The 57,671-nt window shown below is 70.2% G+C and carries 50 protein-coding genes (2 of these 50 only partly in view); 17 read left to right on the forward strand and 33 right to left on the reverse strand.

Going from position 1 to position 57,671, the window contains the following annotated elements; genetic code table 11:
- Positions 1-627 carry the 3' portion of a hypothetical protein gene (locus CQ047_RS03450; RefSeq protein WP_105672888.1) on the forward strand. The gene continues 150 nt to the left of window position 1, outside the view, so only the last 627 of its 777 coding nucleotides appear in the window; its start codon lies off the left edge, out of view; the stop codon is at positions 625-627.
- A 35-nt stretch (positions 628-662) separates the two neighbouring features.
- Here CQ047_RS03450 and cydC read toward each other — a convergent pair whose 3' ends face one another.
- From cydC to CQ047_RS03475, 5 genes are read right to left on the reverse strand one after another with little or no spacing between them, the layout of a single operon-like run.
- Positions 663-2,318 (reverse strand): thiol reductant ABC exporter subunit CydC, encoded by a 1,656-nt coding sequence (gene cydC / locus CQ047_RS03455; RefSeq protein WP_105672889.1) that lies wholly within the window; start codon positions 2,316-2,318, stop codon positions 663-665.
- Positions 2,315-4,108, reverse strand: coding sequence for an ABC transporter ATP-binding protein/permease (locus CQ047_RS03460; RefSeq protein WP_105672890.1), 1,794 nt, complete (start codon positions 4,106-4,108; stop codon positions 2,315-2,317). Before CQ047_RS03460 ends, cydC begins: the two co-directional genes overlap by 4 nt.
- Complete coding sequence (gene cydB / locus CQ047_RS03465; RefSeq protein WP_105672891.1) at positions 4,105-5,127, reverse strand: cytochrome d ubiquinol oxidase subunit II; 1,023 nt, start codon at positions 5,125-5,127, stop codon at positions 4,105-4,107. The genes CQ047_RS03460 and cydB overlap by 4 nt, the downstream gene beginning before the upstream one ends.
- Positions 5,128-5,143: 16 nt before the next feature.
- Positions 5,144-6,559, reverse strand: a complete 1,416-nt coding sequence (locus tag CQ047_RS03470) for a cytochrome ubiquinol oxidase subunit I (RefSeq protein WP_105672892.1) — start codon at positions 6,557-6,559, stop codon at positions 5,144-5,146.
- Positions 6,546-7,196, reverse strand: coding sequence for a metalloregulator ArsR/SmtB family transcription factor (locus tag CQ047_RS03475; protein WP_105672893.1), 651 nt, complete (start codon positions 7,194-7,196; stop codon positions 6,546-6,548). Before CQ047_RS03475 ends, CQ047_RS03470 begins: the two co-directional genes overlap by 14 nt.
- A gap of 397 nt (positions 7,197-7,593) precedes the next feature.
- Here CQ047_RS03475 and radA point away from each other — a divergent pair, with 397 nt between their 5' ends.
- On the forward strand, positions 7,594-8,961 hold the full coding sequence (gene radA, locus CQ047_RS03480; RefSeq protein WP_105672894.1) for a DNA repair protein RadA: 1,368 nt from the start codon (positions 7,594-7,596) through the stop codon (positions 8,959-8,961).
- A gap of 200 nt (positions 8,962-9,161) precedes the next feature.
- Here radA and CQ047_RS03485 read toward each other — a convergent pair whose 3' ends face one another.
- The 12 genes from CQ047_RS03485 to CQ047_RS03540 all read right to left on the reverse strand — a co-directional run bounded on the left by CQ047_RS03485 (position 9,162) and on the right by CQ047_RS03540 (position 21,324).
- Positions 9,162-9,572: a dehydrogenase gene (locus CQ047_RS03485; RefSeq protein ID WP_105672895.1), complete on the reverse strand. Its 411-nt coding sequence runs from the start codon at positions 9,570-9,572 to the stop codon at positions 9,162-9,164.
- A gap of 555 nt (positions 9,573-10,127) precedes the next feature.
- Positions 10,128-10,766, reverse strand: a complete 639-nt coding sequence (locus tag CQ047_RS03490; protein WP_105672896.1) for a hypothetical protein — start codon at positions 10,764-10,766, stop codon at positions 10,128-10,130.
- Between the two features lie 9 nt (positions 10,767-10,775).
- Positions 10,776-11,279, reverse strand: coding sequence for an amino-acid N-acetyltransferase (locus CQ047_RS03495; protein WP_105672897.1), 504 nt, complete (start codon positions 11,277-11,279; stop codon positions 10,776-10,778).
- 118 nt (positions 11,280-11,397) lie between these two features.
- Positions 11,398-11,787: a Rieske 2Fe-2S domain-containing protein gene (locus CQ047_RS03500; protein ID WP_105672898.1), complete on the reverse strand. Its 390-nt coding sequence runs from the start codon at positions 11,785-11,787 to the stop codon at positions 11,398-11,400.
- Entirely contained in the window at positions 11,784-12,101 is a 318-nt protein-coding gene (locus tag CQ047_RS03505) for a hypothetical protein (protein WP_105672899.1), read from the reverse strand. Before CQ047_RS03505 ends, CQ047_RS03500 begins: the two co-directional genes overlap by 4 nt.
- Before the next feature lies 1 nt (position 12,102).
- Positions 12,103-13,368 (reverse strand): amidohydrolase family protein, encoded by a 1,266-nt coding sequence (locus CQ047_RS03510; RefSeq protein WP_105672900.1) that lies wholly within the window; start codon positions 13,366-13,368, stop codon positions 12,103-12,105.
- Positions 13,369-13,397: 29 nt separating this feature from the next.
- On the reverse strand, positions 13,398-14,552 hold the full coding sequence (locus CQ047_RS03515; protein ID WP_105672901.1) for an ABC transporter ATP-binding protein: 1,155 nt from the start codon (positions 14,550-14,552) through the stop codon (positions 13,398-13,400).
- A gap of 40 nt (positions 14,553-14,592) precedes the next feature.
- A complete protein-coding gene (locus CQ047_RS03520; RefSeq protein WP_105672902.1) occupies positions 14,593-15,711 on the reverse strand; it encodes an ABC transporter substrate-binding protein in 1,119 nt (372 codons plus the stop codon).
- Between the two features lie 20 nt (positions 15,712-15,731).
- Positions 15,732-17,501, reverse strand: coding sequence for an iron ABC transporter permease (locus CQ047_RS03525; protein ID WP_105672903.1), 1,770 nt, complete (start codon positions 17,499-17,501; stop codon positions 15,732-15,734).
- Between the two features lie 185 nt (positions 17,502-17,686).
- Positions 17,687-18,736: a histidinol-phosphate transaminase gene (locus CQ047_RS03530; RefSeq protein WP_105672904.1), complete on the reverse strand. Its 1,050-nt coding sequence runs from the start codon at positions 18,734-18,736 to the stop codon at positions 17,687-17,689.
- 115 nt (positions 18,737-18,851) lie between these two features.
- Entirely contained in the window at positions 18,852-19,532 is a 681-nt protein-coding gene (locus CQ047_RS03535) for a FadR/GntR family transcriptional regulator (RefSeq protein ID WP_105672905.1), read from the reverse strand.
- Between the two features lie 178 nt (positions 19,533-19,710).
- A complete protein-coding gene (locus tag CQ047_RS03540) occupies positions 19,711-21,324 on the reverse strand; it encodes a thiamine pyrophosphate-binding protein (RefSeq protein WP_105672906.1) in 1,614 nt (537 codons plus the stop codon).
- A 142-nt stretch (positions 21,325-21,466) separates the two neighbouring features.
- Between CQ047_RS03540 and CQ047_RS03545 the strand changes: the two genes are divergently transcribed.
- A complete protein-coding gene (locus CQ047_RS03545) occupies positions 21,467-22,633 on the forward strand; it encodes a CdaR family transcriptional regulator (protein ID WP_105672907.1) in 1,167 nt (388 codons plus the stop codon).
- Positions 22,634-22,681: 48 nt separating this feature from the next.
- Complete coding sequence (locus CQ047_RS03550; protein ID WP_105672908.1) at positions 22,682-24,058, forward strand: aldehyde dehydrogenase family protein; 1,377 nt, start codon at positions 22,682-22,684, stop codon at positions 24,056-24,058.
- Between the two features lie 487 nt (positions 24,059-24,545).
- Here CQ047_RS03550 and CQ047_RS03555 read toward each other — a convergent pair whose 3' ends face one another.
- From CQ047_RS03555 to CQ047_RS03595, 9 genes are all read right to left on the reverse strand, one after another.
- Complete coding sequence (locus tag CQ047_RS03555) at positions 24,546-26,282, reverse strand: FAD-dependent oxidoreductase (protein ID WP_105672909.1); 1,737 nt, start codon at positions 26,280-26,282, stop codon at positions 24,546-24,548.
- A gap of 35 nt (positions 26,283-26,317) precedes the next feature.
- Complete coding sequence (locus CQ047_RS03560) at positions 26,318-26,956, reverse strand: 4-carboxy-4-hydroxy-2-oxoadipate aldolase/oxaloacetate decarboxylase (protein ID WP_105672910.1); 639 nt, start codon at positions 26,954-26,956, stop codon at positions 26,318-26,320.
- The gene (locus CQ047_RS03565) at positions 26,953-27,606 is read right to left on the reverse strand and encodes an RraA family protein (protein WP_105672911.1); all 654 of its coding nucleotides are present in this window, start codon (positions 27,604-27,606) and stop codon (positions 26,953-26,955) included. The genes CQ047_RS03560 and CQ047_RS03565 overlap by 4 nt, the downstream gene beginning before the upstream one ends.
- 5 nt (positions 27,607-27,611) lie before the next feature.
- Positions 27,612-28,277, reverse strand: a complete 666-nt coding sequence (locus tag CQ047_RS03570; RefSeq protein ID WP_105672912.1) for an RraA family protein — start codon at positions 28,275-28,277, stop codon at positions 27,612-27,614.
- 1 nt (position 28,278) lies between these two features.
- Positions 28,279-29,295: a hypothetical protein gene (locus CQ047_RS03575; RefSeq protein ID WP_105672913.1), complete on the reverse strand. Its 1,017-nt coding sequence runs from the start codon at positions 29,293-29,295 to the stop codon at positions 28,279-28,281.
- Between the two features lie 28 nt (positions 29,296-29,323).
- Entirely contained in the window at positions 29,324-30,325 is a 1,002-nt protein-coding gene (locus CQ047_RS03580) for an amidohydrolase family protein (RefSeq protein ID WP_105672914.1), read from the reverse strand.
- 136 nt (positions 30,326-30,461) lie between these two features.
- Positions 30,462-32,327 (reverse strand): FAD-dependent monooxygenase, encoded by a 1,866-nt coding sequence (locus CQ047_RS03585; protein WP_105672915.1) that lies wholly within the window; start codon positions 32,325-32,327, stop codon positions 30,462-30,464.
- A 246-nt stretch (positions 32,328-32,573) separates the two neighbouring features.
- On the reverse strand, positions 32,574-34,022 hold the full coding sequence (locus CQ047_RS03590; protein ID WP_105672916.1) for an aldehyde dehydrogenase family protein: 1,449 nt from the start codon (positions 34,020-34,022) through the stop codon (positions 32,574-32,576).
- 293 nt (positions 34,023-34,315) lie between these two features.
- Positions 34,316-36,844 carry an ATP-dependent Clp protease ATP-binding subunit gene (locus tag CQ047_RS03595; protein WP_105672917.1) on the reverse strand — a complete coding sequence of 843 codons (2,529 nt, stop codon included), beginning with the start codon at positions 36,842-36,844 and terminating at the stop codon, positions 34,316-34,318.
- A 258-nt stretch (positions 36,845-37,102) separates the two neighbouring features.
- Between CQ047_RS03595 and CQ047_RS03600 the strand changes: the two genes are divergently transcribed.
- Together CQ047_RS03600 and CQ047_RS03605 are read left to right on the forward strand one after the other, a co-directional pair.
- Positions 37,103-37,828: a hypothetical protein gene (locus CQ047_RS03600; RefSeq protein WP_105672918.1), complete on the forward strand. Its 726-nt coding sequence runs from the start codon at positions 37,103-37,105 to the stop codon at positions 37,826-37,828.
- Entirely contained in the window at positions 37,825-38,055 is a 231-nt protein-coding gene (locus CQ047_RS03605; RefSeq protein WP_105672919.1) for a helix-turn-helix transcriptional regulator, read from the forward strand. Before CQ047_RS03600 ends, CQ047_RS03605 begins: the two co-directional genes overlap by 4 nt.
- Position 38,056: 1 nt before the next feature.
- On the opposite strand, the gene CQ047_RS03610 is transcribed toward CQ047_RS03605, so the two are convergent.
- Positions 38,057-38,419 carry a YbjQ family protein gene (locus CQ047_RS03610; protein WP_105672944.1) on the reverse strand — a complete coding sequence of 121 codons (363 nt, stop codon included), beginning with the start codon at positions 38,417-38,419 and terminating at the stop codon, positions 38,057-38,059.
- Positions 38,420-38,515: 96 nt separating this feature from the next.
- Here CQ047_RS03610 and CQ047_RS03615 point away from each other — a divergent pair, with 96 nt between their 5' ends.
- Together CQ047_RS03615 and CQ047_RS03620 are read left to right on the forward strand one after the other, a co-directional pair.
- On the forward strand, positions 38,516-38,848 hold the full coding sequence (locus CQ047_RS03615) for a hypothetical protein (protein WP_105672920.1): 333 nt from the start codon (positions 38,516-38,518) through the stop codon (positions 38,846-38,848).
- 128 nt (positions 38,849-38,976) lie between these two features.
- On the forward strand, positions 38,977-40,398 hold the full coding sequence (locus CQ047_RS03620) for a dicarboxylate/amino acid:cation symporter (RefSeq protein ID WP_105672921.1): 1,422 nt from the start codon (positions 38,977-38,979) through the stop codon (positions 40,396-40,398).
- 188 nt (positions 40,399-40,586) lie between these two features.
- Here CQ047_RS03620 and CQ047_RS03625 read toward each other — a convergent pair whose 3' ends face one another.
- Entirely contained in the window at positions 40,587-42,320 is a 1,734-nt protein-coding gene (locus tag CQ047_RS03625) for a sodium:proton antiporter (RefSeq protein ID WP_105672922.1), read from the reverse strand.
- A 51-nt stretch (positions 42,321-42,371) separates the two neighbouring features.
- Between CQ047_RS03625 and CQ047_RS03630 the strand changes: the two genes are divergently transcribed.
- Both CQ047_RS03630 and CQ047_RS03635 read left to right on the forward strand, forming a co-directional pair.
- The gene (locus CQ047_RS03630; protein ID WP_105672923.1) at positions 42,372-43,412 is read left to right on the forward strand and encodes an LLM class flavin-dependent oxidoreductase; all 1,041 of its coding nucleotides are present in this window, start codon (positions 42,372-42,374) and stop codon (positions 43,410-43,412) included.
- 69 nt (positions 43,413-43,481) lie between these two features.
- Entirely contained in the window at positions 43,482-43,691 is a 210-nt protein-coding gene (locus CQ047_RS03635; RefSeq protein ID WP_105672945.1) for a methyltransferase, read from the forward strand.
- A 93-nt stretch (positions 43,692-43,784) separates the two neighbouring features.
- On the opposite strand, the gene CQ047_RS03640 is transcribed toward CQ047_RS03635, so the two are convergent.
- Together CQ047_RS03640 and pheA are read right to left on the reverse strand one after the other, a co-directional pair.
- Entirely contained in the window at positions 43,785-44,717 is a 933-nt protein-coding gene (locus tag CQ047_RS03640; RefSeq protein WP_146114263.1) for an endonuclease domain-containing protein, read from the reverse strand.
- 256 nt (positions 44,718-44,973) lie between these two features.
- Complete coding sequence (pheA, locus tag CQ047_RS03645) at positions 44,974-45,924, reverse strand: prephenate dehydratase (RefSeq protein ID WP_105672925.1); 951 nt, start codon at positions 45,922-45,924, stop codon at positions 44,974-44,976.
- A gap of 101 nt (positions 45,925-46,025) precedes the next feature.
- Here pheA and pgm point away from each other — a divergent pair, with 101 nt between their 5' ends.
- Positions 46,026-47,669 (forward strand): phosphoglucomutase (alpha-D-glucose-1,6-bisphosphate-dependent), encoded by a 1,644-nt coding sequence (pgm, locus tag CQ047_RS03650; protein ID WP_105672946.1) that lies wholly within the window; start codon positions 46,026-46,028, stop codon positions 47,667-47,669.
- 102 nt (positions 47,670-47,771) lie between these two features.
- Here pgm and CQ047_RS03655 read toward each other — a convergent pair whose 3' ends face one another.
- The 3 genes from CQ047_RS03655 to CQ047_RS03665 all read right to left on the reverse strand — a co-directional run bounded on the left by CQ047_RS03655 (position 47,772) and on the right by CQ047_RS03665 (position 50,996).
- Entirely contained in the window at positions 47,772-48,875 is a 1,104-nt protein-coding gene (locus CQ047_RS03655) for a glycerate kinase (RefSeq protein ID WP_105672926.1), read from the reverse strand.
- On the reverse strand, positions 48,872-49,927 hold the full coding sequence (locus CQ047_RS03660) for a LacI family DNA-binding transcriptional regulator (RefSeq protein ID WP_105672927.1): 1,056 nt from the start codon (positions 49,925-49,927) through the stop codon (positions 48,872-48,874). The genes CQ047_RS03655 and CQ047_RS03660 overlap by 4 nt, the downstream gene beginning before the upstream one ends.
- Positions 49,928-49,994: 67 nt before the next feature.
- Positions 49,995-50,996: a hydroxyacid dehydrogenase gene (locus CQ047_RS03665; RefSeq protein ID WP_105672928.1), complete on the reverse strand. Its 1,002-nt coding sequence runs from the start codon at positions 50,994-50,996 to the stop codon at positions 49,995-49,997.
- A 130-nt stretch (positions 50,997-51,126) separates the two neighbouring features.
- On the opposite strand from CQ047_RS03665, the gene CQ047_RS03670 reads away from it, so the two are divergent.
- From CQ047_RS03670 to CQ047_RS03695, 6 genes are all read left to right on the forward strand, one after another.
- Positions 51,127-52,449, forward strand: a complete 1,323-nt coding sequence (locus CQ047_RS03670; protein ID WP_181155822.1) for a sugar ABC transporter substrate-binding protein — start codon at positions 51,127-51,129, stop codon at positions 52,447-52,449.
- Positions 52,446-53,420 carry a carbohydrate ABC transporter permease gene (locus CQ047_RS03675; RefSeq protein ID WP_258132463.1) on the forward strand — a complete coding sequence of 325 codons (975 nt, stop codon included), beginning with the start codon at positions 52,446-52,448 and terminating at the stop codon, positions 53,418-53,420. Before CQ047_RS03670 ends, CQ047_RS03675 begins: the two co-directional genes overlap by 4 nt.
- Positions 53,417-54,283, forward strand: a complete 867-nt coding sequence (locus tag CQ047_RS03680; protein WP_105672930.1) for a carbohydrate ABC transporter permease — start codon at positions 53,417-53,419, stop codon at positions 54,281-54,283. Before CQ047_RS03675 ends, CQ047_RS03680 begins: the two co-directional genes overlap by 4 nt.
- Before the next feature lie 3 nt (positions 54,284-54,286).
- Positions 54,287-55,021, forward strand: coding sequence for a tyrosine-protein phosphatase (locus CQ047_RS03685; protein WP_105672931.1), 735 nt, complete (start codon positions 54,287-54,289; stop codon positions 55,019-55,021).
- On the forward strand, positions 55,018-56,301 hold the full coding sequence (locus CQ047_RS03690; RefSeq protein WP_105672932.1) for an alpha-L-fucosidase: 1,284 nt from the start codon (positions 55,018-55,020) through the stop codon (positions 56,299-56,301). Before CQ047_RS03685 ends, CQ047_RS03690 begins: the two co-directional genes overlap by 4 nt.
- A 96-nt stretch (positions 56,302-56,397) precedes the next feature.
- Positions 56,398-57,671, forward strand: the 5' portion of a protein-coding gene (locus tag CQ047_RS03695) for a polysaccharide lyase 6 family protein (protein WP_105672933.1). Its footprint extends 217 nt past the window's final position; only the first 1,274 of its 1,491 coding nucleotides appear in the window; it begins with the start codon at positions 56,398-56,400; its stop codon lies beyond the right edge, outside the window.

Genomic DNA, 57,671 nt, shown 5'->3' on the forward strand with positions numbered 1-57,671 from the left:
TTCGCCGGCGACGTCGAGTGCAACGGTTTCTGGAACCACACCCCTCCACGTCCCGACAAGGACGGGGTGTGGGTCGCCTCGCAGGTCGCCCTCGCTCCCGTGCTGCACCGCCGCGCCATCGAGCCCGGCGCCGGCGTCGGACGGTGCCGCGTGATCGAGCTGCAGCCCAACGAGTACGCCGACGCGATCTACAACCTCCATCAGGACGACAACAACCGCCTCAACGACGAGGGCACCGGCTGGGTGGTCCGCGGTTTCTTCAACCTCTCTGACGACGCCGACTCCCTGCTCATCCTGCGCTCCGACCGCTTCGACCCCGCCACCGAGATCCGCCTGCCGCTCCGCGAGGGCTCCCGGATCATCGTCGACACCCAGCGCTTCTGGCATGCGGTGTGGCATCGCGGCGTCGCCCCGCGCTTCGCCCTGATCACGTCGTGGACCTCGGGCCCAGAGCTCGACGCCTACATCGCGGCGAACCACGGTGACCCGCATCCGCGGACCGTCGACCTGGATGCTTCGGTCGTGGAGGAGGCGCAGGTCGAGCTGCACCGCCGCATCGAGGAGCGCCGCCGCGCCTTCGAGGCGATGGGCGTCGTCATGGAGCCCCGCGCCGACCTCGCCCCCTGACCCGTCCCGAGTCTTCTGTCACGCTTCGTGCGACCTCAGACCGTGCGGCCGCCCTCGAGCCGGACGACGCGGTCCACCGTGCCCACCGGCGGGGCGACGTGCGAGATGAGCAGCACCGACTGCTCCCCCGCGGCGTGCAGCAGGTCTCGCAGCAGCGCATCGGATGCCGCGGGGTCCACGCCAGCGGTCGGCTCATCCAGCACGAGCACCGGGAAGCCGCGGAGCAGCGCTCGCGCGAGCGCGATCCGCTGGGCCTGACCGCCGGACACCAGCGCACCGCGGTCCCCGACCCGAGCGTCGAGCCCTCCGCGCTCGGCCACCCACGCTCCGAGACCGACCCTGTCGAGGACGTCGAGCAGCTCGGCATCCGTCGCCGTGTCCCTCGCGAACAGCAGGTTCTGCCTGAGGTCTTCGTCGAACAGCTGCGGGCTCTGCTCGCACAGGCCGATGGTCCGGCGCAGCGCCGGACCCGAGAGCGACGAGGCGTCCATGCCGTCGAGGGCATACTCGCCCTCGATGCGGAGGAAGCCGACGAGCACGGCGGCCAGAGAGCTCTTGCCCGCACCGCTCGGGCCCGAGACGAGCACCCGCTCCCCCGGGGCGAGATCGAGGTCGACCCCCGCGAGCGCGACGGCCCCGCCCGGCCAGTGCGCGCGAGCTCCGCGGAGCCTCAGCGTCGGCACCCCGCCGAAGTCGGCATCCGCTCCGTCGTCTGCGCGGAGCTCTCGCGGCGCCTCGTCCGGGAGGACGTCGGCGATGCGCTGGGCGCTCGCCCTGACGCTCCGCCACGACGACGCGGCGATCGGCACCGCCCCGAAGATCTCGAACACCACCATCGGCACCAGGACGACGACGGCCAGCCACGGCCCGTCGATCGCTCCGGAGAGGATGCCGGGAGCCGCGACCGCCAGCGCCCACGCGGATGCCGCTCCCGCCGCGACCGACACCACGCCGGCCGCGATCGCCTGAGCGAGGGACGCACGACCGACCGCACGGCGCAGGGCCCGATCGGCATCCGCGATGCGCCCGCGCGCCTGCTCCTCCGCGCTGTAGGCGATCAGCACGTCGAGGTCGCCGAAGTAGTCGACCAGGGCGGCCGACAGATCCGCTCGACGCGACGACAGCGACGCCTCCGCACGCGAGCCGAACAGCCATCCGAGCCCCACGGCGGCGCCCGCCGCGATCAGCAGGCACGCGGCGAGCGCGAGCGCGGCGGGCGGCGAGATGATCGCCACGACCCCGACGGCGCCGACCGCGACCACCCCGGCGACCGCCAACGGCTGGACCACGCGCAGCGGGAGATTCTGCAGGTTCTCGACGTCGTCGACTAGCGCGGAGAGCACCCGGCCGTGATCGGTGCCGCCGAGGCCAGCGGGCGACAACGGGATCAATCGCCGCACCAGATCCGAACGGGTGCGGGCGAGCTGGCGCAGGGCCGCATCGTGCCCGGTCAGACGTTCGAGGTAGCGCGTCACCGCGCGGGAGACCGCGAAGAAGCGCACGCCGACCACCGCGATCGACAGCGGCACCAGCGAGTCCACGATCGAGGCGCTGACGATCAGCCAGCCGCTCACCGCGAGCAGGCTCACCGCGGCTGCCGCCGACAGCACGCCCCAGAAGAGGCCGGGGAGGAATCGGAGGAACGGCGGCTGGGCCCGCCGCAGGATCGCGGACACGGAGGCGCCGGTCATGCGTCCACCCCCAGGTCGACGACGCGGTCGGCGATGTCGCGGGCCGATCGACGGTGCGAGACGAGCAGGATCGTCGCCCCGGCATCCGCGCGCTCGCGCAGGCTCGTCCACAGCCGAGCCTCCGTGTCGGGGTCGAGGGCGCTGGAGGGCTCGTCGAGCGCGAGGACCCGGTGGGCGCCGCGTGCGTGCCGATACAGCGCCCTGGCCACGGCCACCCGCTGCGCCTGCCCTCCGGAGAGCCCGCTGCCCTGCACGCCGAGCTCCCGGTCGGGGTCGAGCGCTCCGGCGCAGGCCGCGGCGAGGGCGGAGCGGATGCCGTCGGCATCCGGCTCCCGATCGCCGAGGGCCACGTTCGCGGCGATGGTCCCGCGGCTCAGCTGCGGCCGCTGCCCCGACCAGGCGAGCCAGTCGGCGGGGCTCAGGTGACGGACGTCCGCGCCCCCGAACGCCGCAGAGCCGTCGAACGGGACCGCTCCGCGGAGCGCCGCGAGCAGGCTCGACTTGCCCGCTCCGCTCGGCCCCTCGATGAGCGTGATGGTTCCTGGCTCTGCGGCGAAGGAGACGGGCGCGAGATCGCGCACGCGCAGGTTCTCGACGACGAGGTGCGCGGGCGCGGCGGTCCGTAACTCCTCAAGAACGGCCCGTTCGCCGCTCTCCGGGCCGTCTCCGCGTCGATCCAGCCAGGTTTGTGAGGAGTTGTGAACCGGGCGAGGGTCTCCCCCCGCATATGCTCCCGGTTCTCCGGAGTTCTGGCGCGCCCCCACCGCAGCGCCGACGACCGACGCGCCGGCGACCGACGCACCGGCTGTCGCGGCACCGGCCCCCGCAGCACCGGCTCCCGCAGCACCGGCCGCGTCGAGCACCTCGAACACGTCCTCCGTGGCGGCGACGCCCTCGGCCGCGGCGTGGAACTGCACGCCGACCTGACGGATCGGCAGGAACGCCTCGGGCGCGAGGAGCAGCACGAACAGTCCGACCTCGAGCGACAGGTCGCCCGCGAGCAGCCGGAACCCGATCGACACCGCGATCAGGGCCACGGCCAGCGACGCGAGCAGCTCCATCGCGAAACCCGAGAGGAAGGAGAACCGCAGCACCTTCATGGTCTCGCGGCGGTAGTCGTCGGCCGTCGCCTCGATGCGGTCGGCCGCACGCCGGTCGCGTCCGAACAGCCGCAGCGTCGACAGCCCCTGCACGGTGTCGGCGAACCGCACGGCGAGGGTCTGGAGCGTCTGCCACTGGCGGCGCTGCACGGTGCGCGTCGCCATGCCGATGAGCACGAGGAACAGCGGGATCAGCGGGAGCGTGATGATCGCGGTGAGGCCGCTGAGCCAGTCCTGCCACCACATGACGGCGACGAGCACCGGGGTCGCGATCACCGTCAGCACGAGCTGCGGGATGTACCGCGCGAAGTACGCGTCCAGAGCCTCGAGCCCGTGCCCCGCGGTGACCGCGAGAGAGGCGCGGTTGCGCTGTGCGAGCCACCCTGGTCCGAGCCGCCCGACCGCGGAGATCAGCGCGGCCCGCAGCTGCGCACCCGTCGCCGCCGCCGCGCGTGTGCCCGCGGCGTCCGACGCGGCGATCAGCAGTCCGCGGATGCCGGCGAGCCCGAGCAACCACAGGATCGACGCCGTCACGTCGCGCCCCGCGACGGCGCCGGTGACGGCATCCGTCAGCATCCACGCGAACGCGACCGTGACCGCCGTCTGCGCCACGCCGATCAGCGCGGAGGCCGCGACGAACACCCGTGCGGCACTCGCGTACCGCAGCAGACGGGGGTCGAGGGGCTTCACGCGTGCGCCGGAGCCGCCTCGATGTGACTGCGCCGCACGCGCTTGCGGAACACCCAGTACGTCCAGCCCTGGTAGAGCAGCACGAGCGGCATCGCGACCAGAGCCGTCCAGCTCATGATCTGCAGCGTGTACGGGGTGCTCGACGCGTTCTCGATCGTGAGGCTGTACGCCGGGTCGATGGTCGACCGCATCACGTACGGGAACAGCGCGCCGAACAGCATCACGACCGCACCGGCCACGGTCACCGCGGCGGCGGCGAACGCCCAGCCGTCGCGTCCGCGGAGCGAGAAGGCGACCGCTCCGATGAGAGCGACCGCGGCGAGAGCGCCGCATCCGATCACCATCCACAGCAGCGGCGCCTCCCGCTCCGCCGCCATGACGATCGTCCAGACGACCGTGCCGGCCGCGGCGAGGATCGTGGGCACCGCCGCGAGGCGGACCAGACGACGCGCGTCCTCATGCACCTGCGCGTCGGTCTTCAGGGCGACGAACAGCACACCGTGCAGGAAGAACAGCAGCAGCGTGGTCACGCCGACGAGCAGCGCGTACGGGTTCAGCAGCGACAGCAGGCCGCCGACGAAGATGTGGTTCTCATCGAGGGCGACGCCCTGCACGATGTTGCCGAAGGCCACACCCCACAGGAGCGCGGGGACGACGGAGCCGATCACGATCATCCGGTCGAAGCCGCGCTTCCACTTCAGCGAGTCGCGCTGGTGCCGGTACTCGAACGAGACCCCGCGGAGGATGAGCGCGAGCAGGATCAGCAGGAGCGGGAGGTAGAAGCCGCTGAACAGCGTCGCGTACCACTCGGGGAACGACGCGAACAGGCAGGCGCCGGCGACGATGACCCAGGTCTCGTTGAGATCCCACACGGGGCCGATGGTGTTGATCACCTGACGGCGGGAGACGTCGTCCTTGCCGAGGAACGGCAGCGACATGCCCACGCCGAAGTCGAATCCGTCGAGCACGAAGTAGCCGACGAAGAAGAAGGCGACGATCCAGAACCAGAGGTATTCCACGGTCTTCTCCTTTCTCTCAGTAGACGACAGACGACAGCTGGGCCGTCTCCTCGTGGGGCTGCTCTGTGGTGTCGGGGCCCTTCTGCGCGGCCTTCACGATGAGTCGGATCTCGACGACGGCGAGCGCCGCGTAGATCGCCGTGAACGCGATCAGGGAGATGAGCACCTCGACGCCCGAGACGCCCGGCGAGACGCCGTCCTGCGTGGTCATGAGCCCGAACACGATCCAGGGCTGCCTGCCCATCTCGGTGAAGACCCAGCCCATGATGTTGGCGACGAGCGCGAGGGGGAACGACCAGATCGCAAGCTTCCACATCCAGGGGGCCGGGGGCTTCTTGGCGCCCTTGCGGGTCAGCCAGAGGCCGACGACGGCGACGAGCGCTGCGGCCATGCCGAGGCCGATCATCCAGCGGAACGCCCAGTACGTGACCCACAGGATCGGGGCGAACTCGGTCAGCCCGGTGTCGGCGAAGGTCGTCGCGTACTCGGCGTTGAGGTCGTTGATGCCGTGCACGCAGGCGTCGAACGTGTGCGTCGACAGCAGCGACAGCAGGTACGGCACGCGGATGGAGAACAGCTCGGAGCTGCCGTCCGGGGTGCCCAGCGTGAACAGGCTGAACGAGGCGTCAGGGCCGCAGACCGTGTTGAACGTGGCCTCGGCCGCCGCCATCTTCATCGGCTGCGCGGCGTACATCGCGAGACCCAGCTGGTCGCCGGTGAGCACGACACCGGCGGTCGAGACGATCATCGCCCACAGACCGAACTTGAGCGAGATGCGCATGGTGTCGAAGTGCTGGCCGCGTGCGAGGTGCCAGGCCGAGACCGAGATCACGACGCCGGCGGCGAACATCAGGGCGCCGAAGATCGTGTGCGGGAAAGCGGCGAGCGCGACCGGGTTGGTCAGCAGCGCCCAGAAGTCGGTGAGCTCCGCCCGGTTCGTCTCGGGGTTGAAGGTGTAGCCGACCGGGTTCTGCATGAACGCGTTGGCGGCGATGATGAAGTACGCCGACAGGATGCTGCCGATCGAGACGCACCAGATGGTGGCAAGGTGCAGCTTCTGCGGGAGCTTGTCCCAGCCGAAGATCCACAGCCCGATGAAGGTCGCCTCGAAGAAGAAGGCGAGCAGCCCCTCGAAGGCCAGCGGGGCGCCGAACACGTCGCCGACGAAGCGGGAGTAGTCCGACCAGTTCATGCCGAACTGGAACTCCTGCACGATGCCGGTGACCACGCCCATGGCGAAGTTGATCAGGAAGATCTTGCCGAAGAAGCGGGTCAGGTGCAGGTACTGGACCTTGCCGGTGCGCACCCACGCGGTCTGGAAGATCGCCGCGACCAGCGCCATGCCGATCGTCAGCGGCACGAACAGGTAGTGGTAGACGGTGGTGAGGCCGAACTGCCATCGGCTCAGCGCCAGCGGATCAAGCCATTCCATGTGTCGCTCCTCGCACTTCGATCGACGGCACTCGCGCGTCGCCCAGCTGCACCGTGCACTCCGACTGCTCGCCGCGCACGCACTCCGCGGTGAGCGGCCCGCCGACCTCGGCGAGCACTCCCTGCATCAGGCTCAGATGGACCTGGCACAGCACGGGACGATCCTCCGGCCGCGCCGCCGCGTGAGGGCAGGGCGAGAGATCGACGGTCAGGCGCTCGTCGTCGACGACGGGCTCGAATCCGCTCTCCTCCAGGTGCTCGATCAGCGCGTCGAGCTGGTAGTCGGCCTCGCGTCCGAGATCGGATGCCGCGGCCGGCAGCATCCTGCGCATGAGGTCTCCTCGCGCTGCCGCGGCCTTCGCCTTGTCGCGGGCGACGGCGCTGGAGGCCCCGGGGGCTCCCGTCGCGGCGCTGTAGAGGGTGCGAGGACGGCCGCGGGTGGAGCGGCGCTCGACCTCGGCGATCACGTAGCCGCCGTCGATCAGACGCTGCAGGTGCTCGCGCACGGTGTTGGCGTGGAGCCCGGTGGCCTCGCACAGCTCGCCGATCGAGCGGTCGGCTCGACTCTGCACCAGATGCAGGATCTGCACCCGGGAGAAGCTGGAGATCGGCCCGCAGACGGGCCCGGCGCTGGCCATGTCTCCATTATGTTCCGCCGCTCGGGGCCGCCGTGAGAATAGGGCCGTGAATAATGCCCGATCGCGATAGGGATGTCGGATGCCGCCGATAGCGGGGCCGTATGAGCATCGGCACGACCGGTCGAGGAGGCGTAGGAAACGGATACTCCGGCACGCGTCCGGCCCCGACTCGTCGCACGGAGCCGATCGCGCGGAGCCGGTCGCTCCGGCACGTGTCGGGCCAGCCTCGCCACTCGTTGAGCCAGTGGCTCCGGCACAGGCGCAGCCCCGCCTCGTCGCGCAGAGGCGGTCGCTCCGGCGCGCATCCGGCCCGACCTCGTCATGCCGGGGCGGTCACGCAGACGCCCGCGGCATCCGCCGTGGCCCCGGTGTCGGATGCCGCGGATAGCCTTGACCCATGGCCGCCCGAAAACCCGCTCCTCCCGCGTACGTCTGCACGGAGTGCGGGTGGACCACCGCCAAGTGGGTCGGGCGCTGCGGCGAGTGCCAGCAGTGGGGCACCGTGCAGGAGCAGGGCGCCCAGACCGGCATCCTCAATCGGGTGACGGCCCTGGCCCCTTCTGCCGATCGCGCGGCCCGCCCGATCACCCAGATCACGACGACGGATGCGCCTCGCCGCACGAGCGGAGTCGGCGAGTTCGACCGTGTGCTGGGCGGCGGCATCGTGCCCGGTGCGGCGATCCTGCTCAGCGGCGAGCCCGGTGTCGGCAAGTCCACGCTCCTGCTCGAGGTCGCGGCTCAGGCCGCACGGGCAGACCGCCGCGTGCTCTACGCGAGCGCCGAGGAGTCGCCGGCGCAGGTGCGGCTGCGCGCGGAGCGGACCGGCGCCCTGCACGACGAGCTGTACCTGGCGAGCGAGACCGACCTCGCGACGATCCTCGGGCACATCGACGATGTGCGCCCGCAGCTCGTGATCGTCGACTCGGTGCAGACGGTGTCGTCGTCGCTGAGCGACGGCGCGGCCGGTCAGCCGAGTCAGGTGCGTGAGGTCGCGGCGACGCTCATCAGAGTCGCCAAGGAGCGCAGCCTGCCGATCATCATCGTGGGCCACGTCACGAAAGACGGACAGGTCGCCGGTCCCCGCGTGCTCGAGCACCTGGTCGACGTCGTCTGCCACTTCGAGGGCGACCGGCAGACCTCGCTGCGGTTCCTCCGCGCGCTCAAGAACCGTTTCGGTCCGACCGACGAGGTGGGCTGCTTCGAGATGACCGGAGACGGGATCTCCGAGGTGCCAGACCCCTCAGGTCTGTTCCTGTCGCAGGGGGCGACCGAGCCGGGCACGTGCGTGGCGATCGCCCTCGAAGGCCGCCGCGCGATGCCGGTGGAGGTGCAGGCGCTCACCGTCAGCTCCTCGGCGCCCAACCCGCGCCGGGTGGTGCACGGACTCGACGCCTCCCGCGTCGCGATGGTGCTGGCCATCCTCGAGAGGCGCGCCGGCATCCCGACGAGCTCTCTCGACGTGTACGTGTCGACGGTCGGCGGGGTGCGGTTCACCGAGCCGGCAGCAGACCTCGCGATCGCGATCGCGGTGGCGGGGTCGATCCAGCACAGCTCGGTGCCGCGCACGGTGGCCGCGGTGGGCGAACTCAGCCTGGCCGGCGAGGTGCGACCGGTGACGCAGGCCGCGCAGCGTCGGTCGGAGGCCGCACGACTGGGCTACGAGCAGGTGATCGACGATCGCTCGAAGACGCTCCGTGCGGCGCTCGGCGACATCCGCGCGCGCAGTGCCGCTCGACGCGACGAGCGCGACATCCCGCCGTTCTGAGCGGCGAGCGGAGCATGAAGCGTGTCGTCTCGCCCCGCCCGCTCAACGACCAGAACCGCGGACCTCGGAGCCACACCCTCGGTCGTTGAGCGAGGAGCGCAGCGACGAGACGACACGTCCCTCGGTCTCGCTCCCGCACCGCGCCCTCGGTCGTTGAGCGAGGAGCACCGTGACCAGGCGAAACGTCCCTCAGCCGCAGCTCAGGCGTCGAGGGCCTTCAGCAGTTCCTCCGGCGAGGCCTGCATCGGATGCGGGCCGGCGATGTCGAGGAACACCGTCGTGATCGGGTGCGTGACGAGGAACTTCCGCAACCAGTCGGCCGAGTAGATCCCCACGCCCGGGGGCAGGTTCGCGGGCTTGTTCTTCGCGTCGCTGAACAGCAGCAGCGCGAGGTCGCCGCTCTTCGGGTCGCGGTAGGTCCACACCTCGCCGCTGTCGAGGGGGTTGTCTCGCGCACCCGGCGTGATGAGGGGCACGACCGTGGTGCCGTGCCGAAGGGCCAGCGCGACGGCCGCGACGTCCTGCTTCTCCAGGGCCTGCGCCAGAGCATCCGACCGGAAGTCCTCCGGCGCCGGCTTCTTCTTGGCGGGCTTCGCCTTCTTCGCTGCCATGACTCCAGCCTATTCGGCTCCACCGACGAGAAGCGCTCGACCTGAACGCGCTCCGGTGGCTGGGCACGGCACGCCGACCTCCAGAACTCCGGAGATCCGAGCGAGCGCACGGCCGGATCCGCTGCTACGGGCGACGATCCCGGCGAATCTCCGGAGTTCTGGAGGCGCACGGCGCAGCGAGGCGCACGAGGCATGGGTCGCACGGCGCAGCGAGACGCACGGCGCATGGAGGCGCGCGGGATGCCGCGGCGCTCCGCCTCCGAGGCGAGCGCGGCGCCGCATCGGGCACCGCGCGAATTTTCACGGCCCTGTGTCACGCGGCGGGCGAGGCCCCGCGGATACGATTGGGGCCCTCTCGAGTCCCACATTGGGGACTGGGGTACTCGAGAGGGCCCTCGAACTCTCGAGCGGCAAGTGTCGAAGCGCTGGGGACGCTGTAAGTCGACGCCACTGGGGATGGCATGTGATGCCGCATGTTCCCGAGAGTCAAGTCAATGGTATCCCAAAGAATCCGTGCTGTCTGCACGAATTCTGAGTTCACTGCTGTATTCGCGCTCAATAGAGCAGGATCTGCTTCGATCCCGCGGCCGGGAAGCCGCCGATCTGCACGTCGACGTGGTACGAGGCCCCTCCGCCGGGGGCACGCGGACGGTTCTCCGATCCGCACGTCTCCACACTCGACCGGGTGCGATCCCACGCGACGGGCGTCTTGCTCTCGACGGTCGCGCCCGCGGCGAGCGTCGCGATCATGCTGCTCGGATTCTCCTGGCAGTCCGTCGATCGCCACCACACGTCGTCGCCGCTGGAGACCGTGAAGACCTGGGTCGTCGAGCCGACGTCCATCGTGCAATCGGCCGCGCCGTTGTTGGTGAGGCGGATCGAGAGCTGCGGCAGCACGCCGGGCTGGTAGCTCTCGGCATCCGTCACCGCCTCGACGACGATGTCCTTCGCCTCGCACGCGACGACACCCGGAGTCTCGGAAGCCGTGGGTTCGCCACTCGGGGTCTCGGCGGCGTCCGTCGGGGTCGCGGTCGCCGACGACGATGCCGTCGGTGCGGGCTTCTCGGCGGCGCCCGCCCACGGCCGGGCGATCAGCAGCCACGCGGCGACGCCGATCACGGCGATGAGCAGGATCGCCCCGAGGAGCAGGACGAGCCGCCGACGACGGTAGACGGCTGCGGACTGACGGGGCATTCCTCCAGGCTAACCGAGGCTCTTGAGCATCCTGGTGTTGCCGAGCGTGTTCGGCTTGACGTGGGCGAGATCCAGGAACTCCTCGACGCCGGCGTCGCCGCTGCGGAGCAGCTGCGAGTACACATCGGGGTCGACGACCTGCTCGCCGATCGGAGTGAACCCGTGGCGCCCGAAGAACTCCACCTCGAAGGTCAGGCAGAACAGCCGCGAGAGTCCGAGCGTCCTGGCGTTGTCTTCGAGGCGATCGACGATCGCGCGGCCGACGCCGTGGTGCAGCCACTCGTCGTTCACCATCAGGGTGCGGACCTCGCCGAGGTCTTCCCAGAACACGTGCAGCGCACCGCATCCGATCAGCACGCCGTCGGACTCGGCGACGACGAACTCCTGCACGGCGCCGTAGAGCACCGCCAGGTCCTTGCCCAGGAGGATCCGCTGCTCGACCATCGGCTGCAGCAGATTGCGGATGCCGATCACATCGGCGCTGCGCGCCGGCCGGACGATGTACTCGCTCACACCACAAGCCTAGAACCACGCGCCCGCACGGACGCTGAACCGCGAATCCGTGCCCGCCCCGACACGGGGGCACGAAGGAGGGGCGGATGCCGCGGCATCCGCCCCTCTCGGGATCCTGCTAGACGGTGACGATCACGTCGTCGCCGTCTACCCGTACGGGGACCGGGCGCAGCCCCACCCTCTGATCGGCGGGGTGCTTGCCGGTGAGGATGTCGAACTCGAAGCCGTGCCAGGGGCACACGATGTTGCGGTCGGTCGGGTGGAACCCGGGGCCGCCGCTCTTGAGGCCGTCCTCTCCCCTGACCAGCTGCACGGTGCGCGGCATGATCTTGCCCTGGCACACCGGGCCGCCCTGATGAGGGCAGACGTTGTACCAGGCGCGCACCTGATCGGCGTGGAAGTAGACGCCGAGCTCGGTGCCTTCCACGTCGACGACGATGCGCTCGCGCTCCTTGAGGTCGCCGAGGCTGGCGACCCTGACGTCTCTGCGGACCACTCGGGCGCTCATTCGGCCCTCCGGTACCAGATCGCCATGTCGAAGAGGTTCACGTCGGCGGCGTCGAGCAGCGCCGTGACGAGCACGACGGTCTCGGTGGCGTTCAGCGCGTCTTCGCGGATGGGCCAGGAGATCTTGCCCACGCGGTCGGTCTTGGCGGAGAACAGGCGGGCGGCGGCGTAGAGGACGTCGGCGATGTGCTCGTCGGAGACCTCGGCGCCGCGCTCCTCCTGCGCGATCCGAGCGGTGAGCTCCCCGAGCCGGGCGACGAGCCCGTCGAGCTCTGCGGCGACGGAGGAGACGGCGGTGGTGGTGTCAGTGGTCATGTCACGAGATCCCTGGTCGCTCCGCGAGCACCTGCTCGGCGGATGGCTTCTGTCGGTCGGTGGGGAGGTTGAACACGCGCGCCGCGTTCAACCCGAGGATGTTGCGCTTGGCCTGCTCCGAGAGGAACGGCAGCCGCGTGATGGTCGACGGGGCATCCCAGTCCCAGTGCGGCCAGTCCGAGGAGTACAGCAGCTGCGTCTCGGCGTTGAACGACTTCATTGTGGCCTCGAGCAGCTCCATGTTGGTGCGCTCCATGGGCTGCGTCGTGTACCACATCTCCTTCATGTACTCGCTCGGCAGCCGCTTCAGTCCCGGCGCCTCGCTCGGCCGCATGAGCACCTCGTGGTCCAGGCGCTGCATGAGGAAGGGGATCCACGCGAGACCGCTCTCGACCCACACCATCTTGAGCTTCGGGAAGCGCTCGGGCATCGCGTTGATGATCCAGTTGGTGACGTGGATCTGGTTGTAGTGCGTGAACGACAGCGCGTGCATCGACAGGAACCGGTTCAGCTGCGAGAACGACGGGTCGCCCCAGTGGTAGCCGGAGTGGAACGCGAGCGGCTTGCCGCTGTCCTCGATGAGCTTGTAGAGGCGCGTGTAGACATCGGAGTGCACCGGGTTGTTGCGGGTCGAGCACACCGTGTAGCCGATGATGCCCGGGTCGTCGGCGTACTTCTCGACGAGCTCCTCGCACACCTCCGGCGTGTTGTACGGCAGATAGAGCATGCCCTTCAGACGCGGGTTCGGCGGCAGGATGACCTCGGTCAGCCAGCGGTTGAACGCGCGGCCGAGCACCACCTCGACCTCGTCCTGCGGGTGCATGCCGAGCATGAGCATCGCGCTGGGGAACACGACCTGGAAGTCGAGGCCCATGGCGTCCATGCCGCGGCGGGCCGCCGTGACGAACGGATGTCCCTCGCCGGGGTCCACCGGCTCCTTGCGCCCCTGGTGGCCGATGCGGCCGCCGACGCTCTGGTGCGACATGCCGGGCTGGATGTTCAGCAGCGCGTTGTTGCCGCCGAAGCCGTGGAACTGGCTGAGGCCCAGATCGCGCCATACGTCGTTGTCGATGAGGTCGAGCACCTCGCCCCAGAAGTGGTCCTCCGAGACGTGCGCGTCGATGTCGACGATGAAGTAGTCGTCGTAGTCCTCCTTCGCCTGCTTGGTGGCGTGCGAGAGCACGTCGCGGCTGTCGGAGCGTCCGCCGATCTCGGCGAGCTCGCGGATGCGCGGCGCGTCGGATCGGGGGGTGGGCAGATCACTCATGTTCTTCCTCTCTGAAGGTCGGGGGCGCCTCAGCGCGGGGAGACGATCGCGTTCGTCTCGATGGTCAGGTAGTCGTCCTCCGACGCCTGGCGGCTGATGACGACGGCGCGGGCGGGGTTGACCGCGAACCGCAGCTCGTCGCCGGCCTGCGGCACGGCATCCGGGCTCAGGTCCGAGGTCTCGACGCGGACGCGCAGGGGCAGGCCGTCGACCCGGACGAGGAGGTTCACCGCGCTGCCGAGGTAGGTGGTGCGCTCCACGGTTCCGGTGAAGCGCCCCGCACCGGATGCCGTGTCGTCCGTCGTCCTGACGTGGGCGGCACGGAAGGCGATGTCGGCGCGGTCGCCGACCGCGACGGAGGAGGTCGCGGTGCCGGCGACGACGAGGGAAGTGCCGTCGACGCGGACATCCGCAACGCCGCCGCTCACGGCGACCACGGATCCGGGGAGGATGTTCTGGAAGCCCATGAAGTCGGCGACGTAGGCCGACTGCGGGCGGTCGTAGAGCTCCGCCGGGGCGCCGTCCTGGACGATCTCGCCCTCGCTCATCACGATGATGCGGTCGGAGAGCGTGATCGCCTCCTCCTGATCGTGCGTGACGTAGACGGAGGTGGTCTCGAACTGGTTGTGCAGCGCCCGCACCTGCTGGCCCATCTGGTAGCGGAGCTTGGAGTCGAGGTTCGACAGGGGCTCGTCATAGAAGATGATGCCCGGCCGGGCGGCCAGAGCACGCGCCAGTGCGACGCGCTGCTGCTGACCGCCCGACAGGGCGGTGACCGGACGCTTCTCGAACTCCGCGAGGCCGACGGCGGCGAGCATCTCGCGCATCCGCTTCTGGCGGTCCTGCGCTCCGAGCCTGGCCACCCTGAGCGGGTAGGCGACGTTCTCCGCCACGCTCATGTGCGGCCAGAGCGCGTAGCTCTGGAACACCATTCCGACCTGACGCTTGTCCGCGGGGACGAACGTCTTGCGGTCGGTGTCGACCACGATGCGATCGCCCATGGTGATGCGGCCCGTGGTCGGACGCTCCAACCCGGCCAGGCAGCGCAGCGTCGTCGTCTTGCCGCAGCCCGAGGGGCCGAGCAGGGTGACGAATTCGCCGGAGCCGATCGTGAGATCGAGTCCGTGCAGTGCCGACTTGCCGCCGTACCGCTTGGTGAGTCCGGAAACCAGGACCTCGGTCATGGGTGTCTCGCCTTCTCGCAGGAGATTCGGGAAAGGGGTGCTACTTCGTGAACTGCTCGGTGATGAAGTCGAAGTAGGGCTGGTTGAACTCGGGGTCGGAGTTCGCGAACGGGACGCGCTTGAGCTCGTTCAGCGGCGGCGTTCCCTCGGGGCCGGGGGCCTCAGGGGTCCAGCCGTAGGAGCGGTTCTTCTCAGCGAGCGCCTGCTGACCCTCGGGCGAGTAGAGCCAGTTGATGTAGAGCTGCGCGGCGTCGGGGTGCGGGCTCTTGTCGATGATGCACATGCCGGTGCGCGACATGAAGTTGCCGCCGTCGTCGAGCGGGAAGACCGCGGCGATCGGGCCGCCCTTCTCCTTCACGTCCTCGTAGAAGCCCTGGTACACGGCGATGCCGATCGGGAACCGGCCGCTCGCGACGTCCGCGGGCACGTTCGGCTCGGACTGCGCGAACTGCACGTCCTGCGCGGCGAGCTTCTCGATGTACGGCTTGCCCCAGGTGTCTTCGCTCTCGGGGACCATGAGCGAGGTGAGGATGTAGCGGATGCCGCCGGGCACCGTCGGGTCGCCGACGGTGATCTTGCCCTTCCACTTCGGGTCGAGCAGGTCGTCCCAGTTCTTCGGCGCCTCGTCCTCCTTGACCATGTCGGTGTTGTAGACGAAGACGAAGTAGCGCATCGCGTAGTAGGTCAGCCGGCCGTCGAAGTCGCCGGGGATCTCGAAGCCGTCTGGCGCCGTGCGCACGTCGGCCTGGGTGCAGATGCCGTCTTCGGCGGCGACCTGCGGCGACTCTCCGCCGTCGTAGATGTCGGCGATCTTGCTGCTGCTCTGGGCCTCGGCCTCGATCTTGGTGATGCTCTGCGCATCGGGCTGGTCCTGCTGGACCATCTTGATGCCGGGGAATCGGTCGGTGAAGACCTTGAACAGGTCCTTCTGCGCCGAGACGCTGGGGCCGTACAGGACGATGTCGGTCTTGCCGTCGGCGACCGCCTTGTCGTACAGCTCGTTCATGTACGCGTTGCCGTCGGCGGTCGCGCCGGGCACCTCGATCGGCTTGTCGGGCTTGGCGGCGGCTCCGCCCGACGAGCAGGCGGTCAGGGCGGTGAGCGCACCGACGGCGATGAGAGCCGTGGTGAGCCGTGCTGTCTTGCGGGAGAACGTCATTATTCTGCCTCTCGGGTGTGTCAGGGTGTGATGCGGGTGAGGGGGACTGCGGGCGCGGCGCCTGTGCGTCCGCGCAGTCGCGTGCCGAGCTTCAGGGAGAGCGCGGCGATCGCGAGCACGGCCATGGCCGCGACGAGGATGATCATGAAGAGGGCGGCGCCCTGCGACATGTTGCCCTGGAGGAACTGCTGGAACGCGGTCAGCGAGACCGGCTGGAGTCCGGGCGGGGCGAGCAGCATCGGCACGGCGAGGTTGCCGGAGATGAACAGCGCCGAGAGGAACCAGCCCGACAGGAAGCTGGGGATGACCAGGCGCAGCACGATCGACAGCAGCACCCGCCAGGATCCGGCGCCCGAGGTGCGACCCGCCTCCTCCAGCTCCGGCGACAGCTGCGCGAGAGCGCCTTCCGCGATCCGGCTGGACACCGGGATGGTCGCCACGATGAGCACGAGCGTCATGAGGAAGGCCGAGCCGTAGAGACCGCGGAACGCCGGCACGTAGAGCACCGCGAACATGTAGGCGAGCGCCAGCACGATGCCGGGGAGCGCCCACGGGATCCACACCGCGAACGACGTGTACGAGCGGATGAAGCCGGTGCGGCGTGCCGTGACGTACGCGGTGAGCATGGCGATCGCGATGGAGCCGAACCCGCCGATCACGGCCAGCCATGCCGTGAGCGCGAGGCTCGAGCTGAACACGGGGTCGGTGAGCATCTCGACGTAGTTGTCGAAGGTCAGGCCGGTGCTCATGACCCCGAAGATCGGCTGCAGGCTGCCGAGGATCATCGCGAACAGCGGCAGCACGAGGTTGAGCAGCATGAACACGACGATCAGGGCGGTGAACACCCAGCGCACCGGGCCCAGTTCCTGCGGCTCGCGACGAGACGTCTTGCCGGTGAGGGTCGTGAAGCTGCGACCGCGCAGCAGCCACCGCTGGGCGACGAAGAGGGCGAGGACGAGCACGATGAGCACGAGGGAGAGCGCGAACGCCTTGGTGTACTCGGCCGGGGCCTGGTCGCGCACGTAGTGGTAGATCTGCGTGGAGAACACGAAGATGTTCGCCTGACGGCCGATCAGCTGGGGGCTGTCGAACGCCTGGAACACGAGGACGGCGATGAGGATGGCCGCGCCCGTGATCGCCGGCCCGACCGAGGGGAGCGTGATCGTGAAGAACGTCCGCACCGCGCCGGCGCCGCTGATCGCGGCCGCCTCGTCGAGGGACTGGTCGCGGTTCTTGAACGCGCCGAGCATGAGCAGGTACGCGAAGGGCATGTAGCCGAGCGACATCAGCAGGATCAGGCCGCCCCAGCCCTGGATGTTCATGAACGGCTCGGTGGCGCCGAGCATCCGGGCGAACTGGTTGATGAGGCCGTTCTGCGCGTTGCCGAGCATGATCCAGCCGAGCGTGTGGAACAGCGGCGGCACGAAGAGGTTCACGGCCATGAGCGGGGTGAGGAGCTTGCGGCCGGGGACGTTGGTGTTCGCGGCGACCCAGGCGAACAGCCCGCCGCCGGCGACCGAGATCGTGCCGCAGACGAGCACGAGGATCACGGAGTTCCCCATCGTCGACCAGGTCGTCGGGTCCTGGAACGCCTCGACGAGGCCGCCGATCGTGAACGGGATGTTGTCGGACGGGAGTCCGTCGCGGAAGGCGCCGATCACGATCATCGACACCGGGAACACGAAGATCAGGGTGAGCGCGGCGATGAAGACGGCCCACAGCGTGCCGCCGGTGACCGCCCGGCGCTGCGATGCACGCCGGTCGCGCTCGAAATCGATCGTCGCAGTCACTGCCGTTCCCTTCGCGCACACTGTGCGGGTCTGCGCCGCGGTCCGGTTCGGGTCCGAACCGCGGCGTTCGTGATGTCTGTCAGCGTACGAACCGTCGGGTGGACGGTTCTTCGGCGGCGGCTCCGAAGTCCTCTCCCCCGCCTCCGACACTGTGTCGGACGGGGGTCGGCATCGAGCCGCGAGGGTCAGAGCAGGGCGGCGAGTGCGGCGTCGTTCTCGGCCGGGAGGCCGACGGTGACGCGAACGCCCCCCGCGTGCGGGAAGGGCCGGGCGAGCACGCCCTGCGCCTCGAAGCGCTCCAGCAGCTCGTCGGCGTCGCCGTGCGCGAACAGGAAGTTCGACTGGCTCGGCAGGAACGAGACCCCGCCGGCGCGCAGCGCCTCCTGCATCCGCTCCCGCTCCGCGACGATCACCGCGATGCGCTCGGCGGCGACGGCCTCCCCCGCTGGGCTGAACGCGGCGATGACCGCGGCCTCGGCGACGCTGTTCAGCGCGAAGCCGACGGAGGTGCGGCGCAGCGCCTCGGCGATACGAGGGGAGGCGGCCGCGTACCCTGCGCGGATGCCGGCGAGCCCGTGCGACTTCGACAGTGTGCGCAGGATGACGAGGTTGGGGAACTCGTCGAGCAGTGCGGTCGTCGCCTCGAGGGGCTCGACGGTGACGAACTCGCGGTACGCCTCGTCGAGCACGACGAGGACGGTCGACGGCACGTCGCGGAGGAAGGAGCGGATGCCGTCGGCGTCGACGAACCCGCCGGTGGGGTTGTTCGGGTTGCAGAGGTACGCGATGCGCGTCTCGGGCGTGATCGCGGCGGCCATGGCCGCGACGTCCATCGCGCCGTCCTCGGCGAGTGCCACGGGGGTGCTCTGCGCACCGGCGAGCGCGAGGGCCGCGGGGTAGGCCTCGAAGGAGGGCCAGCAGTAGACGCCGTGCACTCCGGGCTCGCACACGAGGCGGGCCAGCCCGTGCAGCAGGGACCCGGAGCCGTTGTCGATCGCGATGCGCTCGACGTCGAGCCCCATGGCGTCGGCGACGGCCGCACGGGCGGCGGTGCGGTGGTAGTCGGGGTAGCGGTGCGTCGAGCGGGCCGCCTTCTCCATGGCGTCGACGATCACCGGCGCCGGCTCCCAGGGCATCTCGTTCTGGGAGAGCCGGATGGGGGGCAGGGAGACGCGGGCGGGACGGTTGGGAGCGGCCAGCATCTTGTCGATCACGCTGCGGAACTCGAGAGTCATAGGGGCGCCTCCTCGGGGCGAGGGCAATTATCAATATTGAATATGAACATTATTGAAACGGACCTCCCCTGTCAACCCTCCAGGGGCGGATCTCAGGCTCGGGAAGCCCGGGATATCAGGACAGGACGGCCGCCATCGACGAGCCGCGGTGACGCTCGACCGCCGACGAGGCGAGCGCATGATCGCGACGGGCGACGGCGGCGGCGAAGTCGAGATGGGTCTGCAGCCGCTCGGGCGTGGTCGGCGCCGTCGCGCCCTCCAGCTCCTCCACGATGATGTAGTCGACGAGGTTCGTGTAGAGGCTCCGGAGCAGCTCGTTCGGAGTGATGCGCGCGATGCGCGCGTGCAGCGCCCAGTTGGCGTTCGACGCCTCCGGCGTGCCCCACGCGGCCTTCAGCGCGTCGGCGCAGCGCTGCACCTCGGCGATGTCGGCATCCGTGGCGAACTCCACGGCGTCGTGCAGGATCGTGCTGTCCAGCGCGTCGAGGACCCGCAGGCAGTTCGTCACGGTCGCCGTGCTCTCCCGCAGCCGCAGCAGCTGGTCGCTGAGCTGGGTGAACGGCGAGCGGTCGGCGACGAAGATGCCGCCGCCGGGGCCGGGCTTGGCGTCGACGATGCCCCGCGAGCGCAGCAGCTGGATGGCCTCGCCGAGGGTGGCCGGGGCGACGCCGAACCGTGCGGAGAGCTCCTGCCGCCGCCCGATGAAGTGACCGGGCTTCCAGGCCTCCGTCGTGATCTCCTGCTCCAGCGCGCGGGCGACCTGCACCGCGACGGCGGCATTCGTGATCTGCGACACCGCGCACCCCCTTCGTTTCCCGTGACGACGCACCGAGCGCACGCGTGTCTACACAGTAGACGCACGCAGACGGAGCGCGCACCCGGCGATCGATTATATTGATCACCCTCTGTTCCGGAGCGTCCATGACGCCCCGGAGACGGCGGGGACCGGCGCGACCGGACCCCGCCGTCAGGGATCAGTGCTTGCGCTCGTGGATGAATCCCCACGGCGACGGGAACACGTCGACGGGCACCTTGATGACGGCGGGCCGCCCGTTCAGGATCGCCTCGCCGATCGCCCGCTGCACGGCATCCGCATCCTGTGCGAGCGAGAAGTCGATGCCGAACGCCATCGCGAGCAGCTCGAAGTCTGGGTTCGTGAGGTCGGAGCCGATGAAGCGCCCCCCGTAGGTGTCGCGCTGGATGCGCCACACGTTTCCGAACCTGCTGTCCTCGAACAGCACCGTGATGAGCGGGATGCCGTACTTCTTTGCTGTGGCGAACTCCTGCAGCGACCAGCCGATGCCGCCGTCGCCGGTGACGACGACCACGGGGCGGTTGCCCGCGCCGACCGCGGCGCCCAGCGCCGTGGGCATGGCGTAGCCGAGCGTGCCCTGATAGCCCGGCCACACGTAGGAGCGCGGCGCCTGCACCGGGAAGCCGTAGGTGGAGACGTAGCCGATCTGGGTGAGCTCGTTCACGAAGATGCCGTCGGCCGGCAGCGCGGCGCGGATCGCATCGACGAACGCCATCTGCGGAGCGACCTGCTCGCGGACGCGGGCCTCACCCTCCGCACGGAGGCGGGCGATCTCCGCACCCCAGCCCTCCTGCGGCTGCAGCCGCTCGACGAGGGCCGCGAGCACGGCGGTGGCGTCGGCGTTCACGGAGATGTCGGGGCGACGCGGAGCCCGCAGGTCCTCGGGATCGACGTTCACGAGCGCGAGGCGGGCCTCGCCGACGTTCAGCTGCTGACCGAACGGGGTGAGGAAGCGGCTGCCGAAGGAGACGACGGCATCCGCCGACTCGCGCAGCTCCCACAGGGAGAACGCGGGGAGCGCGTGCGGGTCACGCGCGTCGATGGCTCCGCGGCCGTTCTCGCTCATCACGACGGGCGCGTCGAGCATCTCGGCGAGGCGCGACAGCAGCTCGAAGGCGCGCTGCCCGCGGACGCCGCCGCCCACGTGGATGACCGGTCGGCGGCTCGCACGCAGCAGCGCGGCGATCTCGGCCACCCCGTCTTCCGGTGCGACCGGCGCCTCGACGGCGAACGGCTCCCCCACCTCGACGTCGATCTCGGCGTGCAGGAGGTCGGGGCCGAGCTCGAGCGCGACGGGACGGGGTCGCCCCGTGCGCATCTGGCGGAAGCCCTCGTGCACGAGCTCGGGGATCTCCTCGGCGCGCGTCGGCCGTGCCGTCCACTTGGTGAGGCCCTCGATGGTCTCGCTCTGCTTCGGGATCTCGTGCAGGGCGCCGAGACCCGAGCCGACGAGCGTCGACGGGATGGTGCCGGCGAGCAGCATGACCTGCGAGGAGCACGCGTAGGCGGTGGCCATGCCCGCACCCGCGTTGAGGACGCCGGGCCCGGGGACCACCATCGCGACGCCGGGGCGCCCGGTGACACGGTGATAGCCGTCTGCCATGTAGGTGGTGCTCTGCTCGTGCCGCGGCACCATCAGGTGCACCTCGTCCTGGCGGCGGTACATGCCGTCGGTGAGGCCGTCGAGCTGGACTCCGGGGATGCCGAACACCGTGTCGGTCCCCTCGCTGATCAGAGCCTGGGTGAGCGCGTCGCCGCCTGTCATCTTCGCCATACTGGTCGCCTCTCGTGTAATTGACTATAATGAATATAGATCTAATCTCCGCTGCGCGACAAGTCGGCCGGTTCTCCGGCATCCGATCCACGGCGCGGAGGAACGGAAGAGATGCGCATCGCGGCGCACGGAGAGGTGGACGATGAATCTCGAAGGACAGGTCCAGGCGTACGCCGACCGACTCGGACGACCCATCATCGTGTTCGACGTCGATTTCAACGTCATCGCCTTCAGCGTGCACGACCGCGACGTCGACCACGCCAGGCTGGCGATCATCCTCGCGCACAAGGGCTCCTCCCGTGCGCGCGAGTCGATCCGCGAGTACCGCGTCGGCCACGCCGACGGCCCCGTCCGCATCCCCCCGATGGACGGCGGTCTGACCAGGCACGTCGCCCCCGTGCGGCACGACGGACATCTCGTCGGCTACGTCTCCTCGACGATCCCCGAGGAGACACCAGACGAGGAGCTCGCCGAAGACGACGTCATCCGCTCCTCCCGCGACCGCATCGGCGTGACCCTCGCCGCCATGGCTCTCGGCAACAGGGAAGACGAGGACCGTGCGCTCCGACTCCTCACCGCGCTCCTCGACGGCGACGCCGAGCAGCGCACGAGAGCCGCCGACGAGCTGCTCACGGGCGGCCTCATCTCCCCCGTGCCGCACTACACCGTCATCACGATCTCGGCGCCGCCCACCGTCGATCCGGGCTCCGCAGCCCTGCGGCTCGTGCTCGACCGTGCGCTCTCCGGCATCCCCGTCTTCCCCACCCTGAAGGCCGTCGGCACGGTGGTCGACGGCGAGGCCGTGCTCGTCGTCCCCTACGAGATCGACCACGAGCGCCTCACCGCCCTCCTCGCGCAGCCGGCGTTCACCGGCCTTCGCGCAGGGGTCGGCGGCGCGCACGCACCGCTCGCCGAGGCGCACCGCTCCCGACGCGAAGCGCGCATCGCCGCACGAGGGGCCGCGATCGATCCGACCAGGGGACGCGTCGTGCACTGGAGCGACCTCGGACTCGACAGGGTGCTGCTGCAGCTCCCGCTGGAGAAACTCGCGCTCGGCGACCTCCCCGAGCCGGTGCGGCGCATCCTCGACGCGCAGTCCGGTCCCGATCTCGCCCAGACCCTGGAGGCCTACCTCGACTTCGGCTGCGACGCGCAGCGCACCGCCCAGGAGCTGCACGTGCACCGCAGCACGCTGTACTACCGACTCGACCGCGTCCGCGCCATCGCCGACGTCGATCTCGCCGACGGCTTCGTCCGCCGCGAACTGCACACCGCCCTGCGAGTGGCGACGCTCGCCGGGCTCCGCTGACCCCATCCGCACGCCCCACCCGGCGACCGCCGGGGGAAGGAACCAGACATGAACGCCCTCCTCACCACCGTCAGCGCCGACCCCGCCCTCGGCCGCCCGATCCTCGACGCCGCCACCCGCGAGGTCATCGGCCACGCCCCGGTGCAGACCGTCGCCGATCTCGATGCGGCGATCGCCGCGGCATCCGCAGCACAGCCCGCCTGGGCCGCCCTCGGGCACGCCGAGCGCGCGCGGCTGATGCGCCTCGCCGCCGACGACATCGACGCGCACGCCGACGAGCTCGGCGAGATCATCACGCACGAGCAGGGCAAGGTCGCCGGAGCCGGAGAGGCGCACGGTGCGGCGCACTGGCTCCGCGGCGCGGCGGACACCGTGCTCGAACCGCAGCAGCTGGGCGCGGGGGCCGAGCTGCACTACGTGCCTCTCGGCGTTGTCGCCTCGATCGGTCCGTGGAACTTCCCGGTCATGATCGCGGTGTGGCACCTCGCCCCCGCGCTGCGGATGGGCAACACCGTGGTCATCAAGCCCTCGGAGAACACCCCGCTCAGCGTCCTCGCCCTCGTCGAGATCCTGAACCGCCACCTTCCGGCCGGGGTCGTCACGGCGGTCTCCGGCGACCGCGAGGTGGGAGCCGCCCTCGCCTCGCATCCCGACATCGCGAAGATCGTGTTCACCGGATCGACCGCCACCGGGCGGCGCATCGTCGAGAGCTCCGCGGCGAACCTCGCGCGCCTCACTCTGGAGCTCGGCGGCAACGACGCGGGCATCGTGCTGCCGGGAACGGATGTCGAGGCCGTCGCCGACACCCTGTTCTGGGGCGCGTTCATGAACACCGGGCAGGTGTGCGCCGCCCTCAAGCGCCTCTACGTGCACGACTCCGTGTACGAGGAGACCGTCGCCGCCCTCGCCGCCAGGGCCGAGGCGGCGCCGATCGGCTCGGGCCATGACAAGTCGAACAGGCTCGGCCCTGTGCAGAACCCCGCGCAGTTCGACATCGTCGCGCGGCTCGTCGACGACGCCCGCGACCGCGGGGCCCGCATCGTCACCGGCGGCGAGCCCGCACCCGAGCTCGGACCGCTCTTCTACCGCCCGACCATCGTCGCCGACGTCGACGACGATGCCGCGGTCGTCGCCGAGGAGCAGTTCGGCCCGGTGCTCCCCGTCATCCGCTACTCCGACGTGGACGACGCGATCCGCCGCGCCAACGGCACCGAGCAGGGACTCGGCGCCTCGGTCTGGGGAGCGGATGCGGATGCCGCCGCAGCGGTCGCCGAGCGCCTCGACGCCGGCACCGTGTGGATCAACCAGCACGGCGGCGTCGACCCCTCCATCCCCTTCGGCGGCACGAAGGCCTCGGGCTACGGCCTCGAGTTCGGCGTCGAGGGGCTGAAGGCGATGGCCGCGACGAAGGTCATCCGCCGCTGACCGCTCCGCCTCGGCGCCTCCCGTTCGGGAGGAGATCGCACGCTCGGGAGGAGAACTCACGCTCGGGAGGAGAACTCACGCTCGGGAGGAGAACTCACGCTTGGGAGGAGGAATCCCCGCCAAGACTCCTCCCGAACAAGACTTCTCCTCCCGACACGCGAAAGCACTTCCAAACCCGAGGCGAGCCCCGTCCCACGTTCGGGAGGAGAACTCACGCTCGGGAGGAGAACTCACGCTTGGGAGGAGGAATCCCCGCCAAGACTCCTCCCGAACAAGACTTCTCCTCCCGACACGCGAAAGCACTTCCAAACCCGAGGCGAGCCCCCGTCCCACGTTCGGGAGGAGAACGCACCCTCGGGAGGAGGAATCCCCGCCAGCACTCCTCCCGAACAGGATTTCTCCTCCCGAGCACGCGAAAGCACATCCAGCACCGCGGCAAGACCCCCATCACACGCTCGGGAGGAGAACGCACCCTCGGGAGGAGAACTCACGCTCGGGAGGAGGAATCCCCGCCAAGACTCCTCCCGAACAAGACTTCTCCTCCCGAGCATGCGTCGAGTCCCGAGCGCGCGGCGACCGCGCCGCGGAGGAGATCCCACAGCTCGGCGGATGCCGCGGCATCCGCTCCCTCGCCGCGCCACACCACGTGCTGGTCCTGCCGCACGAGCGTGAGCGGGAAACGGTACTCGGTGGGAGCGGTGGACCCGTCGACGACGGCGAACGGGATGCCGCGGCGCTCCGCCTCAGCGGCGAGGGCGGCGAGCGCGGAGCCGTCGGCCCCCGGCCGGGCGACGAGCGTGTAGCCGCTGGTGAGCAGGTCGTAGAACGAGGTCCCGTCGGCGAGGCGGAAGTGCGGGGCACGGCATCCGGGCACGGTCGACGGCGTGTACGCGCCCATCGAGTACCCGGGGGCCTCCTCGCCGTCGTAGTCGATGATCGGCGAGGCGTCGTAGACGTAGCCGTAGTTGAGCCCCGCGGCGGCGAACTGCGGCTCGTTCAGCGCATGCACGGCAGCGCCGAAGGACGCCCGCGCCGCGGCGCCCTCCTCCGTGTCGTCCTCCAGGGCGTCGGGCAGCGAGGGCTTCGCGAGCTTCCGCTGGTGGTTCATCGCGAAGTGCGAGACCTGCTCGGTGATCGGGCGGCGCTCGGCCTCGTACGCGTCGAGGATGCCGGCATCCGCCCATCCGTTCAGGTGCGCGCCGAGCGCCCACGTGAGGTTGAGCGCGTCGGCGATCCCGGCGTTCATGCCGAAGCCGGCGAACGGCACCCACAGGTGCGTGGCGTCTCCGGCGAGGAACACGCGGCGGTCGCGGAACCGGTCGGCGAGCAGGCGCCGCGCCACCCAGTCCTCCTTCGAGACGGCCTCGTACGCGAAGTCCTCGTCGACGCCGAGGATCGCGCGGATCGCGGCATCCCTGTCCACCGATCCCTCCGCTGCGGCCTCGTCGGGCGACAGGTACGTGTGCACGAGGAAGGTCTCACGACCGTCGATCGCGTACACGTGGCCGAGGCGGCGCGCGTTGAAGGTGTAGTACCCCCAGGCGCGCGGCTCGTCCGCGGTCATGCGCCGGTACAGGTCGGCGGAGCGGATGCAGGTGGACTGCACGTGCTGCAGCACCGGGTCGCCGCTGAGCGTCGCGCCGATCTGCTTGCGCACGTTCGAGCGTCCGCCGTCGGCGCCGATGAGGTGGCGTCCGCGGAGGGTGCGCTCGTTCGCGCCGCCGAGGTCGGAGACGACGATCAACACGGACTCCTCGTCCTGGGAGAGCGTGTGGAACAGGGTCCGGTTGAGCAGCGTGACGCCGGGGGCTTCCGCCGCGTGCCGCGCGAGGATCGGCTCCAGGAAGGTCTGGTTGATGCGGTGCGGGGGTTCGGGGGTGTTCCACGAGGTGTCGGGCCCGATGGTCGATGTGTACCGCTCTCCGCTCGCGGGGATCGGGATGCGGGCGAGTTCGCGCCCCGTGAGGGCGGTGCGGAAGGCGACGTCCTGCGGGTAGTCGGCGGGGAGCCCGGCCGCGCGGATCTCGGCGGCGAGGCCGAGGCGGCGGAAGGCCTCCATGGTGCGCGAGGCGACGTGGTTGCACTTCACGTTCGGCGGTTCGAGGTACTCGCGCTGCTCGACGACGATCACCGAGACGCCGCGGGCCGACAGGTCGAGGGCGGCGACGAGGCCGACGGGGCCCGCTCCGATGATGAGGACGTCGGCGTCCAGTTCCTGGGTCATGTTCTCCCTCTCGGGCCGGGGTGACCGGCGCGCTCTCAGGCCGGGGTGATGGGCGCGCCGAGGCGCCGGAAGTCGTACACGTCGAGGGTCAGCTCGCCCTCGCGGAGGCGAGCCATGTAGGCGTCCTCCTTCTCCGCGCGCTCTCGGGATGCCGCGAGCACCTCGTCGTAGCGGTCGACCGGGAGGGCGATGACGCCGTCGCGGTCGGCGACGATCACGTCGCCGCGGCGGATGACGCGACCGCGCAGCGTGATCGGCAGCCCGACCGTTCCCGGCCACTGCTTGATCGTGCCGCGGATGGAGATCGCGGTGCTGAACGCGGGGAACCCGAGCGCGGCGAGCTGCACGGTGTCGCGCACGCCGCCGTCGATCACCAGCCCACGGATGCCGCGCGCCTGCGCCGCGACCGCCATGACCTCTCCCCAGTAGCCGAAGGGGGCGCCCCCGCCGTCGACCACGAGCACGTCGCCGTCGCCGGCGGCCGCGATGCCGTGGTGCAGTGCGAGGTTGTCGCCCGCCTGGGCCGAGACGGGCACGGCCCTGCCGACGAGCTGCGCGCCGTCCCACGCCGGGCGGAACGCCGCGTCGAGGAAGCAGTCGCTGCGCGAGGCCTCGTACAGGGTGGCGGTGCCGAGGCGCAGCAGCTCTGCGGCATCCGCGTCCGGATCGATCACTGCTCGGCCCGCTGGAGGTCGTGATAGCCGAACCGCGCCCGCGCCTCGGCGATCGAGGCGCCGCCGAGGGCCGCGGCGAGGATGGACTCCTCGCGGGCGTGGATCATCTCCGCGGTCTCCAGCACGGCATCCTCGATGTCCTGCGGGATCGCGACGACGCCGTCCGAGTCGCCGATCAGGATGTCGCCCGGCCGCACGGTGACCCCGCCGATCGTGACGGGCCCCTGCTCCTCGGCGACCTCGACGCGGTCCTTGCCGGTGCGCATGAAGCGTCCGCGGCTGTAGATCGGATAGCCGATCGACAGGGCGCGGTGCGTGTCGCGGCAGACGCCCTCGATCACGGTGCCGGAGATGCCGCGGTGGTGCGCGACGGCGGTGAGTATGTCGCCCCACACCGTGCAGTCCACGCGTCCGTCGTTGTCGAGCACGACGACCTGCCCCGGCTCGACCTGGTCGATGAAGTCGCCGACGGTGCCGGCGGGCACCTGCGCGCTGACGTAGCGGACGGTGAAGGCGCGACCGGTCATGCGCTGGCCGTCGGCGAGGGGCGCGATGCCGAGCAGGCTGCCGGGGCGCGCGTGCCGATCGAGCGCGTCGGAGACGGTGGCGGTGCCGAGAGCGGCGAACCGGTCGATGAGGGTGTCGGTCATTCTTCTCACTCCGCGGTGACGGTGGGGAACTGGGAGTCGTGCATGACCTCGCTCACGTCGCGGCCGCTGCGCACGGCATCCGCCATGCGCGCCTCGCGGTCGACGATGCGCTGGGCGAGGGGGATCACGCGCTCGGCGTCGGATGCCGTGACGAACACGACCCCGTTGACGTCGGCGATCACGTAGTCGAACGAGGCGACGGAGACGCCGGCGATCTGGACGCGCTCGTCCATCGCCTGCTGCACGATGCGGCCGCGCGCGCTCACGGGCACGGCCGCGCGGGCGAAGACCGGGAGCCCGAGGGCCTCGCTCTCCTGCACGTCACGGCAGGCGCCGTCGACGATCACCCCGGCGACGCCGCGCTGCACGGCGGCCTCCGCCAGGAGGCCGCCCCAGCACGACACGTCCGTGCGGGCGTGGTTGTCGATGACGACGACGTCATCGGGCTCGGCGATGGCGACGAGCGGGGTGGCGATGTGGGTCGCCGGCCCCGCCGCGGCCTTGGGCGCGGCGGTCACCGTGCGCACCCGACCGGCGACCGTGCGGCCCGCCGGCCACATCGGATGCAGCGACGTCACCGCCCCCGGCAGCCCCAGGGTGTCCAGGGCGTCCGAGACGGCGCAGCTGTCGAGCATCCGCAGCGCCGCGACGATCTCCGAGGATGCGGTCATCTCAGGCGCGCTCCCAGGTCAGGAACCCCATGGCGTTGCCGGTGCCCGCCTCGGTGCGGTAGCAGGGCTCGTAGTCGACGCGCGTGACGTTCAGCCCGACCTCGTCGGCGATGCCGGCGACGGCGATCCAGTTGCGCAGCTCGGACGCGCCCGACATCATCTCGCCGGCGGGGACCGACGTCAGGTAGTCGGCGTCGTGGTCCTTCATGGCCTGGATGAACTCGCCGTCGAGCTTCTCGTCGATCACGAAGTGGCTGAGGCCGCCCGAGGCGACGACGCCCACGCGGAGGTCACCGGGGAACGACTGGATGGCGCGGCCGACGGCGCGGCCGAAGTCGTAGCAGCGCTTGGCGCTCGGCGGGTTCGGCTCCCAGAAGGTGTTGATGAAGATCGGCACCATCGGGATCGTGGACTCCTGGCCCATGAAGCGCTGGTAGATGAAGCCGAAGCCGTGCGGGATCGTGTGGTTCTCGTAGCGGCCCGCGGGGATCACCTCGGTGGCGCCGGTGTCGAAGTCGTCTGCCTGCGTGGACTGGATGATGTGCTTGCCGAGACCGCGGTGGGTCGGACGCATGACGGTGCGGTCGGGGACATCGCCCAGGGCCGCCTCGGCGAGACCGGGCGCCATCTCGTCGAGCTGCGCCTGCGTGTAGGGCACGTGCGCGACCTCATCGCCCCAGAAGACCGAGAACGGCGCGAGCCACTCGTCTCCGTAGGTCTCCTTGTGGTCGCTGGAGATGATGACGAGCACGTCGACCTTCTGCTCGTGGATGAAGCGCGACAGGTCGTCCATCGACGCCTGGCAGCTGTCCCATCGGCGCTGCATCACGTCGTGCGTGATCTCGGCGGAGAAGTCCTCGCGGAGTGCCGCGAGCTCCTCGAAGGAGTAGGTGCCCCCGCGGAACTTGAGGCCCTTGCTGCGGCGGTCGGCGGTGCCGCGCGTCTCCCACGCCGCGGGCGGCGCGGCCTTCAGCTGCGGTCCGTGCGAGGTGCCGAATCCGGCGACGATCTCGGTCATGATGGATCCCTTCTCGAAGTGCGGATGCTCAGAGCCGGAAGAGGCTGCGGGCGTTGTTCTCGAGCACGTCGGCTCGACGGTCGGCGTCGAGCCACTCGATGTCGTCGATGAGCAGATGGATGTCGTCGAACCAGCGACCGGTCGCGGGGTCGATCTGCGAACCGGTGCCCGGCTTCTCCGAGCCGAACAGCACGCGGTCGGTGCCGACGGCCTTCATGAGCAGCTCCAGGCTGTCCTGCGTGTAGAGGCAGGAGTCGAAGTAGAAGTTGCGGAGCTTGTCGAGGTACGAGACCCCCGTTCGCACCACAGAGGGGAGGAAGCGGCCCATCTGGTACGGGATCGCCCCGCCGCCGTGGGCGACGATGACCTTGAGGTCGGGGAAGTCCGCGAACACGTTCGCCTGGATCATGCTCCAGACCGAGACCGTCTCCTCCTGGATGAAGTGCAGGCTGTACGGCTCGCGAGCAGGGTACTTGCACCCTGCCGAGTGCAGCAGCATCGGGACGTCGAGCTCGCACAGCGCCTCGTACAGCGGGTACCAGTAGCGCTCGCCCATCGCCGGCGGCACCTCGGTGCCCTCGTACGGGTCGGAGTTGACCATGGCGCCGACGAAGCCGAGCTCGGTGACCGCGCGGCGCAGCTCGGGCAGCCACTGCTCGACCGTGAGGTACGGGCTCTGCGGGATGCCGGCGATGCCGCGGAAGCGTCCGGGGAACAGCTCGGTGGTGCGGTGGATGATGTTGTTCGTCTCGGCCGTGAACCACTCGACGATCTTCGTCGGACGCTCCGAGTGCATGGCGTGGAACGGGCGAGGCGACAGCAGCTGCAGGTCGATGCCCGCACCGTCGATGTGGTCGAGGTGCGACACGTGGCCGAAGCTCGGGTGCGGCGCGTGGTACGAGGCGATGAGCTCGTCGTCGCTGATCACAGGGGGCTTGCCGCCGTGCGACCCGCGGGCCGCCAGCAGCGACGCCTTCCACGCGTAGTAGGAATCCGGGGCGGTCATGTGGCCGTGGACGTCGATGATCACGGGGGCTCCTTCAGAAGGGTGGTGCGGGTTCGCGTCGCGCTTCCGACGCTACGGAAGCGGCGAGCGGCGGGGATCGGCGGTCTGCGGGAAACTCCTCCGCGGCGATCCGACACGGTGTCGGATCGCCGCTGGGGGCTCAGCGCACGAGGACGTCGGCCGCGGCGCGGATGCGCCGCAGATAGGGCTCGGCGGGGTCGTCGGCGGGGGCATCGCCGCCGCGGAGGATCACGGCGAGCGCGGACGAGAGGGCGGATGCCGCGTCCTCGGGAAGAGCCGACGCACGCCAGGCGACCTTGCGGTCGGGCCGCACGAGGAGGGCGCCGTCGGCGTCGACCTGCCGGGCGACGGCCCAGCCCTCGTCGGCGTCGTCGACCACGGCGACGGTGATCGGCATGCTCGTCTCGACGGCGGCCACGGCATCCGTCCACCGCTCAGCGGCGGATGCCGAGGTGAGCAGCGTCAGGCCGACGGGCGCGATCAGGTCGTGCGAGGAGACCCGCTCCCGCCCCGCGAGCCACACGTGCGGAAGGTGGTGTCCAGGGCGCGATGTCGCGTGGAACGTCACCGGGTCGGACGGGTCGCCGGGCACCGGGGTGCCGTCGGGCACGAGCGCCCCCGCCCAGTAGTGGTACCCGGCCTCGACGCCCAGCTGGCTGTAGTCGTGGGCGTTGTGCCCGACCTCCGCGGCCACGCGCTCGCGCATCGCCACCCCCTCGGGGGTGTCGCTCACGAAGACCTCGAGGCTGCGGAAGCCCTCGGCCTCGTCGTCGGTGAAGCCCAGTGCCTCAGCGATCGGAGGATGCCGGTTCGCGTTCTCGAGCGAGTGCGCCGTGTACCAGGCGACCGTGGGCCTCCGCTCGGCCTGATAGCTGTCGAGCAGAGCATCCGTCGCCTGACCGTCGAGCACCGCTGCCAGCTTCCAGCACAGGTTCTGCGCGTCCTGGATGCCGCTGTTGAGGCCGAGCCCGCCGGTCGGAGGATGCTTGTGCGCGGCGTCGCCGGCGAGGAACACGCGCCCCTCGCGGAACCGCTTCGCGACGAGCGCGTCGTAGCTCCAGCGCGTCATCGAGTGCATGGTGATCTCGTGATCGTCGGCGAGGCCGAGCATGCGGCGGATCGACGCGAACAGCGCCGCCTCGTCGTCGGGGTCGCCCTCGACCATCCAGGCGGCGACGGAGACCAGCCACTCCTCCGCGTCGCGGTTGTAGTGCGTCGGGCCGAGTGCCTGGATCGTGCCCCGGCGGCGCGCTCCCCCGGCGGGGTGCATGAAGTGGCCGAGCAGCGCATCGGGCTCCGACCACGCGGAGAGGTCCATGCTGACGTGGTAGTTGACGACCTCGCGCATGTCGCGCGGGCCCTCCATCTCGACGCCGAGCAGGGCCGCGCTGTCGCGCCCGCCGTCCGCCGCGATGACGTAGCGGGCGCGCACGGTGCGCAGCTCCCCCGACTCCAGATCGCGGACCGAGACGACGGCGGCTTCCGCATCCTGCTCGATGCCGACGACCTCCTGCCTGCTGCGGATGCGACCGGGGGCCGCGGCCACGGCGTGGCGGTGGATGAGAGGGTCCAGTCGCAGCTGCGGCATGTTGGCGAAGGCCCGGGGGCTCGAGGAGCGGTAGCGCTCGGCATCCGGTCCGCCGCCCCAGGCGGGGACCTCGCCGATCTTCATGCCGTCGAAGCGTCCGGGGCCGGTCGCGGTCGTGTACCAGACGGCCTTTCGCCAGCGGTCGTGCGTGGGGGTGGAGGCGTAGATGTCGTCGGCCACGTGCATGTCGTGGAACGCCTCCATGGTGCGCGGGTTGAGCAGGTGCGCGCGGGGGAAGCGGAACACGAAGTCGCGGCGCTCGACGAGCAGCACGTCGATGCCGCGCTGGGCGAGAAGGATCGCGCACGACATGCCCACAGGGCCGCCGCCCATGATCAGGACCTCGACGGAGTCGGGCCAGGCGTCGTCGCCGAGCGGCGACAGCGGGGCACGGGGGCTCTTGACGGATGCGGACACGGACTCCTCCTCGACTGCGGGAATCCCAGGCTAGATTTCGCGGAATCCCGCCCGATACGTGACCGCGGCGCGAAAGTCGGGCCCGGACTCCGACACGATGTCGCACATCCGCCCCCTCGGTCGTCGAGCGCGCGCCCCCGGTCGTCGAGCGAGCGCAGCGAGACGAAACGCCCCTCGCGGGAACGACGGAAGAGGGCGAGTCGACCCCCTCGGCGCGACTCGCCCTCTCCGTCCGCAGACCGGGTCTCAGTCTGAGATCGTCGGGACCGTCACCCACTGCCAGTAGGTGAACTCGTCCAGGTTCCAGTGGCCGCCGTGCCGCCCGCCGTTGCCGGAGGCGCCGATCCCGCCCATGGGGATGTGCGCGGCGTCGTAGATCGTCTGCCCGTTGAGCGCGACCATGCCGGCGCGCAGCCGGGAGGCGAAGCCGAGACCGCGGGCGATGTCGCGCGTGTGGATCGCGGCGGACAGGCCGTAGTCGCTCGCGTTCGCGAGGGCCAGTGCCTCCGCCTCCGTGGCGAACCGGGTCACCGGCGCGACGGGGCCGAAGATCTCGCTCTGGAACGCCGCGTTCGCGGCATCCACTCCGTCCAGCACCGTCGGGGCGAAGAAGACGCCCTCGTGGGTGCCGCCGTGCACGACCCGCGCGCCGTCGGCGACGGCCTGGTCGACGATGCCCTGCACGCGCTCCGCCTGGGCGGTGGTGATGAGCGGACCGAGGGTCGTTCCGTCGGTGAGCGGGTCGCCGAGGCGCAGGGCGGATGCCGCGGCCCGCAGCCGCTCGACGTACTCGTCGGCGATGCTCTCGTGCACGAGGTGCCGACCGGTCGCCATGCAGATCTGCCCCTGGTGGCGGAAGGAGCCGCCGATGCCACTGGCGACGGCCAGGTCGAGGTCGGCATCCGCCATCACGATGAACGCGTTGTTGCCGCCGAGCTCCAGGATGACCCGCTTGAGCAGGCCACCGGCGACCTCGCCGACCCGGCGACCGGCGGCGGACGACCCGGTGAAGGAGATGACGTTCGTGTGCGGGGAGCGCACGACGGCCTCGCCGGTCTCGGGTCCACCGGGGAGGATGTGCAGGATGCCGTCCGGCAGCCCCGCCCTCTCGAAGATCTCGGCCATCACGGCGCCGCCCGAGAACGCGGTCTTGACGTCGGGCTTCACGATCACGGCGTTGCCGAGGGCGATCGCCGGCGCCACGGAACGGATCGCGAGCATGAGCGGGGCGTTCCACGGCGCGATCACGCCGACCACCCCGACGGGGATGCGGCGGGCGATGCCGAGGGTCGTGGGGTCGTCGACGGGGAGAACGTCGCCCTGCGACATCGTCACCAGGCTCGCGGCCTCGACGAGCTCGTCGATCGCCTTGCTCACCTCGTGGCTCGCCTTGCTCGGCAGGGAGCCGCTCTCGCGCACGAGCAGGCGCTCGACGTCGGCGCGGATCTCGCGCAGCGCCTCGGCGGCCCGGCTGAGCACGCCCGCTCTGACGCGGTACGACGACCGCGCCCACTCGCGCTGCGCGTCGACGGCGAGGAGACCTGCGCGCTCGACATCCGCCTCGTCGGCGATGCCCACGGTGCCGACGGGCAGGCCGTCGCCGGGAGAGATCACCGCCGCCGTGCCGCCGCCGGGCTCGCGCCAGCCGCCGGAGAAGATGCGTCCGTCCGCTGCGCGCGGTTCCCAGTGCGCCATCGCACCCTCCTGCTCGATCAAGGTCCCTGCGATGCTAGCCGCTGGCCGACGCCACGACTTCCACCCTCCGCACGAATCCGGCCCCCGCCCGCACGACACGGTGTCGCACACCTCGGCCCGCCCGCTTGGAAAACTCGGACCGGATGCGCGCACACCGGCGTGTCTCCTCGCGGCACGCCGCACGGTGCCCTGTTCCTCTCCGTTTTCCCGCCCGCTGTCGGAGTTCCACGGGCCGTCCCGGGGACGACGAAGGGGCGGATGCCGCAGCATCCGCCCCTTCGTTCATCGGGAGGTCACTCCCCGCTGGCGACCGCCAGGTCGGGGGTGGCCGTGATCTCGCCGCCGGTGGTCACACCGACCGCGACCTTCTCGCCGCGCGGGCCGTGCTCGAACTGGAACTCGCCGTCCGCGGCATCCACCTTGACGTGGTCGCCGGAGTTGAGCTCGCCGTGCAGGATCTTCTCCGACAGACGGTCCTCGATCTCGTGCTGCATCGCGCGACGCAGCGGACGGGCGCCGAGGGCCGGGTCGAAGCCGATCTCGATGAGACGCTCCTTCGCGGCCTGCGACAGCTCGATCGTCATGTCGCGGTCGAGCAGCCGCTCGCCGAGGCGCTTGGTGAACAGATCGACGATCTGCACCAGCTCCTCCTTGTTGAGCTGCGGGAACACGATGATGTCGTCGACGCGGTTCAGGAACTCGGGCTTGAAGTGACGCTTCAGCTCCTCGTTGACCTTGCCCTTCATGCGCTCGTAGGTCGTGGCGTTGCTGCCCTCGATCTGGAAGCCGACGGGACCGCCCGCGATGTCGCGTGCACCGAGGTTGGTGGTCATGATGATGACCGTGTTCTTGAAGTCCACGATCCGACCCTGACCGTCGGTGAGGCGACCCTCTTCGAGGATCTGCAGGAGCGAGTTGAAGATGTCCGGGTGGGCCTTCTCGATCTCGTCGAACAGGACCACGCTGAACGGCTTGCGACGCACCTTCTCGGTGAGCTGGCCGCCCTCTTCGAATCCGACGAACCCGGGAGGGGCTCCGAACAGACGCGAGACGGTGTGCTTCTCGCCGAACTCGCTCATGTCGAGCGAGATCAGGGCGGCTTCGTCGTCGAACAGGAACTCGGCGAGCGCCTTCGCGAGCTCGGTCTTTCCGACGCCCGTGGGGCCGGCGAAGATGAACGAGCCGGAGGGACGCTTCGGGTCCTTGAGGCCGGCGCGCTGGCGGCGGATCGTCTTGGAGAGGGCGGCGATCGCCTCCTCCTGACCGATGACGCGCTGGTGCAGGGCCTTCTCCATGAAGACGAGACGCGAGGACTCCTCTTCGGTGAGCTTGAAGACGGGGATGCCGGTGGCCTGTGCGAGCACCTCGGCGATCAGGCCCTCGTCGACGACCGCAGAGGTCGCGACGTCACCCGAACGCCACTGCTTCTCGAGGCGCAGGCGCTCCGCGAGGAGGCTCTTCTCCTCGTCGCGCAGCGAGGCAGCCTTCTCGAAGTCCTGCTCCTCGGAGGCCAGCTCCTTCTGCTCGCGGACAGCGGCGATCTTCTCGTCGAACTCGCGCAGCTCGGGCGGCGACGACAGGATGCTGAGGCGCAGACGCGCGCCGGCCTCGTCGATCAGGTCGATCGCCTTGTCGGGCAGGAAGCGGTCGGACACGTACCGGTCGGCGAGGTTCGCCGCGGCCACGAGTGCGCCGTCGGTGATCTGCACCTTGTGGTGCGCCTCGTAGCGGTCGCGCAGACCCTTGAGGATGTTGATCGTGTGCGGCAGCGTCGGCTCGTTGACCTGCACCGGCTGGAAGCGGCGCTCGAGCGCAGCATCCTTCTCGAAGTGCTTGCGGTACTCGTCGAGCGTGGTGGCGCCGATGGTCTGGAGCTCTCCACGGGCGAGGAGCGGCTTGAGGATCGACGCGGCGTCGATCGCGCCCTCGGCGGCACCCGCACCCACGAGGGTGTGGATCTCGTCGATGAAGACGATGATGTCGCCGCGCGTGCGGATCTCCTTGGTGACCTTCTTCAGGCGCTCCTCGAAGTCGCCGCGGTAGCGGGAACCGGCGATGAGCGAGCCGAGGTCGAGCGAGTAGAGCTGCTTGTCCTTCAGCGTCTCGGGGACATCGCCCTTGACGATGGCCTGCGCCAGTCCCTCGACGACGGCGGTCTTGCCGACGCCGGGCTCGCCGATGAGGACGGGGTTGTTCTTGGAGCGACGAGAGAGGATCTGCATGACCCGCTCCGCCTCCTTCTCGCGCCCGATGACCGGGTCGAGCTTGTTGTCGCGCGCGGCCTGCGTGAGGTTGCGGCCGAACTGGTCGAGCACCGCCGACCCGCCCTGGGCGCTGGCCTGCGAGTCGTTGGTCTGCGCGCCGACGGCGGCGGGCTCACGACCGGGGGCGCCGGACAGCAGCTGGATGACCTGCTGGCGCACCTTGTTCAGGTCGGCGCCGAGCTTGACGAGCACCTGAGCGGCGACGCCCTCGCCCTCGCGGATGAGGCCGAGCAGGATGTGCTCGGTGCCGATGTAGTTGTGGCCGAGCTGCAGGGCCTCGCGGAGGCTGAGCTCGAGCACCTTCTTGGCGCGCGGCGTGAACGGGATGTGCCCGGTCGGCTGCTGCTGACCCTGGCCGATGATGTCCTGGACCTGCTCGCGGACGGCGTCAAGGGAGATGCCCAGGCTTTCGAGCGCCTTGGCGGCGACGCCCTCGCCCTCGTGGATGAGGCCGAGCAGGATGTGCTCGGTGCCGATGTAGTTGTGGTTGAGCATCTTCGCCTCTTCTTGGGCGAGGACGACCACTCGACGGGCTCGGTCCGTGAATCTCTCGAACATGCTGTGACTCCTTATTCGCACGGGGCGAAGACGCGTGAAGCGCTTGTACATCGAGAGTAACCACCACATCGAGCCGGTATGCCCGTGTTCGCCGTGGGCATACCGCCCGTGGCGGTCGGTGACGGGGCGGAGCGGATGCCGTCGCGCGGGGCGTCCGTTGACGGGAGGACCGGCATCCGATACCTTAACGAAAATCGATAATATCGATAATCGTTATGGCGGGAGGGTGTCCCGCCGGGCGCAGAGAGGGCTGGTCTGATGACGTTCACCGCGGAGAATCTGGGCGCGGGTCTGCTGACCCTGCTCATCGGCTTCCTGATCGTCGGAGCGGTCGTCGCGATGAGCGTCGCGAGCTCCCACCGCCGGCGCCGCAAGACCCTCGTCCTCGACGTGGTCGACCGGCTCAGCCTCGGCTGGGTCTTCCTGTGCGGGGTCGGCGTGCTCCTCGCCGTCTTCCAGGCGCTCACCATGAAGACGATCTCCCTCGACCAGCCGGTGCTCGACCGTGCGAAGGCCTCCACGCCGGACAACTGCGACTTCGCAGGCGCCGAGGGCGGGACGGAGCTGGACTGCTACGGCGCTGTGGTGAACCCGCCCGTGGGCGCGCAGATCCTGATGCTCATCTCCGGCGTGCTGCTGCTGGTCTGCTCCGCCTCGATCGCATGGGCGATCCACGTGGCCGCGCAGCGCGCCGCGCTCGGCGCCCCGTTCGACGCGACCGTCCCCCGGGTCTTCGTCGCGACCGCGATCATCGTCATGTCGACGGCGGTGATCGGCGGCATCCTCCGCCAGGTCGGGATGACCGTCGCCGCACAGGCTCTACCGCAGACGGACGACGCCTTCATCCCCTTCGAGCTCAGCGTGCCGGTCTGGCCCTTCGCCGTGGGCGTCGGATGCTTCGCCCTCGCCGCGATCTTCCGCCACGGCAGTCGACTGCAGGGCGAGAAGGAGCAGCTGGAGAAGGAGACGGAGGGGCTGGTGTGACCCCGGCCGAGAGCGACGGCGAGTTCACCGGCATCCACTGCCGACTCGATGAGCTGCTCGCCGATCGCGGCATGACCCTCACCGAGCTGAGCGCGCAGGTCGGCGTCAGCATCGTCAACCTGTCGGTCCTCAAGAACGACCGTGCACGCGCCATCCGCTACTCGACGCTGCGGGCGATCTGCGAGGCGCTGCAGTGCGAGGTCGGCGAGCTGCTCGTGATGGCCTGAGTCACACCGCCGGCTGCTGCGGGACGACGGGCGGTGCGGGCGGCGCCCCCACCGGCTCCACCACCACGGCAGTCCCGTAGGCGCAGATCTCGCTGAAGGTGCCGATCGACCCGGCGTCGAAGCGCATGGCGACGATCGCGTTGCCGCCGCGCTGCTGCGCCTCGGCCCACATGCGGCTCATCACGACCTGGCGGCTCTCGTACATCATCTGCGTGTACTCGGGGATCTCCCCGCCGCCGAGCGCCCGGAAACCCGCCGTGAACCCCTGGCCGAAGTCGGTCGAGCGGACCGTGATGCCCATGACCTCACCGAGCACGTTGGTGATGCGGTAGCCGGGGATGTCGTTCGTCGTCACCATGAACATGACCACATGGTGCCACAGGCGCCGTCCCCGGGGTATGGGCAGTTCTCTCCGCCCGCCGCCCTCTGATCCGGCGCCGGAACGCGTACGGTGGAGGCCATGAATCCGGACCGGAAGTTGCGCACCCCCGCACGCGTGCTGATGGCGCTGCCCGTCGCCGCCCTCGCCCTCTCCCTCGCCGCCTGCGGTGCGAGCCGACCGACCGAGAAGCAGTTGACCGACGGGCTGATCGACTACTACACCTCGCAGAGCATGAGCGATCAGGTGAACGCGGATGCCGCGGCCTGCTTCGCCGGCTACCTGCTGGATTCGAAGCTCAGCAACGAGACCCTCAGCTACATCGCGCAGGGCAAGGACCAGGCGTCCAGCGTCGAGGACCGCGACCTCACCGTCAAGATCCTCAAGGACAACTTCGAGGAGTGCACGACCTGACTCGGGCACGACGGATGCCGCCGGCATCCGTCATGCTTCGTCACATCCACCCAGGGAATTCACAGGCGCTCCTAGCGTTGAGGCTATGGCGTGCACTCGGCACGCAGTCATTCCTGGAGTCCCCCCACATGAGCACCACCGCCCGCGCCGCGAAGGCGCCCGACACCCGCGGTCCCGTACGGAAGCTGCTGACCTCGTTCGGCTTCCAGATCATCGCCGCCCTCGTCCTCGGCATCGTCGCAGGCCTCGTCGCCCGCAACCTCGGCGCCACCGCCGAGGCGCCGAACGGCCTCTCCGCGACCCTCGACACGATCGGCGGCTCGTACGTGACGCTGCTGCGCGCCGCCGTCATCCCGCTGATCTTCACCGCGATCGTCGCGAGCATCTCGAACCTGCGCCGCGTGCAGAACGCCGCGCGCCTGGCAGGGCAGACGCTCCTCTGGTTCGCCTACACGGCGTTCATCGCCGTGGTGATCGGCATCGGCCTCGGCCTCATCATCCAGCCCGGTTCCCGCGCGGGCGAGGGCCTGCAGGAGGGCGACCCGTACACGGTCGGCACCTGGTGGAACTTCCTCACAGGCCTCATCCCGCAGAACTTCCTCGGCCTCACCGTGAGCACCTCGGTCGACGCGGAGTCGGGCAGTGCGACCTCCAGCATCGGCTTCAACGTGCTGCAGATCATCGTCGTCGCCGTGGCCGTGGGCATCGCCGCGCTCAAGGCGGGCAAGAAGGCAGAGCCCTTCCTCGCCTTCACCGAGTCGCTGCTCAAGGTCATCCAGCGCGTGCTGTGGTGGATCATCCGCATCGCCCCGCTCGGCACCTTCGGCCTCATCGGCGCCGCCGTCGTCAAGTACGGCTGGGAGAAGCTGGCCTCGCTCGGATGGTTCGCCATCGCGATCTACATCGGCCTCGCCCTCGTGCTCTTCGTGGTCTACCCGATCATCGTCAAGACCAACGGCCTGTCGATCAGGCAGTACTTCTCGGGCGTGTGGCCGGCCGTGCAGCTGGCCTTCGTCAGCCGCTCGTCGATCGGCACCCTCCCGCTCACCGAGCGCGTGACCGAGCGCAACCTCGGCGTGCCGCGCTCCTACGCGTCCTTCGCCGTGCCGCTGGGCGCGACCACCAAGATGGACGGCTGCGCCGCGATCTACCCGGCCATCGCCGCGATCTTCGTGGCGCAGTTCTTCGGCATCCAGCTGGAGTGGTGGCAGTACATCATGATCATCGTGGTCTCGGTGGTGGGCTCGGCCGCGACCGCAGGGACCACCGGCGCCATCGTGATGCTCACGCTGACGCTCTCCACGCTCGGCCTGCCTCTCGCCGGCGTCGGCCTGCTCATCGCGATCGACCCGATCCTCGACATGGGCCGCACCGCGGTGAACGTCGCCGGTCAGGCGCTCGTGCCGACCATCGTCGCCAAGCGCGAGGGCATCCTCGACGAGGAGCTCTACAACGCGCCGCGCGAGGGCCTGCCCTTCGCCGACGACTCGGGCGACGACTCCCCCGAGGCGGATGCCGCGTCGGACAAGCAGCCGGTCGCCGCGAACTGACCGCTCGCCCACCGCACGCGAGAGCGCCCCATCCCGTCCGCGGGGTGGGGCGCTCTCGCATCTGAGCGGTTCACAACTCCTCACGAACCGCAGACCACGCAAGCGCCCGCCCCGGAACCACAGGGGCGTCCTCGGGCGCGAACCCGTTCTTTGAGGAGTCGTGAACGGGAAGAGCGGATGCCGCCGCGCTACCGCTCCTGCTGGCGCATCGCGCCGCGGGTGTCGAGCGCCAGCTCCTCGGCATCCATCGCCGCGAGCAGCTCGCGCATGACCTCCTCGTCGAGGTTGCCGGCATCGCGCTCGGCGAGAACGATCTCCCGACGCACGTGCAGCCACCCCCTGAACAGGGAGACGAGGTCTTCGTACGAGGGTCGGGCCGCGGCATCCTCCACCTGCTGCGCCTCATCGGCGTCCTTCTCCACGCGGGTCATCCGCTTGGCGAAGGCATCGAAGACGCTGAGGTCGAGGGAGCCGTGCTTCGCCTCCCACTCCACGCGCTTGGCGGCGATGAACTCCTTGCCCGCCTCGCGGGTCTTCGCCTGCACGGCGGCGAGCGCCTGCGCGTCCTCCTCGTGCTCCGAGTCGCTCCCGATGCCGAGGCGCCGGATCAGCACCGGCAGCGTGAGCCCCTGCAGCAGGAGCGTGCCGACGGTGACGATGAAGGCGACGACGACGATCGCGTGCGAGGCCTCGGGGGCGAGCGTCGCGAGGTCGGCCGCCGCGAGGGCGGTCGCCAGCGTGACGACGCCGCGCATGCCCGCCCAGGAGATGACGGCGTTGTCCTTCCAGGTGAGCTGGAGCCCCGCCATCCGCTCCTTCACGATCTGCTCGCGCAGCTCATCGGGATCCTGATCGCGCCACCGCCGCGAGTGGCCCCGCCGCTTCTCGAACTCGCCGGACTCGACCCCGCGGTCCCACCGCTCGAGGCGTTTGCGGTCGAGGCGGTTCGCCCACGCGTTCGCGGGGTACACATAGAGCGGACGCACCAGCAGCACGACCACCAGCACCGCCGCCGACAGCCACAGGATGTGTCCGACAGACTCTCCGCTGAGGTCGCGGAGCACGCGGGGGAACTGCAGCCCGATGTAGGCGAACACGAAGCTCTCCAGCAGCAGGTCGGCCGAGAGCCACAGCGGCTTCTCCTGCTGCCGCGTGGTGTAGTCGGTGCGCGGGGCGTTGAAGCCGACGTAGATGCCCATCGCCACGACGGCGAGCACGCCGGAGCCGCCGAGGTGCTCCGCGATCGCGTACGCGCCGAACGGGGCGAGCAGCCCGAAGGTGCCGATCACGACCGCGTCGTCGATCCGCATCCGCAGCTGGTGCAGCACGATGCCGAAGATCAGGCCGATGACGACGCCGACCACGACGGCGACGATGAACTGCCAGATGCCGTCCCACACGGTGATGGTGACGGTGGCGCTGACGAGGAGCGAGGCGAACACCCGGTACAGGGTGAGCGAGGTGGCGTCGTTGATGAGGCTCTCGCCGGAGAGCACGTTCATGATGCGCCGGGGCAGTCCGAGCTTGCGGCCGATCGCCGCGGCCGACACCGCGTCGGGCGGGGCCACGATCGCGCCGAGCAGCAGCGCACCAGGCAGGGTCAGCGAGGGCAGGATCAGCCACGCCACCACGCCGACCGCGAGCGTCGTGAGCAGCACGAGCCAGATCCCGAGGCGCTGGATCTGCGGCAGGCTGCGCTTGAAGCCCACGAACGAGACGTCGAGCGCCGCCGAGTACAGCAGCGGCGGCAGCACGAGGTTCAGCAGCAGGTGCCCGTCGGTCTGCAGATCGGGGACGAAAGGGAGGAAGGATGCCGCGAGCGCGACCACCGTGACCAGCAGCGGCGCCGGCCACCCCCGCCATCGCGCGATCGCCGCCACGACGACGCTGCCGACGAGGATGTAGAAGAATTCGACGCCCATGCCCACCACGGTACTGGGAATGCCCTCGCGCGAGCAGCGGTTGGAGCCTGGGTGACCGCTCTCTCCGTCCTCGACCTCGTCCCGGTCCGCTCCGGGCAGACCAGCGCGGAGGCCATCGCCGCCTCCCTCAGCCTCGCGCAGACCGCCGATCGGCTGGGGTACCGCCGCTACTGGTTCGCCGAGCACCACAACATGCCGGCCGTGGCATCCACGACTCCGCCGGTGCTGATCGCCGCCGCCGCGACCCGCACCACGAGCATCCGGCTGGGTTCCGGCGGCGTGATGCTCCCGAACCACGCCCCGCTCATCGTCGCGGAGCAGTTCGCCGCGCTGGAGGCCATCGCCCCCGGACGCATCGACCTCGGTCTCGGCCGGGCGCCGGGCAGCGACCCCGTCATCACTCAGCTGCTCCGCGGCTCCGGCACCACGAGCGACGTCGAGCAGTTCCCCCGGCACGTGCAGGACATCGCGGCGCTCCTCTCCGGAGACGGCGCCACCGTCCGCTTCACGTCCGGCGGCGAGTACACGGTGCACGCGACGCCCGCCGCCACCGGCTCCCCCGAGATGTGGCTGCTCGGCTCGAGCGACTACTCGGCGCAGCTGGCGGCATCCCACGGCCTGCCGTACGTGTTCGCCAACCACTTCTCCGGCCAGGGGCTGGAGCGCGCCCTCGACCTGTACCGCACCGGCTACCGCCCGAGCGAGGAGCACCCAGAGCCGCGCACCTTCCTCACCGTGAACGCCGTGGCCGCGCCGACGCAGGACGAGGCGGAGGCCCGCGCTCTCCCCCAGCTGCGCATGATGGCGCGGCTGCGTCTGAACAAGCCGCTGGTCGCGCTGGAGACCGTCGAGCAGGCCGTCGCCGCCTCGGCGGAGGCGGATGCCGCCACCGAGCAGGTCGTGTCGGCCGCCCGCGAGCGCTGGTTCGTCGGCACCGGGGAGTCGGTCGCCGCCGAGGTGCGCGGGTTCGCGGAGCGGTACGGCGTCGACGAGGTCATGCTGTCTCCGGTCGCCGCGTCGTACGACGCGGAGCCCCGCGACTCCTCCCCTGGCCGCGCGCAGACGCTGGAGCTCATCGCCGCCGCGATGTGAATCGCCGCGCGAGGGTGGTCTTCTGTGCGGGACAGGCGTAGCGTCGCCCGCAACGGAAGGAGTTCGATGATGAGTACCACGAAGACCCTCGCTCTCTGGGTCGCCTACGGCACGAACGGAGTCGTCGGCAGCATCCGCCACGACGACGACGGCTACACGGTCGTGATGGCAGGGTCGGATGCCGCAACAGGCAGCTACCCCAGCCTGGCGTCGGCGAAGGGCGCTCTGCACTCCCGCATGGCGCCGGGCAGCGCCTGGCCGCTGTTCCGCGAGCACTGACCCCGCCCGGGATCGATCGCACTATGGACGATCGATCGCGCTATGGATCAGAAATGACTCTCCAGGGAGCCTCTCCACAGCATTTCTGATCCATCATCGGGTGATCATGCGAGAAGAGAGAGCCCGACGGAGGCACGCGAGAAAGACGCCGGGATCATCGAGGTCCGACTGGGTGAGGCGGATGACGAGCCACCCGCAGCCCTCGAGATCCCGCTGTCGCGCGATGTCCTTCCGCCACTGCGCCTTGTCGGTGCGATGCCCGTCGCCCTCGTACTCGATCGCGATCCTCAGCTCGGGGTACGCGAGATCCACTCTGGCGACGAAGCGGGATCCGTCCCTCACCACGAACTGCACCTCCGGTTCCGGTAGACCGACATCCACGATGACCAGCCGCGTCTCCGTCTCCTTCGGCGATTCAACCCCCTCTCGCGCGCGCCGGAGGGCCTTTCTCACCGTGCCGCTGCCGCGGAACCGTCCCCACTCGTCGAGCCGGGTCTCGACCTCGTGCAGGAAGAGCCGGGGTCTGCCGGCCTCGTCGAGCCCCGGATAGTGGGAGCAGCCTGTGACGAGCGCGTCGAGCAGGACCACCAGCTCGCGCACGCTGAGCTCTCCGGCGCAGCTGAAGACCGCGGCGACGGGATCGACCACGGGCGCCCCTCGGAGATGCCAGGTCCGCGCCCGTGCGGCGCCGAGCCGGCGCCCCCTGACCCCCGCCGCTCGCGGAGGGCTGTGCTCCTGCGGCGACGCGACCTCGAGCTCTTCCTCGACGCACCAGGCTTCTGAGAGCGGAAGCGCCCACAGACGCACCGCCGTCCTCCCGACGAAGCGCTGCTCCGGGCGCATCCGCGGAAGGTAGCAGTCCACTCTCGCCCGGAACGATTCCGGAGGCGCAACCGATCTCACGCCGTGGAACGGACGCACGAGGTCGGCGGCATCCGCTCTCCCCCTACGGATGCCGAGGGCTGCGGCCCTCCGGACGCTGAACTCGGGCCCCAGCTGTTCGGGGAGAGGGATTCGATGACGCATTCCGGCATGCTCGCATCGACGGTGCTTTCCCGTCGCGGTGTTCGAGCTCCTGTCCCAGGCCAGGTGGACAACCCGCCCGCTCACCTGTTTGTGCAGTCCGACTCGCCTGGCTTCTGAGCTGCTCAGGATGGATCAGAGATGCCGCTCCAAGGCCCCCTGCACCTACATTTTTGATCCATACCATCGGTGGGACGCCCACGGGGGCCGGGAGGGGACGCACGGCGAGGCATCGTCGCGTGCCCGCACGCGAGGGCGGTCAGGCGTCGGGCTCTCCGGAGAGGATGCCGCGCAGCCAGTCGCGCGCCTCGACGAACACGTCGTCGGAGTAGCGCTCCGGGTACTGCACGATCTGCCTGTCGGCGCGGGGGTAGGAGCCGAGGAACACCACTCGGGGGCTGAACCGGCGGATGCCGAGCAGCGCGTCGGCCATGCGCTCGTGCTCGATGTGACCGTCGGCGTCGATGACGAACCTGTAGCGGCCGAGCTCGTCGCCGATGGGGCGGGATTCGATCAGCGACAGGTTGATGCCGCGGGTCGAGAACTGCTCGAGCATCTCGAGCAGCGAACCGGGGTGGTCGTGGGGCAGCTCGACGATGAGCGAGGTCTTGTCGGCCCCGGTGGGCTCCGGCGAGCGCGTCGTGCGGGTCACGAGCACGAAGCGGGTGACGGCCTGGGCGTTGTCGCCGATGCCATCGGCGAGCACGTCCACGTCGTAGTGCTTCACGATGCCGGGAGGTGCGATCGCCGCCTGGGCGGGGAGCGAGCCGTCGAGCACGCCGATCGCGGAGGCGACGTTGCTCGCGGCCGGCACGTGGGAGTGCTGCGGCAGGTGCTCGCCGAGCCAGCCGTGGCACTGGGCGTAGGCGACGGGGTGGGCGGCGATGACGGAGACGTCCTCGAGCCGGGTGCCTCGGGGCGCCACCAGCACGAAGTTCACCCTGACGAGGTACTCGCCGATGATCCGCAGTCCTGGCAGCGTGGCCAGCGCGTCCTGCGTGGTGGAGACGCCGCCCTCGATCGAGTTCTCGATCGCGATCATCGCGGCATCCGACACCCCCGACAGCACGTCGTCGAGCGCTTCCCCGACGTTGTGCACGGGGCGCCATTCCTGGCCGCGCGCCTCGGGGACCTGGTCGAGCGCCGCTTCGGTGAACGTTCCTGCGGGGCCGAGGTAGCTGTAGGTGCGGCGTTCAGTCACGCGTTTCACCTTAGCCTTCCGCGTCGCGCGTGAGACTCCCGCCGACGAAAACCTTCACACCTCTGGAAATGAGACGTGCGCGAACGGCCCGCTCGGTGCAGACTGTCTGCATGACGAGCCGTGCCGGCCTCCCCGCGGAGGAAAGTGACCTCATCGACGTCGACGAGCTGATCGCCGCCTACTACGATCGCGTACCGGACCCCGGCGTCGCCGCCGAGCGCGTCGTGTTCGGCACCAGCGGCCACCGCGGCTCCTCGCTGTCGAACAGCTTCAACGAGAACCACATCCTCGCGACCACCCAGGCGATCGTCGACTATCGCACCGGCCAGGGCATCACCGGCCCGCTCTTCCTCGGACGCGACACCCACGCACTGTCCCTCCCCGCCGAGCGCAGCGCCATCGAGGTGCTCATCGCCAACGGGGTGGACGTGCGCGTCGACTCCCGCGACTCCTGGGTGCCGACGCCGGCGCTCAGTCACGCGATCCTCACCTACAACCGCGACCTGGCTCCGGATGCCGCCGGCCGCGCCGACGGCATCGTGGTCACCCCGAGCCACAACCCGCCCCGCGACGGCGGCTTCAAGTACAACCCTCCGCACGGCGGCCCCGCCGACACGGATGCGACCGGCTGGATCGCCGACCGCGCCAACCAGCTCATCGCGAACGGCCTCGACGGCGTCAAGCGCGTCCGCTACGCCGACGTCGACGGGGACACGATCGGCGAGTACGACTTCCGCGACGCGTACGTGCGCGACCTCTCCACCATCATCGACGTCGACGCCATCCGCCGCGCGGGCGTGCGGATCGGCGCGGACCCGCTGGGCGGAGCATCCGTCGAGTACTGGGCGCTCATCAAGGAGGTGCACGACCTCGACCTCACCGTCGTGAACCCCGAGGTCGACCCGACGTGGCGCTTCATGACGCTGGACTGGGACGAGAAGATCCGCATGGATCCGTCATCCCCCTCGGCCATGGCCTCCCTGGTCGCCAAGAAGGGCGACTACGACGTGCTCACGGGCAACGACGCGGATGCCGACCGCCACGGCATCGTCACCCCGGATGCCGGTCTCATGAACCCCAACCACTACCTCGCGGTCGCGATCGACTACCTGTTCTCGCACCGCGCCGAGTGGCCGCGGGATGCCGCGATCGGCAAGACGCTCGTGTCGTCGATGATCATCGACCGCGTCGCCGAGTCGCTGGGTCGCCGCCTGCTGGAGGTGCCGGTCGGGTTCAAGTGGTTCGTGCCCGGCCTGCTCGACGGCTCGGTCGCGTTCGGCGGGGAGGAGTCGGCCGGAGCCTCGTTCCTGCGCAAGGACGGCACCGTCTGGTCGACCGACAAGGACGGCATCCTGCTGTGCCTGCTCGCCGCCGAGATCATCGCCGTGACCGGCAAGACCCCGTCGGAGCGGTACCGCGAGCTGGAGGAGGCGTTCGGCTCGTCCGCGTACCAGCGCGTCGACGCGCCGGCCTCGCCCGAGCAGAAGGCCGCGCTGGCGAAGCTCGCCCCCGAGGCCGTGTCGGCGTCGACTCTCGCCGGCGAGCCCATCACCGCGAAGCTGTCGCACGCACCGGGCAACGGCGCGGCGATCGGCGGCCTCAAGGTGCAGACCGAGCACGCCTGGTTCGCTGCCCGCCCCTCGGGCACGGAAGACGTCTACAAGCTGTACGCCGAGAGCCTCCTGGGCCCCGAGCACCTCGCCGAGGTGCAGTCGGAGGCCCGCGCCGTGGTGTCCGCCGCGCTCGGGGGCTAGGGCGCGCGGATCCCACCGCGTCTCGTCTCGCTCCGCTCGCTCGACGACCCGCTCTGCTGCCCCCGACCGCTGAGCGAGGAGCGCAGCGACGAGACGAACGCCTCAGCGGATGCTGCGGGCGAGCGCGGCGCCGGCCTCGACGAGCCAGCGAGCGGGGTCGGCGAGAGCGGCCTCCGACGATCCGGCGAGCGCCGTCAACGAGGCGGATGCCGCGAACGGCGAGGTGTCGGCATCCGGGGTGATGCGGCCGGCCGCGAGCAGCGCGCGAACCCCCGCGTCGGCGGCCAGGGCGGCGATGTACGAGGGCACCTTGCCGTCGCCGGACTGCCCGTCGTACGACCCCTCGCCCGTGATCACCACGTCGGCGCGGGCGATCGCATCGGCGAGCCCGATGAGCGATGCGACCTCCGCCGCACCGGGGGCGAGAGCCGCGCCCCACACCACGAGTGCGGCGCCGGTTCCTCCGGCCGCGCCCGCGCCGGGCATGGACGCGTCGAGTCCCAGCAGCCCGGCGAGACGCGCGAGCCCTGCGTCCACGACGGGGATGTCGGATGCCGTGAGCCCCTTCTGCGGGCCGAACACGGCGGCGGCGCCGCGCGGACCGGTCAGCGGGTTGGTCACGTCGGTGAGCACGAGCGTCGATGGCGCAGACCGCAGACCCGCGAGGTCGACGGAGGCGAGGTCGGCGAGCCCCCGAGCCCCGCGGGCGACGGGTACTCCCGCGGCGTCGAGGAACCGCGCTCCGAGAGCGGTCAGCATCCCCATCCCGCCGTCGGTCGACGCACTGGACCCGATGCCGACGACGAGCCGCGAGACGCCGTGGTCGAGCGCCGCGGCGATCGCCTGTCCGAGTCCGGTGGTGTCGGCATCCCACGGGCGCAGCGTCGTGAGGAGCTCGATGCCCGACGTGGAGGCGAGGTCGACGACCGCGGTGCCGCCGGGTGCCTCGTCTGTGGGTGGCAGCAGCAGCCAGGCCGTGCCGATCGGTTCGCCCGCGGGTCCGTCGACGGTGACCGGCATCCGCTCTGCGCCCGGCACCGCCGCGGCGAACGCGGCGACCGTGCCCTCTCCCCCGTCGGCCATGGGTCGGTGCACGAAGGAGGCGGCGGGATCGACGGAGGCCCATCCCGCGGCGAGCGCGTCCGCGGCGTCCGCGGCCGTGATCGTGCCCTTGAAGCTGTCGGGCGCCAGGACGACGGAGGTCATGCGAGACCGGGAGTGCTCGCGCGCACGATCACCTCGAGCGGGAGCGGCGCCTGCTGCCAGTCCGCGTCGACGGTCGCCCGGAACGCCTGGTAGCCGACCTCGCTGAGCGGCACCCGGACCGTCGTGAGGGCTGGTGCGACGTCGCTGCTGGACGGCACGTCGTCGAAGCCGCACACCGCGATGTCCTCGCCCACGGCGCGTCCGGCGTCGCGGATCGCCGACATCGCGCCGATCGCGACGATGTCGCTCATCCCGAACACCAGGGTGCCGGGTTCGACGCCCGCGGCGAGCTGGGCGGCCATCAGGGCCGTGCCCGACTCGCGGCGGAAGTCACCGCGCAGCACGCGGTCGACCGAGCCACCACCCGCGGCGAACCCGGTCTCGAAGCCCGCGAGGCGCTCGTCGGAGGTCAGCACGCCCTCCGCGGCCCCGATCAGGATCGCTGACCGGTAGCCGAGCTGGGCCATGCGCTCGCCCAGCGCCCGCGCACCGCTGCGGTTGTCGATCTCGACGTGGCGTCCGTCGCCCTCGCCGGCGCCGAAGGTCACGATCCGCCCGCCCAGGCGCGAGAACTCTGCGAGCTCGCGCGCCGTTCCCGTGTCGGGCGGCCCCGTGGTGCGGGAGGCCGCGAGGATGAGCCCCTGGGGGCGCTGTCCGCGGAGCGCCCGCACGATGCGGGCCTCGCGCTCGGGGTCCCGTTCGGTGATCGCGATCGTGACGACGAGACCGTGCTCGTCCGCTCCGCGCGCGACGCCGGAGGCGATGAGTCCGAAGTACGGGTCGGCGATGTCGGCGACGAGCAGGGCGATCACGGGAGAGGTTCCCCTGGCGGTCGACTGCGCGGAGACGTTCGCCGTGTACCCGAGTTCGGACGCCGCCCGCTCGACGCGCTCGCGGAACGACTCGGCGACCTTGCGCTCTGAGCCGTTGAGCACACGGGATGCGGTGGCGAGTGAGACACCGGCCTCGCGCGCGACGTCGTGCAGGGTCGGGGCCGCTCCGCGCGCATGCCGCGGCCGGCGGACCGGGGAAGGGCTTTCCGGCGTGCTCATGACCCGAGCATACTGGGATGACCGACAGACTCCGAGAGGTTTCGCGGCCTGGCAACCGCTTGCCGGTTCAGGCCATCCTCGCGAGAGCGCTCTCGTCGATCGCGTGCAGCAGGGGCTCCCCTGCGACGAGGCGCGCCAGCTCCTCTCCCACGAGCTCGCCCATCGCCCCGCGGTCGGCGCCCATGGAGCCCGCGACGTGCGGTGTCAGCTCGACGTTCTCGAGCTCCCAGAGCGGCGAATCGGGCGCGGGCGGCTCGTCGACCGTCACGTCCAGGAGCGCCGTGAGGTCGGTCCGGCGCGAGAGCACCGAGACCAGTGCGGCCTCGTCGATCAGCCCGCCCCGAGCGGTGTTGACGAGCGTCGCGCCCTGCGGCATCCGCTCGAGCAGCGCCGCGCCGATCATGCCCGTCGTCGCCGGCAGCAGCGGGGCATGCAGGCTCACGACCTCCGAGCGCGAGAACAGCTCCTCGATCGAGACCAGCTCGATCCCCAGCTCCGCAGCCGCCGCGGGAGAGGCGTAGGGATCGGCGGCCAGCAGCCGCACGCCGGTGCCCTGCAGCCGCTCCGCGACACGGCGTCCGATCGCGCCGAGCGCCACGAGCCCGACCACGCTGCTCCGCGTTCCGGAGGCGAACTGCGACGCGGCATCCTTCGACCGCAGCTCGCGGTAAGCCCGCCGCGCTGCGGGCACTCCGCGGGCGGCGAGCACGATCTGCGCCGCCGTCATCTCGGCGACAGGCTCGGCGTTCGCCGCGGCCGCCGAGACCACCGTGATCCCTCGCGCCCAGGCGGCATCCGTGACGATGTGCTTGACCGATCCGGCCGCGTGCAGCACCGCCGTCAGCCGCGGAGCACGCTCCAGCAGGGCCGCGTCGATCACCGGCGCCCCCCACCCCGTGAGCAGCACGTCGACATCGCGCAGCGCCTCGGGGTCCGCCGCCAGCTCCTCTGCGGTGAGGAACGGTCGGACCAGGTCCACGGTACGGTCGATACCTGCCAGAACCTCTGCCGGATAGACGTCGTCTCGACGTCGCTCCTCCATCACCAGCCGCGCTCGCATGCGCTCCATGTGCTCTCCTTCGAAGGCGAAACATCCGATCAATGATTGACAGTGCTCGCGTCCCTAGGTTAGATTCGCCAACGACGTCTTGCAAAGTGGCAAGCGTTTGCCAAACCCTGGAGAACCCATGCACACAAAGATGAAAGCAGCCGCAATCCTGGGCGTCGTGACGCTCGCCCTTGCCGGCTGCTCCAGCACGGCCGCCCCCGAAGGCGGTTCCGGCGTCACGCAGGACGAGGATGCCGTCCTCGAGATCTGGACCCGCACGACCCCCGGAAGCCCCAGCGAGGCGGCGACGATCCGGCAGGTCGAGGCGTTCACGGAGGCCACCGGCTACAAGGCCGAGGTCACCGCGATCTTCGACGACTTCGAGATCAAGCTCGCCCAGCGTGCAGGGCAGAAGGACCTGCCCGACATCGTGCTCAACGACGTCAGCCAGCTCGGCACCATGCAGTCCCAGGGCATCCTCCGCGAGATCGACCTCAAGGACATCAAGAACTCCAAGGACATGACGGCGCAGGCGCTCGAGGCCGGCAAGGCCGTCGACGGCAAGACCTACGGCATCCCGTACTCGGCACAGGCGAACGCGCTCATGATCCGCAGCGACTGGCTGCAGAACCTCGGCCTCGAGGCGCCGACCGACTGGGACGAGATGCTCGAGGTCGCCACGGCCTTCACCGAGAAGGACCCCGACGGCAACGGCCAGGCCGACACCTACGGCCTCGCGGTTCCCGGATCGACCAAGCGCGGCTACGCCTCCTGGTACTTCTCCAACTTCCTGTGGGCCGCGGGCGGCGACTTCATCACGGGCTCCGGCGACGAATGGCTGCCGTCGATGAGCTCCGACGAGGCGATCGAGGCCGCGACCTGGTTCCGCGACCTGCAGTGCAAGGCCGGGGTCGTCCAGCCGGGCGCCCCCAGCATGGACACGCCGCCGACCAACGAGGCGTTCGAGTCCGGCGTCGCGGGCATGTACCTGACCGGCCCGTACATGATGCCCCGCTTCGACAAGGTGCTGGGCGCCGACAAGTACACCGTCGTCCCCGCCCCCAAGGGTCCGAAGGACTCCTCCGTGCTCGCCGAGGGCGGCACGGTCTACCTGATGGCCGGCTCCGAGAACGAGAAGGGCCAGACGGCCTTCGCCGACTGGTACGTCAGCCCCGACGCCCAGAAGTTCGGCATGGAGGGCACGGATGCCTTCGCGATCCAGCTCCCGGTGAACGAGAAGGTCGACATCGCCGACGTGCGCGACGACCCCCGCTGGCAGACCTTCGCGACCGCCTACCAGGAGAGCGGCCACTACGCGCCGACCATCCCGAGCTGGACCCCGGTCCGCCAGATGAGCGCCGACACCATCAACGCGCTGCTCGCCGACTGCTCGCTCGACGTCGAAGAAGAACTCACCAAGCTCGACGGCAAGCTGACGGCCGAGCTCCTGACGCAGGGAATCCTCAAGCAGTGACCATCCACACAGCCGACGCCGCGACCGCGGCCGACGCACCCCAGGCAGCGGCGGGGGCCATCGCGTCCCCGCCGCCCGCCCGGCGGCGCCGCCGCCGCCATCGAGTGCAGGGCCAGTGGTGGGTCCCGTGGGCCTTCCTCGCCCCCGCCCTGCTGCTGTTCCTGATCTTCCGCTACATCCCGATGTTCCAGGCCGTCGGCATGTCGGTCGAGAACGTCCGCCCCTACCTCGGCAACGAGTTCGTGGGGTTCAAGAACTACGAGACGATCCTCACCGACGCGGCCTTCCGCGACGCGACGATCAACACGCTCGTGCTCGCCCTCGGGCAGACCGCTGGATGCCTCATCCTCGGCTTCCTCCTCGCGCTCCTGCTGGAGGGCCAGACCCGCAAGCTCTCCTTCATCCGATCCGCGGCGTTCCTGCCCGTGGTCGTCCCGATGGCCGTGGTCGCCGAGCTGTGGCGCATCATGTACCACCCGTCTCCCGACGGGTTCCTGAACTCGATCATCGGCATCATGGGCATCGCCCCCAGCGAGTACATCAACAGCCCGGACTCGGCCATGTGGTCGATCATGCTGATGGGCATCTGGCGCGGCGGCCCCTACGACATGATGATCATCCTCGCCGGTCTCGCCGGCATCGACCGCGGGCTGTACGAGGCCGCGACGGTCGACGGCGCGAACCGCTGGCAGCGGATCGTCCACGTGACCCTCCCCGGACTCCGTCCGGTGTTCACGATCCTGTTCATCCTCGCCGCCATCCGCGGCTTCCGGGTGTTCACCGAGGTCTACCTGATGACCAACGGCGGCCCGAACGGCGCCACCGAGGTCGTCATGACCCTCCTCTACAAGCTCGGACTGGAGCAGCAGAAGCTCGGGGTCGGATCGGCGGGCGCAGTGCTGCTGTTCCTCGCGACCCTCGTGCTGACGCTCACCGTGCAGCTGCTGCTGCGGAAGAAGAAGGACGCATGAGCGCCGGAACCGATACCGCTCTCGGACTCACCGAGAGCCGCACCGTCGTCGGAATCGGCGTGAAGGTGCTGCTGTACGCCGTCGTGGTCGTCCTGTTCGCAGGCCCCCTCGTCGCGCTGCTCTCCGGCGCCTTCAGCGAGGTCTCCGACCCGACGGAGCTCAGCGTCATCCCCAACCGGCCCACGCTGGACAACTTCGCGGTCGCCTTCGACTTCGGCGTGCTCGGCTACCTCATGAACTCGTTCTTCGTTGTCGGCTTCGGCCTGCTGCTGCAGGTCGTCGTGTCGGTGCTCGCCGGCTACGCCCTCGCCCGCAAGAAGTTCCGCTTCTCGGCGCTGGCGATGGTCGCGATCCTCGCCACGATGATGCTGCCCGATGAGATCCTCGCCCTGCCGCTGTCGATCCTCCTGGCCGACCTCCCCCTCGTGCACATCAACCTGATGGGCACGCTCGCGGGCATGATCGTCCCGATCGGCGCCTGGGCGTTCTCGATCCTCGTCATGACGGAGTTCATGAAGGACGTGCCGCTCGAGCTGGAGGAGGCCGCACGCATCGACGGAGCCAGCGAGCTGCGGGTCTTCGCGCAGATCATCGTCCCGCTGTGCAAGCCCGCGCTCGGCGTCATCGGCGTGTTCGGCTTCACGATGATCTGGGACCAGTACCTGCTGCCGCTGCTCGTCTCGACGTCGAGCGACACCTACACGCTCCCCCTCGCGCTGCGCACGCTGCGCATCGAGCCGGAGGTCACTCCCGGCGTGGTCATGGCCGCGTCGCTGCTCGCGCTCGCGCCGTCGGTGATCGTGTTCCTGCTGTTCCAGCGCTCCTTCGCCCGCGGACTCACGTCCGGCGCTCTGAAGGGCTGACCCGTGGGCGTGATCGTGGTCGACGGCGTGCCCGGTTTCCGGGACGTCGGCGGCATCCCGGCATCCGGCGGGGTGATCCGCGCCGGGCGCCTGTTCCGCTCGGGTCACCTCGCCGCGGTCGGCGCGGGTGGGGCGGATGTCGTGCGCTCCCGCGTCCGCCGCATCGTCGACCTCCGCGCCGACGACGAGGTCTCCGAGGACGCCACCGCCGTCGACGGCGTCGCGATCACCCGGCTCCCGCTCTACCTCGGCTCGACCCGCTCCTTCTTCGTCGAGGACTACAGCCTCGGCGAGATCTACGCGCACCTGCTCTCCCGCTCATCGGCGCAGCTCGTGGAGGCCGTGCGCATCATCGCCGAGGGCGAGCCGACGCTCGTGCACTGCACCGCGGGCAAGGACCGCACCGGCGTCACGATCGCGCTCGCGCTCTCGGCCGTCGGCGCCGACCGCGAGGCCGTCGTCGCCGACTACGCGCTCACCGCCGACCTCATCCCCGCCGAGCACCGCAGGGCCACCTCCGCGCGGCTCGCCGAGAAGTACCCCGGGTCCCGCCACGCGTGGATGCTCGCGACCGAGTCCCCCGCCGAGGTCATGCGCGACACCCTCGCCGCCCTCGACGCGGAGTGGGGATCGGCCGCCGACTATCTCCGCGCCCACGGCGTCACGTCCGACGAGCTCGCCGCGCTCCGCGACGCCCTCCTCTCCCCCGCAGATCCCTCAGAAGGAGCATCGTCATGACGGCATCCGCCGACCTCGCCTGGTTCACCGAGGCGCGCCTCGGGATGTTCGTGCACTGGGGCCTGTACTCACTGGCCGCCAGGCACGAGTGGGTCAAGAACCGCGAGCGCATGACGGATGCCGAGTACGAGCCGTACTTCGCGCACTTCGATCCCGACCGCTACGACCCGCGGGCCTGGGCGCGCACGGCGAAGGCCGCGGGCGCGGGCTACGTCGTGCTCACCGCGAAGCACCACGACGGCTTCTGCCTGTGGGACTCCGCGCTCACCGACTACACCTCGATGAACACGCCGTTCGGTCGCGACGCCGTCGCCGAGTTCGTCGACGCCTGCCGGGCCGAGGGGCTCCGCGTCGGTCTCTACTACTCCCTCATCGACTGGCACCACCCCTCGTTCCCCGTCGACGGCACGCACCCGCAGCGCGACGACGAGGAGTTCAAGGCCGCAGCCGCCGACCGCGACATCCGCGACTACCAGCGCTACCTGCACGGGCAGGTCCGCGAGCTCCTCACCGGGTACGGGCAGATCGACTACCTGTTCTTCGACTTCTCCTACACCCACCGCCCCGACTACTGGGGCGGCAAGGGGGCGGCGGACTGGGATGCCGAGAACCTGCTGAGCATGGTCAGGGCGCTGCAGCCGAACATCATCGTGAACGACCGCCTCGGCATCCCCGGCGACATCGTCACCCCCGAGCAGTACCAGCCCCTGAAGCCGATGGAGCGCGACGGCGTCCCCGTCGCGTGGGAGGCCTGCCAGACCCTCGACGGCAGCTGGGGGTACGACCGCGACAACCTCGACGCGAAGAGCCCGGAGTCGCTGATCAAGCTGCTCATCGACGGTGTCTCGAAAGACGGCAACCTGCTGCTCAACGTCGGGCCCGACGGCCGAGGTCGCCTCGACGCGACGGCGCAGCGCACCTTCGACGAGATCGCCTCCTGGATGGACGATCACGCCCGCTCCGTGCACGGCGCCGGCCCCGCTCCGTGGCAGGCGCCCGGCGACACCCGGTACACGCTCCGCGGCGACCGCCTGTACGTGCACCTGTTCTCCTGGCCGTTCAAGCACCTGCACCTGCCCGGCCTCGCCGGCAAGGTGGGCTACGCGCAGCTGATGGCTGACGCCTCCGAGCTGGTGCCGCTGCACATCGACCCGAACCGGGTCGCGCAGAACACGCTCATGGGCGGCCTCCCCGACGGGACGCTCACGCTGCAGCTGCCGGTGCAGCGCCCCGACTCCCCCGTGCCGGTGATCGAGCTGTTCCTCACCGACGCCCCCTGAGCCGGTCGGGCCCCTCACCCCTCACGCTTCCGCCCCTCGGGATCGCGCGCCGAGGGGCCCGACCCTCCACCCCCCATCCCTCGACGAGGAGGAAAAATGAAACGCCGAACGTTCATCCTGTCCGCCGTGGCCGGCGCCGCGGCGGCGGTCACCATCCCGCAGCAGGCGGGCGCCGCCGTGCTCGGCCGGCCGTCCGCGGCATCCGCCCGCGATCGCATCGCGCCGATGCTGCCCGGCCGCGGGCCGTACTCGCACGTGTCGAGCATCGGCGAGCTGCAGACCGCGGTGCGCGCGATGACCAAGGGCGGCACGATCATCCTCGCCGACGGCACCTACGCCGTGCCGGACGGCGCCCCCATCGACCTCACCGGAGTGGGCGGACGCGGCAACAAGCCGCTCACGATCATGGCGGCGACCGTCGGAGGCGTCACCCTCACCGGAGCGCAGAGCTTCGTCTTCGACGGCACGCACGACCTCGTCATCAGCGGCTTCGTGTTCACGCAGTCGACGATGATCGAGGTCCTGCCGACCTGCAACGCCGTCACGTTCAGCCGCAACGAGTTCCGCCTGGCCGACATCGAGGGCATGCACTTCATGATGGTGCGCGCCGACAACACGGTGATCGAGTACAACCACTTCCACAGCAAGTCGACGCTGGGGCTGTTCCTCGGCATCGAGGGCGCGAACTCGACCGAGATGGCCGAGAACGTGCACATCCACCACAATTACTTCTCCGACCACTCCTTCCCCGGAGACAACGGCGGCGAGCCGATCCGCCTCGGCGTCAGCCCGCGCGCGCTGAGCAGCGCCTATGCGATCGTCGAGTACAACCTCTTCGAGCGCACGAACGGCGACCCTGAGGCGATCTCGGTGAAGTCCAGCGACAACACCGTGCGCTTCAACACCTTCCGCGACAGCGGCGGCGGCATCGTGCTGCGGCACGGCAACCGCACGCGCGTGGAGTCGAACCACATCATCCGCGGCCAGCGCGGCATCCGCATCTACGGCAACGACCACGTCATCGTGAACAACTACATCGGCGAGACCGCCGACACCGCCGTCGTGCTCGGCGCGGGCACCGTGCGCGACCACTACGAGGGGGAGCCGGCGAACTCCCGCAACAAGAACGACGCGGTCGACCGCGTGCGCGTGGCGCTCAACACGATCGTGGGCAACGCGGGCGGCATCTCCGGTGAGACGCATCGCCCGATCCCCCCGGCCGACTGCGTGATCGTCGACAACATCATCCAGGGGGATGCCGGAACCCTCGCGAGCGTGCCCACCGGCACCGGCTTCACGTGGGCGGGCAACATCCTGTGGGGTGCGGCGCCCGACGGCGACCTGCCTGCGTCCGGCTTCACGCGCGTCGA

The organism is Microbacterium sp. MYb72, assembly GCF_002979415.1.
Classification (GTDB): domain Bacteria; phylum Actinomycetota; class Actinomycetes; order Actinomycetales; family Microbacteriaceae; genus Microbacterium; species Microbacterium natoriense.

Coding starts and splice junctions, on each gene's coding strand:
- cydC (WP_105672889.1), bottom strand. CDS start 2,318: ATGACCGGCGCCTCCGTGTCCGCGATCCTGCGGCGGGCCCAGCCGCCG.
- CQ047_RS03470 (WP_105672892.1), bottom strand. CDS start 6,559: ATGGAATGGCTTGATCCGCTGGCGCTGAGCCGATGGCAGTTCGGCCTC.
- CQ047_RS03475 (WP_105672893.1), bottom strand. CDS start 7,196: ATGGCCAGCGCCGGGCCCGTCTGCGGGCCGATCTCCAGCTTCTCCCGG.
- radA (WP_105672894.1), top strand. CDS start 7,594: ATGGCCGCCCGAAAACCCGCTCCTCCCGCGTACGTCTGCACGGAGTGC.
- CQ047_RS03485 (WP_105672895.1), bottom strand. CDS start 9,572: ATGGCAGCGAAGAAGGCGAAGCCCGCCAAGAAGAAGCCGGCGCCGGAG.
- CQ047_RS03490 (WP_105672896.1), bottom strand. CDS start 10,766: ATGCCCCGTCAGTCCGCAGCCGTCTACCGTCGTCGGCGGCTCGTCCTG.
- CQ047_RS03500 (WP_105672898.1), bottom strand. CDS start 11,787: ATGAGCGCCCGAGTGGTCCGCAGAGACGTCAGGGTCGCCAGCCTCGGC.
- CQ047_RS03505 (WP_105672899.1), bottom strand. CDS start 12,101: ATGACCACTGACACCACCACCGCCGTCTCCTCCGTCGCCGCAGAGCTC.
- CQ047_RS03510 (WP_105672900.1), bottom strand. CDS start 13,368: ATGAGTGATCTGCCCACCCCCCGATCCGACGCGCCGCGCATCCGCGAG.
- CQ047_RS03515 (WP_105672901.1), bottom strand. CDS start 14,552: ATGACCGAGGTCCTGGTTTCCGGACTCACCAAGCGGTACGGCGGCAAG.
- CQ047_RS03520 (WP_105672902.1), bottom strand. CDS start 15,711: ATGACGTTCTCCCGCAAGACAGCACGGCTCACCACGGCTCTCATCGCC.
- CQ047_RS03530 (WP_105672904.1), bottom strand. CDS start 18,736: ATGACTCTCGAGTTCCGCAGCGTGATCGACAAGATGCTGGCCGCTCCC.
- CQ047_RS03540 (WP_105672906.1), bottom strand. CDS start 21,324: ATGGCGAAGATGACAGGCGGCGACGCGCTCACCCAGGCTCTGATCAGC.
- CQ047_RS03545 (WP_105672907.1), top strand. CDS start 21,467: ATGAATCTCGAAGGACAGGTCCAGGCGTACGCCGACCGACTCGGACGA.
- CQ047_RS03550 (WP_105672908.1), top strand. CDS start 22,682: ATGAACGCCCTCCTCACCACCGTCAGCGCCGACCCCGCCCTCGGCCGC.
- CQ047_RS03555 (WP_105672909.1), bottom strand. CDS start 26,282: ATGACCCAGGAACTGGACGCCGACGTCCTCATCATCGGAGCGGGCCCC.
- CQ047_RS03565 (WP_105672911.1), bottom strand. CDS start 27,606: ATGACCGACACCCTCATCGACCGGTTCGCCGCTCTCGGCACCGCCACC.
- CQ047_RS03570 (WP_105672912.1), bottom strand. CDS start 28,277: ATGACCGCATCCTCGGAGATCGTCGCGGCGCTGCGGATGCTCGACAGC.
- CQ047_RS03575 (WP_105672913.1), bottom strand. CDS start 29,295: ATGACCGAGATCGTCGCCGGATTCGGCACCTCGCACGGACCGCAGCTG.
- CQ047_RS03590 (WP_105672916.1), bottom strand. CDS start 34,022: ATGGCGCACTGGGAACCGCGCGCAGCGGACGGACGCATCTTCTCCGGC.
- CQ047_RS03595 (WP_105672917.1), bottom strand. CDS start 36,844: ATGTTCGAGAGATTCACGGACCGAGCCCGTCGAGTGGTCGTCCTCGCC.
- CQ047_RS03600 (WP_105672918.1), top strand. CDS start 37,103: ATGACGTTCACCGCGGAGAATCTGGGCGCGGGTCTGCTGACCCTGCTC.
- CQ047_RS03610 (WP_105672944.1), bottom strand. CDS start 38,419: ATGTTCATGGTGACGACGAACGACATCCCCGGCTACCGCATCACCAAC.
- CQ047_RS03615 (WP_105672920.1), top strand. CDS start 38,516: ATGAATCCGGACCGGAAGTTGCGCACCCCCGCACGCGTGCTGATGGCG.
- CQ047_RS03620 (WP_105672921.1), top strand. CDS start 38,977: ATGAGCACCACCGCCCGCGCCGCGAAGGCGCCCGACACCCGCGGTCCC.
- CQ047_RS03625 (WP_105672922.1), bottom strand. CDS start 42,320: ATGGGCGTCGAATTCTTCTACATCCTCGTCGGCAGCGTCGTCGTGGCG.
- CQ047_RS03635 (WP_105672945.1), top strand. CDS start 43,482: ATGAGTACCACGAAGACCCTCGCTCTCTGGGTCGCCTACGGCACGAAC.
- CQ047_RS03640 (WP_146114263.1), bottom strand. CDS start 44,717: ATGCGTCATCGAATCCCTCTCCCCGAACAGCTGGGGCCCGAGTTCAGC.
- pgm (WP_105672946.1), top strand. CDS start 46,026: ATGACGAGCCGTGCCGGCCTCCCCGCGGAGGAAAGTGACCTCATCGAC.
- CQ047_RS03655 (WP_105672926.1), bottom strand. CDS start 48,875: ATGACCTCCGTCGTCCTGGCGCCCGACAGCTTCAAGGGCACGATCACG.
- CQ047_RS03660 (WP_105672927.1), bottom strand. CDS start 49,927: ATGAGCACGCCGGAAAGCCCTTCCCCGGTCCGCCGGCCGCGGCATGCG.
- CQ047_RS03665 (WP_105672928.1), bottom strand. CDS start 50,996: ATGGAGCGCATGCGAGCGCGGCTGGTGATGGAGGAGCGACGTCGAGAC.
- CQ047_RS03670 (WP_181155822.1), top strand. CDS start 51,127: ATGAAAGCAGCCGCAATCCTGGGCGTCGTGACGCTCGCCCTTGCCGGC.
- CQ047_RS03680 (WP_105672930.1), top strand. CDS start 53,417: ATGAGCGCCGGAACCGATACCGCTCTCGGACTCACCGAGAGCCGCACC.
- CQ047_RS03690 (WP_105672932.1), top strand. CDS start 55,018: ATGACGGCATCCGCCGACCTCGCCTGGTTCACCGAGGCGCGCCTCGGG.